This window comes from Allobaculum fili, assembly GCF_020969955.1.
Taxonomy (GTDB): domain Bacteria; phylum Bacillota_I; class Bacilli_A; order Erysipelotrichales; family Erysipelotrichaceae; genus Allobaculum; species Allobaculum fili.
Map to the genome: position 1 here is coordinate 57,672 of NZ_JAHDSX010000002.1, position 56,466 is coordinate 114,137.

Annotated in this window: 54 protein-coding genes (1 of these 54 cut by a window edge); 45 read left to right on the forward strand and 9 right to left on the reverse strand. The window is 47.5% G+C overall.

Annotated elements, in window-relative coordinates; all coding sequences use genetic code 11:
* From Afil_RS00990 to Afil_RS01130, 28 genes are all read left to right on the forward strand, one after another.
* A protein-coding gene (locus Afil_RS00990; RefSeq protein WP_230266666.1) for a site-specific DNA-methyltransferase crosses the window boundary here: on the forward strand, nucleotides 1-763 show its 3' portion. It extends 488 nt beyond the left edge of the window; only the last 763 of its 1,251 coding nucleotides appear in the window; its start codon lies off the left edge, out of view; the stop codon is at nucleotides 761-763.
* A gap of 96 nt (nucleotides 764-859) precedes the next feature.
* On the forward strand, nucleotides 860-1,786 hold the full coding sequence (locus tag Afil_RS00995) for an amidoligase family protein (RefSeq protein WP_230266667.1): 927 nt from the start codon (nucleotides 860-862) through the stop codon (nucleotides 1,784-1,786).
* 10 nt (nucleotides 1,787-1,796) lie between these two features.
* Nucleotides 1,797-2,249 carry a gamma-glutamylcyclotransferase family protein gene (locus Afil_RS01000; protein ID WP_230266668.1) on the forward strand — a complete coding sequence of 151 codons (453 nt, stop codon included), beginning with the start codon at nucleotides 1,797-1,799 and terminating at the stop codon, nucleotides 2,247-2,249.
* Nucleotides 2,246-2,464, forward strand: coding sequence for a hypothetical protein (locus Afil_RS01005; protein WP_230266669.1), 219 nt, complete (start codon nucleotides 2,246-2,248; stop codon nucleotides 2,462-2,464). Before Afil_RS01000 ends, Afil_RS01005 begins: the two co-directional genes overlap by 4 nt.
* A 114-nt stretch (nucleotides 2,465-2,578) precedes the next feature.
* Nucleotides 2,579-2,893, forward strand: a complete 315-nt coding sequence (locus Afil_RS01010) for a hypothetical protein (RefSeq protein ID WP_230266670.1) — start codon at nucleotides 2,579-2,581, stop codon at nucleotides 2,891-2,893.
* Nucleotides 2,894-2,942: 49 nt separating this feature from the next.
* Entirely contained in the window at nucleotides 2,943-5,564 is a 2,622-nt protein-coding gene (locus tag Afil_RS11065) for a terminase large subunit (protein WP_500861502.1), read from the forward strand.
* 10 nt (nucleotides 5,565-5,574) lie between these two features.
* Nucleotides 5,575-5,916, forward strand: coding sequence for an Asp23/Gls24 family envelope stress response protein (locus tag Afil_RS01025; RefSeq protein ID WP_230266671.1), 342 nt, complete (start codon nucleotides 5,575-5,577; stop codon nucleotides 5,914-5,916).
* 113 nt (nucleotides 5,917-6,029) lie between these two features.
* Nucleotides 6,030-6,362: a hypothetical protein gene (locus Afil_RS01030; RefSeq protein WP_230266672.1), complete on the forward strand. Its 333-nt coding sequence runs from the start codon at nucleotides 6,030-6,032 to the stop codon at nucleotides 6,360-6,362.
* Nucleotides 6,363-6,481: 119 nt separating this feature from the next.
* Complete coding sequence (locus Afil_RS01035; RefSeq protein WP_230266673.1) at nucleotides 6,482-6,862, forward strand: hypothetical protein; 381 nt, start codon at nucleotides 6,482-6,484, stop codon at nucleotides 6,860-6,862.
* Between the two features lie 69 nt (nucleotides 6,863-6,931).
* Nucleotides 6,932-8,167, forward strand: coding sequence for a phage portal protein (locus tag Afil_RS01040; RefSeq protein WP_230266674.1), 1,236 nt, complete (start codon nucleotides 6,932-6,934; stop codon nucleotides 8,165-8,167).
* Nucleotides 8,164-8,901 carry a head maturation protease, ClpP-related gene (locus Afil_RS01045; protein WP_230266675.1) on the forward strand — a complete coding sequence of 246 codons (738 nt, stop codon included), beginning with the start codon at nucleotides 8,164-8,166 and terminating at the stop codon, nucleotides 8,899-8,901. Before Afil_RS01040 ends, Afil_RS01045 begins: the two co-directional genes overlap by 4 nt.
* Complete coding sequence (locus tag Afil_RS01050; RefSeq protein WP_230266676.1) at nucleotides 8,894-10,069, forward strand: phage major capsid protein; 1,176 nt, start codon at nucleotides 8,894-8,896, stop codon at nucleotides 10,067-10,069. The genes Afil_RS01045 and Afil_RS01050 overlap by 8 nt, the downstream gene beginning before the upstream one ends.
* Nucleotides 10,070-10,085: 16 nt before the next feature.
* A complete protein-coding gene (locus Afil_RS01055) occupies nucleotides 10,086-10,358 on the forward strand; it encodes a head-tail connector protein (RefSeq protein WP_230266677.1) in 273 nt (90 codons plus the stop codon).
* A complete protein-coding gene (locus Afil_RS01060; protein ID WP_230266678.1) occupies nucleotides 10,358-10,714 on the forward strand; it encodes a phage head completion protein in 357 nt (118 codons plus the stop codon). Before Afil_RS01055 ends, Afil_RS01060 begins: the two co-directional genes overlap by 1 nt.
* Nucleotides 10,715-11,087: 373 nt before the next feature.
* Nucleotides 11,088-11,405 carry a hypothetical protein gene (locus Afil_RS01065; protein WP_230266679.1) on the forward strand — a complete coding sequence of 106 codons (318 nt, stop codon included), beginning with the start codon at nucleotides 11,088-11,090 and terminating at the stop codon, nucleotides 11,403-11,405.
* Nucleotides 11,402-11,797: a hypothetical protein gene (locus Afil_RS01070; protein ID WP_230266680.1), complete on the forward strand. Its 396-nt coding sequence runs from the start codon at nucleotides 11,402-11,404 to the stop codon at nucleotides 11,795-11,797. Before Afil_RS01065 ends, Afil_RS01070 begins: the two co-directional genes overlap by 4 nt.
* Nucleotides 11,797-12,366, forward strand: a complete 570-nt coding sequence (locus Afil_RS01075; RefSeq protein WP_230266681.1) for a hypothetical protein — start codon at nucleotides 11,797-11,799, stop codon at nucleotides 12,364-12,366. Before Afil_RS01070 ends, Afil_RS01075 begins: the two co-directional genes overlap by 1 nt.
* The gene (locus tag Afil_RS01080; RefSeq protein ID WP_230228741.1) at nucleotides 12,363-12,662 is read left to right on the forward strand and encodes a hypothetical protein; all 300 of its coding nucleotides are present in this window, start codon (nucleotides 12,363-12,365) and stop codon (nucleotides 12,660-12,662) included. The genes Afil_RS01075 and Afil_RS01080 overlap by 4 nt, the downstream gene beginning before the upstream one ends.
* A gap of 271 nt (nucleotides 12,663-12,933) precedes the next feature.
* Complete coding sequence (locus Afil_RS01085; protein WP_230266682.1) at nucleotides 12,934-15,705, forward strand: phage tail tape measure protein; 2,772 nt, start codon at nucleotides 12,934-12,936, stop codon at nucleotides 15,703-15,705.
* A 44-nt stretch (nucleotides 15,706-15,749) separates the two neighbouring features.
* Nucleotides 15,750-16,181, forward strand: a complete 432-nt coding sequence (locus Afil_RS01090; RefSeq protein ID WP_230266683.1) for a hypothetical protein — start codon at nucleotides 15,750-15,752, stop codon at nucleotides 16,179-16,181.
* Between the two features lie 32 nt (nucleotides 16,182-16,213).
* Complete coding sequence (locus Afil_RS01095; protein ID WP_230266684.1) at nucleotides 16,214-19,051, forward strand: phage tail protein; 2,838 nt, start codon at nucleotides 16,214-16,216, stop codon at nucleotides 19,049-19,051.
* A gap of 114 nt (nucleotides 19,052-19,165) precedes the next feature.
* Nucleotides 19,166-19,495 carry a hypothetical protein gene (locus tag Afil_RS01100; RefSeq protein WP_230266685.1) on the forward strand — a complete coding sequence of 110 codons (330 nt, stop codon included), beginning with the start codon at nucleotides 19,166-19,168 and terminating at the stop codon, nucleotides 19,493-19,495.
* Nucleotides 19,492-21,021: a hypothetical protein gene (locus Afil_RS01105; RefSeq protein ID WP_230266686.1), complete on the forward strand. Its 1,530-nt coding sequence runs from the start codon at nucleotides 19,492-19,494 to the stop codon at nucleotides 21,019-21,021. Before Afil_RS01100 ends, Afil_RS01105 begins: the two co-directional genes overlap by 4 nt.
* 12 nt (nucleotides 21,022-21,033) lie before the next feature.
* The gene (locus tag Afil_RS01110) at nucleotides 21,034-21,756 is read left to right on the forward strand and encodes a hypothetical protein (RefSeq protein ID WP_230266687.1); all 723 of its coding nucleotides are present in this window, start codon (nucleotides 21,034-21,036) and stop codon (nucleotides 21,754-21,756) included.
* Nucleotides 21,749-22,174 carry a hypothetical protein gene (locus tag Afil_RS01115; protein WP_230266688.1) on the forward strand — a complete coding sequence of 142 codons (426 nt, stop codon included), beginning with the start codon at nucleotides 21,749-21,751 and terminating at the stop codon, nucleotides 22,172-22,174. The genes Afil_RS01110 and Afil_RS01115 overlap by 8 nt, the downstream gene beginning before the upstream one ends.
* Before the next feature lie 14 nt (nucleotides 22,175-22,188).
* Nucleotides 22,189-22,392 carry a holin gene (locus Afil_RS01120; protein ID WP_230266689.1) on the forward strand — a complete coding sequence of 68 codons (204 nt, stop codon included), beginning with the start codon at nucleotides 22,189-22,191 and terminating at the stop codon, nucleotides 22,390-22,392.
* Nucleotides 22,385-22,744 (forward strand): hypothetical protein, encoded by a 360-nt coding sequence (locus Afil_RS01125; RefSeq protein ID WP_230266690.1) that lies wholly within the window; start codon nucleotides 22,385-22,387, stop codon nucleotides 22,742-22,744. Before Afil_RS01120 ends, Afil_RS01125 begins: the two co-directional genes overlap by 8 nt.
* The gene (locus Afil_RS01130) at nucleotides 22,741-23,697 is read left to right on the forward strand and encodes an N-acetylmuramoyl-L-alanine amidase (protein WP_230266691.1); all 957 of its coding nucleotides are present in this window, start codon (nucleotides 22,741-22,743) and stop codon (nucleotides 23,695-23,697) included. The genes Afil_RS01125 and Afil_RS01130 overlap by 4 nt, the downstream gene beginning before the upstream one ends.
* Before the next feature lie 316 nt (nucleotides 23,698-24,013).
* Here Afil_RS01130 and Afil_RS01135 read toward each other — a convergent pair whose 3' ends face one another.
* Nucleotides 24,014-24,685: a DUF4357 domain-containing protein gene (locus Afil_RS01135; protein WP_369413412.1), complete on the reverse strand. Its 672-nt coding sequence runs from the start codon at nucleotides 24,683-24,685 to the stop codon at nucleotides 24,014-24,016.
* A gap of 99 nt (nucleotides 24,686-24,784) precedes the next feature.
* Here Afil_RS01135 and Afil_RS01140 point away from each other — a divergent pair, with 99 nt between their 5' ends.
* Genes Afil_RS01140 through Afil_RS01155 form a run of 4 tightly spaced genes read left to right on the forward strand, consistent with a single transcriptional unit; the run spans nucleotide 24,785 to nucleotide 28,598 of the window.
* Nucleotides 24,785-25,054, forward strand: a complete 270-nt coding sequence (locus Afil_RS01140; protein ID WP_230228156.1) for a DNA ligase — start codon at nucleotides 24,785-24,787, stop codon at nucleotides 25,052-25,054.
* Nucleotides 25,051-26,160: a DUF2800 domain-containing protein gene (locus Afil_RS01145; protein WP_230266692.1), complete on the forward strand. Its 1,110-nt coding sequence runs from the start codon at nucleotides 25,051-25,053 to the stop codon at nucleotides 26,158-26,160. The genes Afil_RS01140 and Afil_RS01145 overlap by 4 nt, the downstream gene beginning before the upstream one ends.
* Nucleotides 26,144-26,689, forward strand: a complete 546-nt coding sequence (locus Afil_RS01150; RefSeq protein WP_230266693.1) for a DUF2815 family protein — start codon at nucleotides 26,144-26,146, stop codon at nucleotides 26,687-26,689. The genes Afil_RS01145 and Afil_RS01150 overlap by 17 nt, the downstream gene beginning before the upstream one ends.
* Nucleotides 26,673-28,598: a DNA polymerase gene (locus Afil_RS01155; RefSeq protein WP_230266694.1), complete on the forward strand. Its 1,926-nt coding sequence runs from the start codon at nucleotides 26,673-26,675 to the stop codon at nucleotides 28,596-28,598. Before Afil_RS01150 ends, Afil_RS01155 begins: the two co-directional genes overlap by 17 nt.
* Here the strand turns inward: Afil_RS01155 and Afil_RS01160 are convergent.
* Complete coding sequence (locus Afil_RS01160; RefSeq protein WP_230266695.1) at nucleotides 28,533-28,973, reverse strand: hypothetical protein; 441 nt, start codon at nucleotides 28,971-28,973, stop codon at nucleotides 28,533-28,535. The two genes, Afil_RS01155 and Afil_RS01160, sit on opposite strands and share 66 nt — an antisense overlap.
* 112 nt (nucleotides 28,974-29,085) lie before the next feature.
* On the opposite strand from Afil_RS01160, the gene Afil_RS01165 reads away from it, so the two are divergent.
* The gene (locus tag Afil_RS01165; protein WP_230266696.1) at nucleotides 29,086-30,282 is read left to right on the forward strand and encodes a recombinase family protein; all 1,197 of its coding nucleotides are present in this window, start codon (nucleotides 29,086-29,088) and stop codon (nucleotides 30,280-30,282) included.
* Nucleotides 30,258-31,832, forward strand: coding sequence for a recombinase family protein (locus tag Afil_RS01170; RefSeq protein WP_230266697.1), 1,575 nt, complete (start codon nucleotides 30,258-30,260; stop codon nucleotides 31,830-31,832). The genes Afil_RS01165 and Afil_RS01170 overlap by 25 nt, the downstream gene beginning before the upstream one ends.
* Before the next feature lie 128 nt (nucleotides 31,833-31,960).
* On the opposite strand, the gene Afil_RS01175 is transcribed toward Afil_RS01170, so the two are convergent.
* Nucleotides 31,961-35,005, reverse strand: coding sequence for a type I restriction endonuclease subunit R (locus Afil_RS01175; protein ID WP_230266698.1), 3,045 nt, complete (start codon nucleotides 35,003-35,005; stop codon nucleotides 31,961-31,963).
* On the opposite strand from Afil_RS01175, the gene Afil_RS01180 reads away from it, so the two are divergent.
* Nucleotides 34,909-35,751 carry a restriction endonuclease subunit S gene (locus Afil_RS01180; RefSeq protein ID WP_230266699.1) on the forward strand — a complete coding sequence of 281 codons (843 nt, stop codon included), beginning with the start codon at nucleotides 34,909-34,911 and terminating at the stop codon, nucleotides 35,749-35,751. The genes Afil_RS01175 and Afil_RS01180 overlap by 97 nt on opposite strands.
* On the opposite strand, the gene Afil_RS01185 is transcribed toward Afil_RS01180, so the two are convergent.
* Genes Afil_RS01185 through Afil_RS01200 form a run of 4 tightly spaced genes read right to left on the reverse strand, consistent with a single transcriptional unit; the run spans nucleotide 35,728 to nucleotide 39,992 of the window.
* Nucleotides 35,728-36,267, reverse strand: coding sequence for a restriction endonuclease subunit S (locus Afil_RS01185; protein ID WP_230266700.1), 540 nt, complete (start codon nucleotides 36,265-36,267; stop codon nucleotides 35,728-35,730). The two genes, Afil_RS01180 and Afil_RS01185, sit on opposite strands and share 24 nt — an antisense overlap.
* Nucleotides 36,267-37,256 carry a site-specific tyrosine recombinase/integron integrase gene (gene xerA, locus Afil_RS01190; protein WP_230266701.1) on the reverse strand — a complete coding sequence of 330 codons (990 nt, stop codon included), beginning with the start codon at nucleotides 37,254-37,256 and terminating at the stop codon, nucleotides 36,267-36,269. Before xerA ends, Afil_RS01185 begins: the two co-directional genes overlap by 1 nt.
* A 59-nt stretch (nucleotides 37,257-37,315) precedes the next feature.
* Nucleotides 37,316-38,485, reverse strand: coding sequence for a restriction endonuclease subunit S (locus tag Afil_RS01195; protein ID WP_230266702.1), 1,170 nt, complete (start codon nucleotides 38,483-38,485; stop codon nucleotides 37,316-37,318).
* Entirely contained in the window at nucleotides 38,475-39,992 is a 1,518-nt protein-coding gene (locus Afil_RS01200) for a type I restriction-modification system subunit M (RefSeq protein WP_230227135.1), read from the reverse strand. Before Afil_RS01200 ends, Afil_RS01195 begins: the two co-directional genes overlap by 11 nt.
* Nucleotides 39,993-40,221: 229 nt before the next feature.
* Here Afil_RS01200 and Afil_RS01205 point away from each other — a divergent pair, with 229 nt between their 5' ends.
* The 5 genes from Afil_RS01205 (at nucleotide 40,222) to Afil_RS01225 (ending at nucleotide 48,111) form a co-directional block, all read left to right on the forward strand.
* A complete protein-coding gene (locus tag Afil_RS01205; RefSeq protein ID WP_230266703.1) occupies nucleotides 40,222-41,013 on the forward strand; it encodes a helix-turn-helix domain-containing protein in 792 nt (263 codons plus the stop codon).
* Between the two features lie 293 nt (nucleotides 41,014-41,306).
* Entirely contained in the window at nucleotides 41,307-42,134 is an 828-nt protein-coding gene (locus Afil_RS01210) for a hypothetical protein (protein ID WP_230266704.1), read from the forward strand.
* A gap of 567 nt (nucleotides 42,135-42,701) precedes the next feature.
* Nucleotides 42,702-44,399 (forward strand): ABC-ATPase domain-containing protein, encoded by a 1,698-nt coding sequence (locus Afil_RS01215; protein WP_230266705.1) that lies wholly within the window; start codon nucleotides 42,702-42,704, stop codon nucleotides 44,397-44,399.
* 455 nt (nucleotides 44,400-44,854) lie between these two features.
* On the forward strand, nucleotides 44,855-47,266 hold the full coding sequence (locus tag Afil_RS01220) for a glycoside hydrolase family 3 N-terminal domain-containing protein (protein WP_230266706.1): 2,412 nt from the start codon (nucleotides 44,855-44,857) through the stop codon (nucleotides 47,264-47,266).
* Between the two features lie 290 nt (nucleotides 47,267-47,556).
* Complete coding sequence (locus Afil_RS01225) at nucleotides 47,557-48,111, forward strand: GNAT family N-acetyltransferase (protein WP_230266707.1); 555 nt, start codon at nucleotides 47,557-47,559, stop codon at nucleotides 48,109-48,111.
* Between the two features lie 204 nt (nucleotides 48,112-48,315).
* On the opposite strand, the gene Afil_RS01230 is transcribed toward Afil_RS01225, so the two are convergent.
* The gene (locus tag Afil_RS01230) at nucleotides 48,316-48,915 is read right to left on the reverse strand and encodes a YdcF family protein (protein ID WP_230266708.1); all 600 of its coding nucleotides are present in this window, start codon (nucleotides 48,913-48,915) and stop codon (nucleotides 48,316-48,318) included.
* A 33-nt stretch (nucleotides 48,916-48,948) separates the two neighbouring features.
* Nucleotides 48,949-50,094, reverse strand: a complete 1,146-nt coding sequence (locus Afil_RS01235; RefSeq protein WP_230266709.1) for a nucleotidyltransferase family protein — start codon at nucleotides 50,092-50,094, stop codon at nucleotides 48,949-48,951.
* A 255-nt stretch (nucleotides 50,095-50,349) separates the two neighbouring features.
* Between Afil_RS01235 and Afil_RS11070 the strand changes: the two genes are divergently transcribed.
* From Afil_RS11070 to rny, 5 genes are all read left to right on the forward strand, one after another.
* Nucleotides 50,350-51,060, forward strand: coding sequence for a peptidylprolyl isomerase (locus tag Afil_RS11070; protein WP_255658122.1), 711 nt, complete (start codon nucleotides 50,350-50,352; stop codon nucleotides 51,058-51,060).
* Between the two features lie 487 nt (nucleotides 51,061-51,547).
* Nucleotides 51,548-52,066, forward strand: coding sequence for a YceD family protein (locus Afil_RS11320; protein WP_230266710.1), 519 nt, complete (start codon nucleotides 51,548-51,550; stop codon nucleotides 52,064-52,066).
* 11 nt (nucleotides 52,067-52,077) lie between these two features.
* On the forward strand, nucleotides 52,078-52,254 hold the full coding sequence (rpmF, locus tag Afil_RS01250; RefSeq protein WP_230266711.1) for a 50S ribosomal protein L32: 177 nt from the start codon (nucleotides 52,078-52,080) through the stop codon (nucleotides 52,252-52,254).
* Nucleotides 52,255-53,086: 832 nt separating this feature from the next.
* Nucleotides 53,087-54,163 carry a hypothetical protein gene (locus tag Afil_RS01255; protein ID WP_230266712.1) on the forward strand — a complete coding sequence of 359 codons (1,077 nt, stop codon included), beginning with the start codon at nucleotides 53,087-53,089 and terminating at the stop codon, nucleotides 54,161-54,163.
* Nucleotides 54,164-54,617: 454 nt separating this feature from the next.
* Nucleotides 54,618-56,171 (forward strand): ribonuclease Y, encoded by a 1,554-nt coding sequence (gene rny, locus Afil_RS01260; RefSeq protein ID WP_230266713.1) that lies wholly within the window; start codon nucleotides 54,618-54,620, stop codon nucleotides 56,169-56,171.
* Nucleotides 56,172-56,466 lie beyond the last annotated feature (295 nt).

Here is a 56,466-nt window from a genome sequence, read left to right on the forward strand (position 1 = left end):
AAAACACCGAGTCATCTGTGGGGATTCAACGGACCCAACGGTCTTTGAACGACTGCTCCAGGACACCAAGGTCAATCTGGTGTGCACCGATGCTCCCTATTTCGTCGATCTGAACAGCACGTCCGGAAAGATCAAAAACGACAACCTCAACGACAAGGAAGCCTACGAATTCCTGATGAAGGTCTTCACCAATCTCAAAAACGCCATGGCTATTGATGCTTCCATTTACGAGTTCTACGCGACGATGAAATCCAGAATTTTCTATGACGCATTCGAAGATGCTGGTTTCAAAGTCGGAGCAGGTCTCGTCTGGAAGAAACCTCGGGCTCCCTTCATGCGAACCGACTGGAAATTCAACATGGAGCCCATCATCTTCGGCTGGCGAAAAGATGGAAAGCACAAATGGTATGGCGACCAGAAGCAGACGGCTGTGTTTGAATTCGACGGAATTAAGGATTCCAAAAAAGACGGACACGGCCATCCATCTTCCAAGCCAATCCCGCTGATTGCTTATCTGATTGAGCAGTCCACTGCGACCAACGGACTGGTGCTGGATTGCTTCCTGGGTTCTGCTTCCACCCTGATGGCCTGCGAACAGATCAATCGCATCTGCTACGGCATCGAGCTGGAACCGAAGTTTGTCGATGTAGCCGTCAAGCGATACATCGAGTACACGGGTTCTAACCAGGATGTGTTTGTCATTCGTGATGGTAAAAAGCTCCCGTACTCCGCTGTTGTTCCTGCTTCGGAAGAGTCGGAATAAAGTGCTTTATCTATCGGTCTTTTTCCTAATTATAGCTTGCTATGTATCTCCTTTAGAGTGATATATACAGTGCCCGGAGGGCAAGGGAGAACAAGCATGAAGAACACAGCGAAACAGATCGAAAACATGAAGAAACAGACGATTGGGGTCGAGATCGAAATGGCAGGCATTACTCGCAAGGCAGCCATCAAGGTCATCGCAAAGTACTTCAACACCGAAGACACCATCGAACACCAGGGTGGCGGATACGACCGCTACACCTGCGAAGACAACCAGGGCAGAACCTGGCAGATCATGAAGGACGTCAGCATCCAGGACACCTTCAGCAAGCAGACCGAGATGGTTACCCCGATTCTTCACTACGAAGACATCGAAACCCTGCAGGAGCTGGTCAGAGCCCTTCGCAAACGCGGAGCCATTTCCAACCCGGAACACGGATGCGGAGTTCACATCCACATCGGAGCCGACGGCCACAACGCAAAAGCCCTGCGGAATCTGGTCAACATCATGGCAAGCCATGAAGCCCTGATCAAAGAAGCCTTGAACCTCGACAACGCACGCGTTAGACGCTATTGCCGGATGGTTGACCAAGACTTCCTCGAAAAGCTCAACGACAAAAAGCCAGCCACCATGAGCCAGCTTGCAGACCTTTGGTACGCAGGAACCTGGGGTTCCAGAAACGCCCACTACAACGAATCGAGATACCACATGCTTAACCTCCACGCCACCTTCACCAAGGGAACCATCGAGTTCAGACTTTTCCAATTTGACAACCCAACCGAAGATCGCAAGGGCGGCCTTCACGCAGGACAGCTCAAGAGCTACATCCAGTTTTGCCTGGCACTGAGCCAAATGGCCAAAGATGCCAAGAGCGCTTCCCCAAGGCCACAGCAGAACGAAAACCCCAAGTACGCGATGAGAACCTGGCTCCTTCGCCTGGGCTTCATTGGAGAAGAATTCAAAACCGCACGCGAAACCCTGACGAAGAGACTGAGCGGAAACGCAGCCTTCCGGATGGCTTAAGGAGGACAACATGAAAAACTACGCAGCCTACGGCAGCAACCTCAACATCGGTCAGATGAGCCACAGATGCCCAGGAGCCAAGCTCCTGGGTACTGCCTGGCTTGAAGACTGGCAGCTTCTCTTCAAAGGAAGCAAGACCGGTTCCTACCTGACGATCGAACCAAAGAAAGGCAGCCGGGTCCCACTTGGGATCTGGAAGGTGAGCAAAGCCGATGAGCAAATGCTTGATATCTACGAAGGCTGCCCGGACTTTTACCAGAAGTACGAACAGACGTTGAACGTGTGTCTGGAAGGTGGAACCACCAAACGTATGAAGGTCTTCTTCTACGCAATGCCCACCAGTGCAAAACTGGGTCTTCCCTCCAGGCGCTACCTTCTGGTCTGTCTTGAAGGCTACCGGGGCTTCGGATTTGACTCGGCCTTTTTAGAAGAAGCCTTGAGGGCTTCAAGGAGAACGAAATGAAAGACATCCCTGCAACAACCCAGATCTGTCCACGGTGCGGACGAAAGTACAAAGAACCGCCTGCTATTTCCAGGCAGGACAACAAAACGGAAATCTGCCCCTTGTGTGGGACCAGAGAGGCTCTGGACGCTCTTGGAATTGACCGGCTGGAGCAAGAACACATCCTTTGTACCATCGATTTCTACAGCCATCAGGCACGCAAAAACAAGAAGTAAACCGGTAGAATCAGAGAAAGAAAAAGCTCTGATTCTGCTTTATTTATCGCTGATTTGCTTGCTATGTATCTTCGTTAGAGTGATATATACAGTACCAAAACGGAGGACAGAACAATGACAAACAAAGAAGCAAAACATCAGGTATTCATGGAGGCGCATGCAAGATGGCTGGCCAACCAGGAGAAACATTACGGATACAACGAGAACGTTGGAAAATACCAGGACGACCTCAACGAGATGGTTTGGGCAGACTGGGAATTCACCGAAGCCCACGAAAAACTCTGGAGCGACTACATCAGATACTTCGAAGAAGGCATCAGCCCCTACAAAGCAAAGCTGAGCAAGAAAGAAATCGAACGCCGCCTGGAAAAGAAAATGGACGACATGGTTCAGGCCGAGTTCAAACGCTACGCGAAAGCGACCTACTAGAAAGCAATACCCAAAGGCCTGCGGGCCTTTTTAGATTGGAGGTTTCCTTATGGCAATGCGAAAGCTGAAAAAATACAAACCTACAAAGTTCAAGGCTCGCACATCTTATTACGATAAGGAAGCAGCCGACTATGCGGTTAACTTTATCCAGTGCCTGTGCCACACCAAAGGAACCTGGGCTGGTAAACCCTTTGAGCTGATCGACTGGCAGGAACAGATCGTGAGGGATCTGTTTGGAATCAAAAAAAAGAACGGTTATCGTCAGTTCAATACAGCCTATATTGAGATAGGAAAAAAGATGGGCAAACAAGTTGCGTTAAATACATTAATTCCTACTCCAAAAGGCTTTACCACGATGGGGGAGATCAAGGTTGGCGATACCGTATTCGATGAAACCGGATCTCCGTGTCACGTAGTGGCCAAGAGTCAGGTCGATTTTGACGAGCAGGCCTATCGTATTGTGTTCAAAGATGGAGAGGTCATCGAAGCTGGTGAGAACCATCAGTGGATTGGAGAGAAGCATCAAAAACCGATAATGATGACAACCGGTGACTTGTACAGGTATTTCCAAACCAAATCCTACAATTTTCGGATTGCTGTCAATGGAGCGCTGGAAGCCCCTGAAGCGGAGCTGCCGATCGATCCATACCTGATGGGGTATTGGCTTGGTAACGGACATGCCACCAAGCCAGAAATTACTGTAAAGACTTCCGATGTTCCGGAAGTCCTTTTTAATGTCCAGCAGAACACTGTAGTCAACAACGCCTGGTTGAATGTTGGCGACTCACTAATTTTCAAAATCAACGAGCTGAAGCCAGTCCTGCTCAAGTCATTCCATGACAAAGTGATTCCGATTGAATATCTTCGTGCCTCTAAAGAACAACGGCTCCGCCTTTTGCAGGGATTGATGGACTCTGATGGATGTATCTCAGGAGTAAAAGGACAAGGAGTTTACTACTCCACAGAAAAGAGGTTAGCGGAAACAGTTAGTGAACTCCTGTGGACGCTGGGAATCAAAAATGCGATCACCTCAACTCCATCTACGCAACCGGCTAATAGGGATATGCCAAGCCAGGAATGTGGCAGAGTTGCTACCGGTGAAACCTGCTATATGATCAAATTCACCTGCTTTGACGATGTGAAAGTTGCTGGTCTATCCAGAAAACTAAAGAATCGGATTCCCAGAAATCCAACGACCAGATCCCATTTTCGATATATCGACTCGATTGAGAAAATCGAGAACCGAGGAATGCAATGCATCCAGGTGGATAGCCCGTCCCATCAATACTTGATTGGCAAAAGCTGTCTTCCAACGCACAACTCAGAGCTTGCAGCGGCCATTGCATTGCTCCTCACCTGCGGAGATGGAGAGCAGCGAGCTGAAGTGTACGGCTGCGCTTCGGATCGTCAGCAGGCATCCATTGTTTTTGATGTTGCTGCTGACATGGTCCGGATGTGTCCGGCTTTGAACAAGCGCTGCAAAATCCTCGCTTCTCAGAAACGGCTGGTGTATCTGCCCACGAATAGCTTCTATCAGGTTCTTTCCGCTGAAGCCTACTCGAAGCACGGCTTCAACATTCACGGAGTTATCTTCGATGAGCTACATTCCCAACCAAATCGAAAACTACACGACGTTATGACCAAAGGTTCCGGGGATGCCAGGATGCAGCCCCTCTTCTTTCAGATCACCACTGCAGGAACAGATACCAACTCGATCTGCTATGAGGTCCACCAGAAAGCTAAGGACATTCTGGAAGGCAGAAAGGTCGATCCGACCTTCTATCCAGTCATCTATGGAGCTGATCCGGATGATGATTGGACCGATCCCAAGGTGTGGAAAAAAGTTAATCCCTCCTTGGGGATTACCGTTCCAATTGAAAAAGTCCAGGACGCTTGTGAATCCGCTAAGCAGAATCCTGCTGAAGAGAATGCGTTCCGGCAGCTAAGACTTTGCCAGTGGGTCAAACAATCCATCCGCTGGATGCCAATGGACAAATGGGACCTTTGCGCTTTCCCCGTTATCCCGGAAGAGCTCGAAGGCCGTGTTTGTTATGGAGGCTTGGACCTTTCCAGTACCACCGATATCACCGCCTTTGTTCTGGTCTTCCCTCCTATTGAGGAGGATGAACCATATCAGATCCTGCCGTACTTCTGGATTCCAGAAGACAGCCTGGATTTGCGTGTAAAGCGGGATCATGTTCCCTATGATATATGGAAGAAGCAGGGCTACCTGGAAACTACCGAAGGAAATGTTATTCATTACGGATTCATCGAGAAGTTCATCGAGCGGCTTGGTGAAAAGTTCAACATCAAGGAGATTGCTTTTGACCGCTGGGGTGCTGTTCAGATGGTTCAGAACCTCGAAGGCATGGGCTTCACCGTCGTGCCCTTTGGCCAGGGCTTCAAGGATATGTCTCCGCCAACCAAGGAGCTGATGAAGCTAGTGCTGGAAAAGAAGATAGCCCATGGCGGACATCCAGTTCTTCGCTGGATGATGGATAACATCTTTATTCGTACTGACCCTGCGGGTAATATTAAAGCAGATAAGGAGAAGTCCACAGAGAAGATCGACGGTGTGATTGCCACTGTCATGGGGTTGGACCGTGCTATTCGCTGTGGAAACATCAGCACCGAGAGTGTGTATGACAGTCGAGGTCTGCTGGTGTTTTAAGGTAAATTCTATGATCAACCTCGAAAATGGAAGATGGATTTGGATTTTCTACTATGCGTTCTTTTTGCTTATCTTTGTGTACGACCTCGCCAGGTGCTTCAGAGTCAGGAAGATGAAGCTGGTTCCGCTTTTGGGAGCGGTGCTCGCCATTATTGCTCCTGTCTGGTTCTTCTTTTTTGCGATCGGGAGAGGTCCTGCTGGTCCGAATGAGTTCATTTATTTATATCAACAATTAATTGTAGATGACAGTTCAGCCTGGGTTAGTCTTGCTTTATTCATTTTGACAATTCTCCTGTTTGTTTGGAGCATCTTCTTACCGTCCAAAGTAAGAAAGAACCAAAAGCGCCACTGAAAAGTTGGATTTCATCCGATCATGAAATAAATCCAACCTCCTTGGATTCTAAACTTTTTCTAAACAACGAAAAAGTCACGACTTTGTCACTACTAATCTGTAGACTCGTCCTCATGAATCAAGAATTATTCATGAACGCTCTTTCGAGCCTGCTGGTTGTGTCGGATTATGCCGAGTATCTCGATACCCGCAGAAGCTTCATTATCGACAATCTTTGCAAACTCGGCTATCCAGAGGATGCTGCCGTCTCTTACTTGATGTCCTGCGGAGCCATTGAACAAGAACGTGCTGAACAGTACCTAAACGAAATTGAGCTTCAAGGTTTGAGTGAAGAATTCGAGCAGTGGTCAGATCAGGATGAAGTCATCGAGGAAAGGAAACAAGGAATTCTGGCTACGCTGTCTTTGGGAATCAGAGCTCTGAACCATCCTCACCGTTTCCACTAAATAAACTCTGGACTATTGTTTCCCGAACATCTGCAATCACTGAAATGTTGGAGACTTTTCTTACAAACTTTCTGGGCACAGGGAATAGTTATTCTATATGGGACCGGTATCATCTGCCCATGAAAAATGAAGAAATCAAAAGATACGGGCTCGCCATGTGGCTCGATCGCCAGACAGATCTGGTTCTCTGTGACAAACCCAGCATGTTGTTTTCCTTCCTTGAGGCAAACCGTCTCACGGACCAACTGAAGACAGCTTTTCTGGTTCGCCTTCAGAAGACTATTGTTCTTTTTCAGGAAAGAGCGGTAGCAAATTCTGATCTTTCGGAATTCAAGAAAGCTTTGATTCCTTATATTGAATCTGAGGAATATCCCGTTTACAACGAGGAGCACTTCCATCCTCTGGCGGAATACTTGGCCGCTTCTGTGACAGAAAATTATGAATCCGTCGATGCAGACGCTATCCAGAAACGCTTTCCGGAGCTGGAACTTTGCTTCTGAAAACCGACAAGTCTGTTCAGACTACCAACACCTCATCACGAGGTGTTTTCTTTTTGGAAAGGAGAAACCATGAAACTCAAGAATCTGTTTCATCGAAAAGTCAGAGACCAGACCGCAGGAGCTGGTTACCGCTTCTTCCTGGGAACTTCCACTTCCGGAAAGCGAGTCAACGAACGCTCCTCCATGCAGATGACGGCAGTCTATTCGTGTGTGCGAATTCTCTCTGAAGCCATCGCTTCTTTGCCACTTCAAGTCTATGAGCAATCTGACAACAGCTCCCAGAAAGCCAGAGACCATCCTCTGTACTTTCTGCTGCACGATGAGCCTAATCCGGAGATGACCTCGTTCATCTTCCGGGAAACTTTGATGACCCATCTGCTGCTTTGGGGAAACGCCTATGCGCAGATCATCCGAAATGGCAAAGGTGAAGTCGTGGCACTATATCCGCTGATGCCAGATCGCATGAAGGTCGACAGGGACGACAGCGGACAACTCTACTATGAATATCAGGTCTCGAAAGCCGATCCGGCAGTCAACAAATCCGGAATGGTCAGGCTGCATCCGCATGATGTTCTTCATATCCCTGGTCTAGGCTTTGATGGCCTTGTCGGTTATTCACCGATTGCGATGGCCAAGAACGCCATCGGAATGGCGATAGCCTGTGAAGAATATGGAGCGAAATTCTTCGCTCATGGCGCCGCACCTTCCGGAGTCCTCGAACACCCTGGAACGTTGAAAGATCCATCCCGTGTTCGTGAAAGCTGGCAGGCTACCTTCGGTGGCTCATCAAACTCTGGTAAGGTAGCTGTGTTGGAAGAAGGTATGAAGTACACCCCAATCTCCGTACCACCCGAGCAAGCCCAGTTTCTGGAAACACGTAAGTTTCAGATCAACGAGATCGCCAGAATCTTCCGGGTGCCTCCTCACATGGTTGGAGATTTGGAGAAATCTTCCTTTTCCAACATCGAGCAGCAGTCCTTGGAGTTTGTGAAATACACGCTTGATCCCTGGGTTTCCCGTTGGGAACAGGCAATGACCAAGGTGCTCTTCAGTGAGGATGAAAAGCAGAACTTCTCCATCAAGTTCAATGTGGATGGCTTACTTCGTGGCGACTATCAGAGCCGTATGAATGGGTATGCCATTGCCAGACAAAACGGCTGGATGTCCGCCAACGACATCAGGCGTCTGGAAGAACTCGATCCGCTGCCTGCTGAGGCTGGTGGCGATCTGTATTTAGTGAACGGAAACATGCTCCCACTGGAAAAAGCTGGGGGCTTTTATTCTGGAAAGGAGAGAAGTGAATGAAATTCTGGAAATGGGTCCGAAATGAAGCCGATCCTGAACTGGAACCGGAAATCCAGGAAGCAAGAACCCTTTTTCTCAACGGGACCATCGCGGAAGAAACCTGGTTTGATGACGAGGTTTCTCCTAAGCAGTTCAAAGATGAGCTGATGGAAGACGATGGTGACATTGCAATCTGGATCAATTCTCCCGGTGGAGATTGCTTTGCCGCAGCACAGATTTACAACATGTTGTCGGAATATCCTGGCAAGGTCACCATCAAGATTGATGGCATTGCCGCATCCGCTGCTTCTGTGATTGCGATGGCTGGCGATGAAGTCCAGGTTTCTCCGGTGTCGATGCTGATGATTCACAACCCAGCCACCATGGCCATGGGAGATGTGTATGAGATGAAAAAGGCTGCGGCAATGTTAGCCGAGGTCAAAGAATCCATCATCAACGCCTATGAGAGAAAAACCGGACTGGCAAGAACGAAGATTTCAAAGCTGATGGACGATGAAACGTGGATGGATGCCGGCAAAGCTATAGAGCTGGGGTTTGCCGACAGTCTCATGAATCGAAAAGACGAACAGACAGATACTGGCATGGAGATTTCGAACTCCATGCTTTTTTCGTCGCGAAAAGTCATGAACAGCTTTGTCAACAAGCTCAAAAAGGAACGGAAGGATCAGGTCTCTTCTGCTTCGCTTCTCGAACGACTGGACCTGATGAAAACATGGAGGGATGACAATGAATAAACTGATGTCGCTGATTGAAAAGCGAAACGCAGCCTGGAACGCTGCCAAATCCTTTGTGGAAACCAAGCAGGATTCTGATGGACTGCTTTCCAAAGAAGATGCCAAAACCTACGCTTCTCTGGAAGCCAAGGTCAAAGACTACAGCGCAGAGATTGAACGAGTGCAGGCGATGGAGGCTCTGGAAAATGAGCTCAACCGTCCCCTGAGTGCTCCGCTGACCACTAAGCCGGAAACCTACTCTGCCAAACCGATGAACATTCGTGAGAGCAAAGACTATAAAGACGCTCTGCTGTCCGCTTTCCGTTCCAACTTCAAGAACGTCTCCAATATTCTGCAGGAAGGGACTGCAGCCGATGGCGGATACCTGGTTCCGGTAGAGTATGACAACCGCCTGATTGATGTTCTGACTGAAGAGAACATCATGCGAAAACTGGCCACCACCATTACCACGGCAGGTGAGCACCGAATCAATGTGGCTGGTTCTAAGCCTGCCGCTTCCTGGATTGATGAAGGAGACGCACTGACCTTTGGAGATGCAAAATTCTCTCAGATCCTTCTGGATGCACACAAGCTGCATGTAGCAGTCAAAGTCACCGAAGAACTGCTCAACGACAATGCCTTCAACCTTGAGGGATACATCATTGACGCCTTTGGCAAAGCACTGGCCAATGCGGAAGAGGATGCCTTCCTGAACGGTTCCACCACCGGAAGACCTACCGGCATTTTTGCGGAAACCGGTGGCGGTACTGCCGCGCTCACCACAACTACTCTCAAAGCAGACGACGTGATCGACCTGGTCTATGCGCTGAAACGTCCGTATCGAAAGAACGCCGCGTTCATTCTCAATGACAAGCTGATCGCCAAGATCCGTAAGCTGAAGTATGCCGATGGCAAAGAATACATCTGGCAGCCAACTTTTGTAGATGGCGAACCGGACCGGATCCTGGGCTATCCGGTCTACACTTCCGCCTTTGCTCCGGAAGACAAGATCGCCTTTGGTGACTTCTCCTACTACAACATCGGAGACCGTGGGAGCCGCTCTTTCTCTGAACTGCGTGAGCTGTTTGCGGGAAATGGCATGGTAGGTTTTGTAGCCAAAGAGCGTGTTGATGGAAAACTGGTACTGCCGGAAGCCGTTCAGATTCTGACTATCGGATCCGGTTCCTGATAGAAGGTGACAGAGAATGATTACTCTTGAACAGGTCAAAGAATGGCTAAAAGTGGACCAGGACGATTTCGACGAGCTGACTGGGGAATTGCTTCAGTCAGCTTCTTCTATTTGTTCGGATGTACTCCGTCTGAAATCAGTCGACGATCTCGAACCGACACCGCTCAACAAGATCGCCATTCTGTTTACGATGTCCTATCTGTTTGAACACCGCGAAGATGCAGATCTCAACCAGTTGAAAACCAACCTTCGCGCATTACTTGAACCAGACCGAAAGGCGGTGTTCTGATGCGAATCGCTGATCTCAATCGAACCGTCACAATCCAGAAGCTGAATTCATCGGCCAATTTTTATGGGGATGCTCCTGAAATCGAAACCTCCTTTTCTACCTGGGCGCATGTGATGGATAAGGGAATCAGTGAGACTGATGGAAATGGTCATGTTCACGAAGCTCGAGAACTGCTGATCACACTCCGCTCTTACCGCAAAACAAGAGCTATCCGACCGGACATGTATCAGTTGTTCTATATGGAAGAACTCTATGACATCACCCATGTAGAGCTTGATTCTGACTCTGATCGTTTCGTCATACTTCATGCCAGGAGGAAAAGTCACAAAAGTGGAACTCCCGCGGCAATTCCTTAGAGCTTGGGAAATATACAGAACATGTTTTTCTGAGAGAGCATGTTTGTGTGTATTTGAAGCACTCACAGAATCTCTGCTCTCCCCAAATAGTGGTGGAGTTATCAGACCATTGCGGATAGTTCCACTCTATGAGGGATAGTCTCTGCTCTTACAGTGCTGAAAAAATGTCTGCTCTCCCCAAATAGTGGTGGAGTTTCCAGACTATCGCGGATAGTTCCACTCTATGAGGAATAGTCTCTGCTCTTACAGTGCTGAAAAAATCTCTGCTCTCCCCAATAGTGGTGGAGTTTCCAGACTATTGCGGATAGTTCCACCATAAGAGATATTTAGAATTTATACAGGTTTATTGAAATATTCGGAAGGAGAAAAGATCATGCAAGCAACAGATCTGCAAGCCCTTCTTAAAGACTGTCCGTATCCCATCACCTGGCACCATTTCCAAAGCGAACAGCAGTTACCCTTCGCGGTGTGGAAAGAAGACGAATCGGAAAATATCACATCCGATCTTTCCATGTTTCGCCTGCGAGATACATTCACCATCGATTTCTACTACGAAAGCTGGAGCCAGAAAAAGGCATTTGAAGAATATCTCACCTCACTGCCTCTTCTCTGGCAAAGAAACACATCTGATCTTTGGATTTCTTTGGAGCAGATGTACCTGTCCAGCTATTCCATCGAGGTAACTGTATGAGTGCAACCATAGATACACTTCGTGACTCCATCACTCTGGTGCTGGAAGACTGTGTTCGTCAGGCTAACAAAGCCAATGACGAAACCCTCGATCAGATCTCCAAAGAAGCACTGAATGTCGTTAAAGATAATGCTCCTGCCAGAGAAAACGGTGGGATCTACAAGAAGGGTTTGAAAAGAAAGAAAACCAAAGACGAAAGGGATGAACTCCAGTACACGCTCTATGCCAGCGGAATGGAGTCATCCCTTTCTCATTTATTGGAAAATGGCCACTTAACCAGAAACGGAGAAACCATCGTTCCAGGAAAGCCCCATTTTGCCAAAGGACAGGAATATGCTGCCAAAGAAATCGAGGCAGCCTTCATCAAAAACTACAGAAAGGAGTCTGAGTAATGGAAGAAAGAATCGCACTGGGTTCCGGAAAGATTTATCTCATTGAGCGGCCATCCACCCTGGAAACCGATCTTGAAAATCTCGACACTATGATCACGAAATACTGTGTGGCAGCTAATGAGTTTGGTGCTGTCAAGAACGGAGCCACGCTGACTTATACACCTACCAACTACACCGCCAGTGATGATCTGGGACGTTTCACCAAGACGATCGTCCAGGAAGAAGTCGTCACTTTAGGCTGCGGCCTGATCACCATTGGAGCCAACATGCTTAAAGTGCTGGTGGACACCGCCAGAACCGAAGAGACTACGGCTAATAAGAAGGTCATCAAGATTGGCGGTACAGCCAATGCGAAGAACGCCTCTTATCTCGTGATCTTCGAACACCTGGATGCTAAAGATGGAAACATCTATGTCATCATCGTCGGCCAGAATACCGCTGAGCTGCAGTTTTCTTTCCAGCCAGGGGCTGAAACGATCCTGAATCCGACCTTCACTGCGGAAGGTCTGGATGAAGACGGCACCAAGCTGATCATCGTGATGGATAAACCGGGAGGTGCTACTGAATGAAGTCCTTCAAATTTAAAAACGTCAAGAAAGTCACCTGGCCTGTTGAAATGCCAGATGGTACGCAGCTGACCATCCGTCAGCCCACTAAAGCGGATGCGGATGTGCTGCAGACGGTTCTCAATACAACCGATATCAGTGAAATCTATGCCGGAGTCACCTACATTCTCAATTGCAATAAAGAAGGCATCGTGATCGAACAGAATGAACTGGAGGCACTCTTTGACTACCAGGATCTGACAGCCTTCCTGCAGGGCTATACCGACTTCATTCAGGAAAGCTCCAACGCAAAAAACTAGAGCTGCCCTTCTATCCTGTCCAGGGCGAAGGGCAGCCCTATGACATTGAAACATTCTATGAACATATGGTCATGGAATACACCGGACTGAATTTCCATGAAATCGATCAACTGCTCTATGAAGAGTTTCTGCTTTATCGCAGGGACGCATACATCTATCAGATGCAGCAAACCGAGGATGGCAGAAAGTATTTGAGAAATTGCCTCCTGTATGAAAAGACAGAGCCGGATCGAGATTCCCTCTGGAAGCTGAAGGAGAAAGGAGTGAGATAATGGCTGGCAACATCAAAGGGATCACCCTTGAGATCAATGGTTCGACCACCAAACTGGTGGATGCCCTTAAAGCGCCCATCAAGCAATCCAAAGAGCTGCAGAGCTCTTTGAAAAACGTGAATGCGGCTTTGAAGCTCGATCCCAAAAATGTGGATCTGCTCAACCAGAAGCAGCAGCTGTTGTCCAAATCGATCGGCTCAACAAAGGAAGAGCTGGCTCTTTTAAAGGAAGCACAAAAACAATATGTCGCATCCGGTAAAGATCTGACAGGAACGGAATACACCGAGCTGGAGCGAAAAATCGCAGTCACTCAGCGAACGCTTGAGAATCTGGAAAACCAGCAGAATAACTTTAATGGCCGTGTTCAGGCCATGGGAATGAAACTGTCAGAGTTTGGCGAAAAGACAGAGAAAGTCGGAACCGCCATGCTTCCAGTCACGGCTGGTGTATCCGCTTTAGCAGCTGGTTCTGTTGCAGCATTTAATGAGATTGATGAAGGCTATGACATCATCATCACCAAGACCGGTGCGACGGGTGAAGCCGCTGAGTCTTTGCAGAAAAGCATGGATACTGTATTTGGCTCCCTTCCCACCACCGCTGCAGATGCCGGAACTGCGATTGGAGAGGTCAACACCCGCTTTGGCCTGACCGGAGACTCTTTGGAGCAGCTCTCCTCGCAATTCATCCAGTTTGCGCAGATCAACGAAACAGACCTCAACGGAGCTATTGGTTCCGTTAATAAGAACTTGCAGGTCTTCGGATTGGGTGCGGAAGACGCTCAGGGTTATCTTGGCCTTTTGACCACACAGGCCCAGGCAACCGGCATCTCCGTCGATGATCTGATGAATTCTGTGCAGAAAAATGGCCCCGTCTTCAAGGAGATGGGGCTTTCCATAGATGAATCGGTGAATTTACTCGCGCAGTTCGAAAAGAATGGCGTCAATGCCGATTCTGCTTTAGCTGGATTGAAAAAAGCGCAGCAAAACGCCACAGCTGAGGGAAAAACACTCTCCCAGTCTTTGGGCGAGACCATGCAGGCGATCAAAGGAGCAAGCAGCGAGACCGAGGCACTTCAAATCGCAACGGAGCTTTTTGGAAAGAAAGGCGCTCTCGAAATGACCCAGGCTATCCGTGAAGGCCGGTTCAGTGTGGATGATCTTTCCAGCGGTCTGGACGATTTCAAAGGCACTGTCACAGATACTTTTGAAGGAACCCAGGATGCGCCGGATAAGCTGACCACTGCTATGAACAACCTGAAAATCGCAGGTAAAGAGATCGGTGAAACTCTGCTTACTGCATTGGCCCCAATGTTTGAAAAGCTGGTCAACGCTGCCAAAAGACTGGCAGAATGGTTCTCCAACCTTTCGGACGGCCAGAAGCAGATGATTCTTGTTGCAGGCGGTGTTGCCGCTGCGATTGGTCCTGTTTTAATCGCAATCGGAAAGATGAGCGCTGGCCTGTCAGCTCTCATAAAGTATTTCGGTTCTGCCGAAACCATGGGCGGAAAACTCATCGCAGCCATTGGTGGAATCAGCGCTCCGGTAGTTGCAGTGGCTGCAGCAGTAGCCGCATTAGTCGCAGCGTTTGTTCACCTTTGGAATACCAATGAAGAATTCAGAAACAATATTATGGAGATCTGGAACTCTATCGTTGAAGCATTCCAGAACTTCTTTCAGGGGATCGTTGATCGACTGAATGCTTTAGGCTTTCAATTCGAGGACATCACGGAGGTTTTGAAAACCCTCTGGGACGGTTTCTGTTCGTTCTTAGCTCCTGTGTTTAAGGGAGCGTTTCAGTTCATTGCTACGACTTTGGAAACTGTCCTCAATGTTTTGACCGGACTATTCGACGTTTTCTCCGGACTCTTTACAGGAAACTGGGATCTGGTTTGGCAAGGTGTGAAAGAAATCTTCGAGGGTGTCTGGAATGGAATCAAGGACTGGTTCGATAACATCCTCAATACGATGAAGGATATTCTTGATGTCGTCTGCGGTTGGTTTGGGACTACCTGGGAAGAAACCTGGAATGGCATCAAATCCTTCTTTGAAGGCATCTGGGATGGAATCTCCGGTTTCTTTTCCGGAGCGGTTGAAGGCATCAAAACAGCCGCTTCCAATGCCTGGAATTGGATTAGCGAGAAAACACAGTCCGTTTGGAATGGCATCAAGGACCACATCATCAACCCCATTTCCGACGCATGGAATAAGGTAAGTGAGGTCTTTGGAAACATCTACAACTGGATCAAAGATAAGATTGAAGGAGCCAGGGACATCGTTTCTGGTGCGATTGATGCCATCAAGGGATTCTTCAATTTCGAGTTCCACTGGCCCCATATTCCGCTCCCGCATTTCAGTATTTCTGGTTCGATCAATCCACTTGACTGGTTTGATGGTGGTCTTCCTTCCATTGGTATTGAGTGGTACGCTAAAGCCATGCCAAGCGGCATGATCCTTGATGGACCCAGTGTATTTGGAATGAGAGGAAACACACTTCTGGCTGGTGGTGAAGCAGGAAAAGAAGTCATCGTTGGTGCGAACTCCCTTATGGGGATGATCCATTCTGCTGTACAAAGCAGCATGATGACCCGATCTTTTGAACAGCCACAAGTTATGGAGATTGACTATTCTAGAATCGGTCAGGAGATGAAAAACGCTGTTCTAGAATTGAGCCTGGAAGCCAATCTTTCCATGGACGGTAGAACTCTTGCTAAACAGTTGGTGAAGCCGATTGATCAGGAATTTGCCAGATTGACGAGAGAAAAATTCAGATAACCTCAGCCTAACCCGCTGGGCTTTTTTTATGAAAGGAGGCAGCCATGAAACTTGGAGTCACATTCGACAATCTTTACCACACCTTCAAAGACTGGAAATTGCACTTCGCTGCTCTCCAGATCAACGAACCGGAGGTACAAACCTATCAGCTGTCCATTCCAGGTCGTGATGGTGTTCTCGATCTGACGGATGCGCTTTATGGAAAGACAACTTACCTCAACCGTACAATCACCATGAACTTCTGGACGGAATTTGACCAGAATGGCCATCTGCAATCCGAGCTGATGAACGCTCTGCACGGAAAGCGGATGGCTTTTATCTTGGACAATGACCCGGAATATTGCTGGACAGGCCGTATCTCTGTCCATGTTCAGAAGAATTGTCCCGCCATTACCGAAGTGATGATAACCGCGGATTGCGAACCCTATAAACAACCAGTCACCAAACTGGGAGCCCCGCTGGAAAGGAGTCTTTGATGTTTACCGTTTATTCAAATTCTATTTGCCTCATGGACCCTTCCATATCGCTGCTGCTGATTGATCCTGTATTAGACCTTGCCATGAATGAAGCTGGGTCTTTTTCTTTCTCCATTCCTTCTTCGCACCCGGCTTATGAAGCGATAGAACATGGCATGCGGATTATCGTTTCCAAAGATGACGAGCCAATATTCTATGGACGCGTCAATCGCATCGAGACGGACTTCTACAAAACAAAGTCTGTAGAAGTCCAGGGTGAGCTGTCTTATCTGGCTGACACGATTCAGCGTCCAGCTGAATATCACGAAATGTCTGTTCGCGGTTTTATCCAAACCCTGCTAAACCATCACAACGAACAGTCAGATGAAACCTTCGAGCTGGGCATGGTGAATATCACCGATCCGAATGACTCGCTCTATCGCCATACGAACTATGAAGACACGCTGTTTTGCTTGATGGATAAAGTCATCAATCGCCTGGGTGGGATTCTCCAGATTCGGCATGAGAACGATCACCGCTATCTGGACATCTTGAGCAGCTACCCCCGTGTTTGTGGACAGCAGATCCATTTCAGGGAAAACCTGATGGATTACGTCTGTAACAGCGAATCGACGGAACTGGCAACAGTTGTCATTCCTCTAGGTGCAACTTTAGAAGACCGTCAGATTGAAGCCCTGGAAGAGAGAGTTTCCATTGCCGCCGTCAATAACCAGAAAGACTACCTGGAAGCACCAACAGCTATTGCCAAGTACGGACGAATCTGCAAAGTCGTCACATTCGAAGATATCCACACGCCTTCGCTACTGAAAACCAAAGGTCAGGAATGGCTGGAGCACAACCAGTACGAAGATCTGCAATTGGAGGTCAGCGCGGTCGATCTCTCGATGCTGGATGTGAATGTCGATGACTTCCGACTGCTTGATCGCATCCGGGTGCAGTCCGACTATCATGAGATGAATGAAGTCTTCCCGCTGACCAGCATGACGATTCATCTGCTGCAGCCAGATCAGAATCTGTATCACCTTGGTGGAAAACCGGTCTCCTTTACCAGCAGCTCCAGAGCCTCCCAGGTTTCCATCACCCAGAAAGTACAGGCGCTTAGAACACCAAACTCTCTGCTGGAAGAGGCGAAAGAACAGGCGACACAGCTTCTGACCACATTCGGCAAATACGGACATGTCGTTCAAGTCCAGGATGAGCAAGGACAGATTCAGGAAATCTGCATCATCGATACGGAAGATCTGGAAACCGCTCAGAACGTCTGGCGATGGAACATGGGTGGTCTTGGCTTCTCGTCCAACGGCTATGCCGGGCCTTATCAGACAGCCATGACCATGGATGGAACCATTGCCGGTAACATGGTCGCTGCAAATTCCATTGCAGCAGAAAAGCTCGACATCTCCTATCGAACGAGTGTCGAGCAGAATATCTCGGACAGTCTGGCTGCAGCCAAAGCAGATACATCCGAGAAGCTCAAAGCTTACTGGACACAGGTGGAGACAGAATCACGGATCACCAACGCCATGGACTCCATCAGTCTTTCCGTTTATCAGCAGGCTAAGGACTATACAGATGGTCAGTTTCGAGAGCAGCTTGCTCAGTACTATTCCAAAAGCGAGATTGACCTGAAGACGGATTCAATTCAGCTGCAGGTTTATCAAGAGTACGCATTGCCAAACAACCTGCTTCCGTATACAGCGGATTGGGGCAGCACATACACCTGGAAACGGCATGCCAATTGTGCGGTCTCAACCAACTATGTAAGTGGAGCAAAGACGATGCAATTCGACGATTCCATCTCTGGAGATGTGGAGATCCTGACATCTCAGGGAATCAGCATTTCATTCAATCAGAATCACTACTACACCTTCAGCGCCTACATACGAGGAGCACAACCCTCACCGGTAACCATTGAAATCCGTACTGGAAGAAAACTGCTGGAAGCTGTGAAAACAACCAACAGCAGCAGCACCATGACTCTTGAAGCAGATCAGACAACCGGTGTGATTGCCGCCACCATTAAACCGCCTTCCTATGATTACCGGATCTCGATCACTTTCCGCGTGGGGAGCAGCGCATCGCCCTCAACGTTCGGGATCACGCTCAAGAAGACTGGAGCACCTGGCACATCTAATTTCGTAACGTTCTCCCGTTTCAAACTGGAAGAAGGACAGAAAGCGACGGACTATCAGAAAAAGATGTCGGAATTGACCACCATGCAGGCATCAATTCTGATGAACTACGATTCCATCGTTTCGACCGTTTCCACCAAGGTTGGAACCAGCCAGATCGCTTCCTATATTCAACAGAATGCTGAAGCAGTTCGCATCGCCTGGAGCAATATTTCCAATTACATCGAATTCAGCGGCGGGACGATCAATATCTTCTCCGCCTCTTCAAAGACAGCTGCCAATCGGCTCATGCAGCTTGGTCAAAGCGGAATGACTTTCTGGCGTGACAGCTATAACCTGGGACGAATCGGTGTCAATTCTTTCACGGGCTATTCTTCAGCTCGAGGACTCGTATTCGATCTTGATCCTGATGGCGCTTATATGGCCTGGGCGGCTAAAGTCAGCAGCTCTGGAAATTATATTGTCCAGATGCTCTATGCAAATAAGAGCTTTGGTGATTATGTTCGTGATCATCTCTACTTCAGCTGTGAAGTAGACTTTTTCGACAATGCCGACTTTCATTACCACCACCTGAAAAACTGCAATCTGCAGCAGCCGGATATTGTCAACAGCAGCGGGTATTCCGGTTTTGGCAGCTGGTCATCTCCCACCAGCATCAAACTGCCAATTTCCATCAATTCAGATGGAACCGTTCAGGAGTGGTACAACTGCAAAATCTCAGGAGGTGTGATCTATTGAGTGAATATATATTCCCGGCATGCAGCCAGGCGGATGAAGTCCAGCCAATGGACCATTCAGTTCAACAGCGGACGCAATCTGTCGTGACACAAGAGGAACTGAAAGGAGCAACCGATGAAATTAACCAACGCACAAATCTTCGACTTAGCCTGCTCGCTGGAAGGGCTGATGGAACAGACACTTCCGGTGAAACTGGCGTTTCAGATCAGTCAGATCTTTTTGAGTCTTGAAAGTCTGAGACGTTCTATCGCTCTGGTCATTGAGAAATTGCCCAAAGGCGAAAATGGAGTTCCGGAAGAAGAGCCGTTCACGGAATTGCTGGCGATCGAAAATGAGGTGGCCATTGAGCCCATTGATTCTGAAGAGCTTTTTAAAGCGCTGGACACCATGACGCCAAAGCAAGCCATGGCATTGGTCCCTATTCTGAAAGGAGGTGGACAATGAGTATCCTGCCATTACAAATCAGTCAGCGCGTTCTGACTGGTTCTGATCTCAATCCGATCTTTTCCGGAGCGCAGAATATCGACTCGATCAAAGTCACTTTTGATGCTGAGTGGAGCGGATTTACCAAAACAGCGGTCTTTTCCAGAAATGGACTGGACTGCTATTTTTCTGATCTGGACAATTCTGGCCAGACCCTTATTCCTACAGCTGTCCTGGAAGAGTCCGGAACGATTTTCATTGGCATCATGGGCGAGAAAGGAAACCAGAGAATCACATCCTCCCTCGTTCGATACCGTGTTGGTGTGGGAGCCAGTGTAACGGATCTTCTTGATCCCGATGCGGTTCATTCTTTGATGGATCTGGTGAACGAGGCTCTTGCGGATACTGGTGGTATTACCGGAAAGCGGACAGGAACAACCTTCACACCTTCCGTTTCTTCTGCTGGCGTCATCTCATGGACCAATGATGGTGGACTGGATAATCCAAGTCCGGTCAATATCAAAGGTGAACAAGGAGTCGGCGTACAGTCAGTCTCTGTTTATCTAGCCAGATCGACAAGCAGCACCTCCGCACCAACCAGCGGCTACTCGATAAGTGTCCCGACGCTTACGTCTAGCTACCGCTATCTTTGGGGCTATTTACGATTCACGCTGACCAATAACCAGACAACAGAAACAGCCAAAATGATCATGGGTGTTTACGGAAATACAGGAGCACAAGGCCCCTCCGGCGTTTCACCAACCCTGAGTGCAACAAAAGCGGATAAAACAACAACCATTACGATCACAGATGTTAATGGGACCAGAGAGCTCGCTCAAATCCTAGACGGAATCGATGGAACCGATGGAAGTGATGTGGCAAGCAAGATCACAAGCATTGTCCAGTACTATTGCAGGTCTTCGAGCAATTCAACAGCTCCTACTGCCACTTCCGGATGGAGTACAACCCTTCCAACCCTGAGCTCTTCTTATCCGACGATGTGGACGTACTTCAAAGTGAACTACGAGGACGGTTCAAGCGTAGACAGCCAACCCGTGCTGATTGGAAATTACAACGAACGGTTAAGCTCTGTGAGCGCCTATTTCCAAGTTACCTCGACTTCCGATACGCCCTCAAGCTCTGCTTCGGGATGGACAACATCGGTTCCAACCCTCACATCCGGCAGTCCTTATCTTTGGTGCCATCTACGCTTTACCTTCTACGCCCACCGTGCCACTTCGACACACCTCGTCTGCTCGAATGTGTTTCTGCTGCGGACTTACCAGGCATCAGGTTCGGCATCGGGTCTGGTCTTGAATTACACCGGATATCAAAGCACGTTGGATACAACCCAAGGCGACGCAGCATTATCTGCTATCCAGATGGGAATCATGCCGGTGATCTTCACCAACAACAACTACTACCAAGTCATCTTTGTCGAGCCGTATGAGGTCTGTGGCCAAAAATGCTTGAAGTTGTACTATCCATCCACATCGTGTTCGTCCACTTGCATTCTCAACTGTATTGAGTGGAGAACATCGGCCTAGGAGGTGATAAGGATGGTCGATATCAAAATTGTCGCTTCCCGCCAGCGTCAGGAGATGGTGGAAAACTTACGGGATGCGTTGGAACTTACAGATCAGGATATTTTCTATGATGAAAGTGCCGAAACCGGAAACCCCTATCTTCCAGTCAAGCAAACCTGGCTGCTTCCTCATGAAGAAGGAGTTACCCACCGAGTCGTGTTGAACGATGATGTCCAGGTATGTAATGGATTCAAACAGATCATTGAACAAATAACGCAGTCACATCCGGATTGTGCCTTTTCACTTTTCACTATGGCCTTTGACGGAGATTGTTACAACGGCTTCATTAGCGGACTGGATAGCCCCTATATCCGGCACGACTGGTCGATGTGGGGATGCGCCATTCTGCTGCCAATTGGTATTGTCGAAGAATGCTTCAACTATATCGAGGCCGTCTTTGGAGAAGACGCTTTGGAAAGTCATGGAATCCTCAGCTTTCTCAAACACAAGCAAATTCCGGTGCTTTCCACAATTCCAGTAACGGTTCAGCACATTGGGGACGACTCTTTGTACGATCCCAGCCTTCCGGTGCGTCGAAGCAGTCGGTTTGAAGAAAATCCAACAGCAGATTGGACATCAACTCAAATTGAGAATCCTCCTGTGTTGGAATGGTTTAAGCCCAGGCAAACCGGAAAAGTTGAGAACCGGACTGACCGGATTCTGAATGTCTTGAGAGGAGTGAATGTTGATGAATGAAGACGATAAACTGATCCGCTTTTTACGAAATCTGATTGTCTTTCTGACCAAAGAGGTCGTAAACGCTGGTGGTGATCCAGCAGAGTTTGATCTTGGCTTTCCTGTGTACAAGCAGAATTCCACTTACAAGGCTGGTGAGATCTTCCGGGATCGGGAATCTGACCAGCCTTTTGAATGCCTTGTCGACTACGACGGCAACATTCATCCCGACTGGAATCAATCCGTAGCGACCATCTGGAAACCGTATCATGGCAAAGATAAGGATCATGCCTATCCCTGGGCAGCTCCTAGCGGTGCTCATGATCTGTATAAGTCTGGAGAGTTCATGACCTTCACAGATGGAGAAATCTACAAGGCACTGAGCGATACAGCGTTCAGTCCAACGGATCTTCCAACCGCTTGGGAAAAACAAGTATGAAAGGAGATGTTTCTATGAGCAGCAAAACGAAAACCTGGATCAAAGCAGCAGCCGTCCGCGCGATTAAAACTGTAGCGCAGACGGCTGTTGGCGTTATTGGAGCTTCCGCTCTGATTACCGAGGTCGACTTTCTTGTCGTCCTTTCTGCCTCCGCACTGGCTGGTCTGGTCAGCCTTCTGACTTCTGTAGCCGGTCTTCCGGAGGTGGAGAATGCCTGAACTGGAAACAAGCATTGTCTGGCTTGGAGCCATTGCAGGAGCGCTGTCTTCTATCGCGGCGCTCCTTTCTTTGGCTTTTAAGCCATTCCTGAAGCTCAAAGAGCGTGTGAGAGTCCTGGAAGATGAGATTCGAACTCTCAAAGATGAGCTGGCTGAGCACCAGGACAAGCTCAACAAAGACCATCACAGCTTTCTGCTGCAGCAGGATGTAAACCGGCTTCTGCTCGAGTCCACATCCAACCTGCTCAAGCACAACGTGGATGGCAACAATACCAAACAAATGATGGACTGCGCCAGACGAATCGATGATCTTGTTTTCGCCAGAGGCAGCAGCATTAAGGAGGAACTATGACCTATTCAACACTGATCAATGGATCGACACCGATCTACAATAAATGCAATCCGAGAACTTCCAAAATCACCAAAATTACTCCTCACCACATGGCGGGAAATATGGGTGCAGCTGCTTGTGCCAAGTATCATCGAGACAGCGACCGGCAGGCTTCTGCCAACTACTACATTGGAACCGACGGAACCATCTGGGGCGGTGTTCCGGAAGAGTTCAGAGCCTGGACGTCCAGCTCCTGGGACAATGACAACCATGCCATCACAATCGAGGTGGCCAATTCCTCGACTGGTGGAAACTGGCCAGTCTCCGATGCTGCATTCAATTCTCTGGTCAGACTGTGCAATGACATCTGCCAGCGGTATGGTATCGAGCTTTCCTGGACTGGAACTGCATCTGGAACGCTCACCTGCCATGATATGTTTGCGGCTACCAACTGCCCAGGTCCATACCTGAAATCGAAATTCCCAGAGCTGGTACGTCTGGTGAACAGCAGCACTGTGAGCAATGAGCCAATCAAAAAATCCGTTGATGTCATCGCAAAGGAAGTCATCAACGGAAAATGGGGCAATGGAGATGATCGGAAGAACCGGCTGACCGGCGCCGGATACGACTACAATGCCATTCAGGCAAAGGTCAACGAGCTGCTGGAGCAGAAAGCGAAACCTGCTGCTCCGGCAAAGAAGTCCAATGATGTGATTGCCCAGGAAGTCATCAATGGCAAGTGGGGGAACGGAAACGATCGGATCAACCGTCTGGAAGCGGCTGGATATGATCCGACTGCTATTCAGGCTCTGGTCAACCAGAAACTGGGGGCTGGAAAGAAGAGCGTTGATATAGTTGCCCGAGAGGTTATTGCAGGTAAATGGGGGAATGGTCAGGACCGTGTTAATCGACTGAAAAATGCTGGCTATGATCCAGCAAGCGTGCAGACGCGCGTAAACGAAATTCTGAAATAGTCAAACAGCCAGAAGGCTTCACCGTCAGTGGTGAGGCTTGCTAGCTGTTTTTGTGTTTATTCCATTTTGCTGACATTCACATTATCATTTCAACAAGTCATTTAGTTCGCTTCAAGATAAAACCATAGAGCACGGCAACCAAAAGAAATATCAAAACGCAACTAAAGGCTTTAGAAGTATCGCCTTCTTTAATCGCCATAATCAACTCCATAGCGACTAAGGTGAGCACAACGCTAAAACCGACTTGAATAATCCTAGTCCTTTTTACCATTTTTCCTCTATCTCCCATGGAATAGAAATCTGTCTCATGTGACAGCTATCGGCTTCGATAGCTGTCTATTGGCTTTCCATTTGAATCCTTCCATACTCGCCAGCCATTTACGTTGTTTCCCAGTACGACAACGCCAGCAATCGAAACGGAAGAACATGGAAGATCTTTCTGAAGGACATTATCTATGATTAAAGCATTCTTCCTATATTTATATGCTGATTCATATTCAGAAGGTGCACAGATACTGCCCTTTTTAAGCATCAGTTTTCCGTTCTTGATTTCGAGTTTCGCCTCGATCTTTCCAAAGCCCTTTCTATTCGAGCTTATCGTATAGATCCCGTTAGGGAGCAGACCGCTCTCCTCTTCTTCTTGTTTTTCTACCGCATTTTCAAAAGCATCTTCTTTCGTTCCTTCTTTAGGATAGATTTTCTTGCCATCGAACGCAGACAACAATTGGATCACCATTTCCAAATCTGCTGCGAATAGCTCTGTCTGTCCGATTCGGCTCTTGCTGAAAATGTTATGGAGCAAAGCTTCTTTTTCTATATATCCGTCCACTTCGATTGCAAACTGACGGGTTAAAGCTGTCACATTTGAATAGCCGTTCTTTTCGAGGTTATACATTCTCTCCTCAAACCTTGAGCTTCCGGTCCTGCCAATTTTGATCAAACCCGGAACAGCCGTAGACATTACATACAAAATCCCTCTCGCCATCATTAATTTCCTCTTAGCCAGATTCTGTTTTTGAAAGAATCTGGTTTTTTCTTGTCACAAATCTACCTTCCTCACGGCTACCCAGTGAAGGAGGTAATCATCATGGATGAATTCCAAAAAGAACTTCTCAATGTTCTGAACAGAATTGCCGACGCTCTTCACGCATCAAAGCCTGCTTCGGTCACTCCTACTGCACCCGAGCAGCCAAAGCTCTCGCTTGAAGAAGTCAGAGCAATTCTCGCTGAAAAATCCAGAGCCGGTTTTACAGCAAAGATTCAGCTGCTGCTTGAAAAGTATGGTGCAAGCAAACTTTCCAAGATTGATGCTGGACACTATCAGGCTCTTGTCAAAGATGTGGAGGAGCTGAAATGAGTCATAGCATACTTTCTCCATCCTCGTCCCATCGTTGGCTTCATTGTACGCCATCCGCAAGGCTTGAAGAACCCTATCCGGATACTTCCGGTCTTGCAGCCAAAGAAGGAACAGCCGCTCATGCCCTGTGTGAGTACAAGCTGAAGACAGCGCTCGGCATGAAGTCGACTCGTCCCGAATCTGATTTCCAGGATGAAGCAATGGAACAGCACTCGGACGAATACGTCTCCTGGATTCTGGAAACCATCAAGGATGAGATCAAACCGGTCATCATGATCGAACAGAAACTCGACCTGTCCGCTTACGTCCCAGAAGGCTTTGGAACGGCTGACTGCATTATTGCCAGTGATAACAAACTGCATGTGATCGACTTCAAGTACGGATTGGGTGTGTTGGTCAATGCAGAAAACAACACCCAGATGATGCTGTATGCACTTGGTGCTCTTGAACTATTCGATGCCATCTTCGATATCGATACCATCGAAATGACAGTTTTCCAGCCGCGCAAAGAAAACATCAGCTCCTGGACCATCACACCGGATGAGCTGAAAATCTGGGCTCATGAGGTTCTCAAGCCTAAAGCAGAACTTGCCTTTAACGGCAAAGGCGAACTTTGCAATGGTTCCTGGTGTCAGTTTTGCAAAGCTGCAGCCAAATGCAGAAAACGCGCAGAGGCAGCGCTGGAATTGGCCAAGGATGAATTCAAAGATCCAACAAGCCTTTCTGATGAAGAAATCGAAAAAATTCTTCCCAAGCTGGATGATCTGATCAAATGGGCAGAAGAGATCAAAGAGTACGCCCAGCACAAAGCCCTGCAAGGGAAAAAGTGGAATGGATTCAAGCTTGTCGCTGGCCGTTCCAATCGCAAGTACGTAAGTGAAGCCAAAGTCATCGCCGCCTGTCAGGCTGCCGGATTCACAGACATCTACAAGAAAAGTCTGAGAACCATCACAGATATGGAAAAAGTCATGACCAAGCCCGTCTTCCAGGAGATTCTAGGAAACCTGGTCACCAAACCAGTCGGAAAACCAACCCTGGTCCCTGTCTCAGACAAACGAAAAGAAATCGAATTTACGGAGGAAACTGAAAATGAAAGCAAACACTAAAGTCGTAACCGGTAAAGAAACCCGCCTGTCCTACTTCAACGGATGGAAACCTGTCTCCATCAATGGCGGAGATGAAAAATACTCTACCCAGATCCTGATCCCCAAGGATGACCTGGATACACTGGCCGCTATTGAAAAAGCGGTGGACGCAGCCATCGAAAACGGTCTGGCCAAATTCGGTGGCAAGAAGCCAAACAAACAGGCTATCAAGCTCCCACTGCGTGATGGCGATATCGAACGAGACGACGACGTCTATAAAGGCCACTACTTCCTGAATGCTTCCAGTACGGAAGCTCCACAGATCGTTGACCGTCGCGTTCAGCCAATCCTTGACCAGAGTGAGGTTTACTCCGGCTGCTATGCCAGAGTTTCTCTGAACTTCTACGCGTTCAACTCCAATGGCAATAAAGGTGTCGCCTGCGGTCTGGGCAACATTCAGAAGATCAAAGACGGTCCTCGTCTGGGTGGCAGAACAACCGCAAATGACGACTTCGTCAGTGAGGATGCCGACGATGACTTCCTCTCGTAGGCTGTTCATCGACATCGAGACCTCTTCTACGACCGACTTATCCAAAGCGGGCGTTTACCGCTATGCAGAGAGCGAGGATTTCCAGATCCTGCTCTTTGCATTTTCCTTTGATGGTGATCCTGTGGATGTGATCGACATGAGGCACTTTGAAGCACTGCCTGATTTTCTAATCGAAGCCATTCTCGATCCGGATGTGACCAAAGTGGCGCATAATGCGGCGTTTGAAAGAATCTGCCTCTCCCGGTATTTTCGCGATCTTGGAATGCTTGACGAATACGAGTTTCTTGACCCGGAAGACTGGCAATGCTCTATGGTACACGCAGCAACACTTGGACTACCGCTTTCTCTTGACCAGCTCTCTGAGGTTCTTCAGCTGGAACGACCAAAGCTCAAGGAAGGCAGAGCGCTGATCAAAATGTTCTGCAATGGTCCTGTTGAAAATGAAGATCCAGCAAAGTGGAGTCTGTTCAAGGAATACAACAGACGCGATGTGGAAGCAGAAATTGAGATCGAACGACGGTTGATAAAGTTTCCGGTCAGAGCGTCTATATGGACGGAGTACCAATTGGATCAACGAATCAACGATGCTGGTGTTCTGGTCGATATCAATCTTGCCAAAAATGCTCTGGAAATTAGTGAGACAGCCAAAGAATCGCTGCTCAAACGTCTTCAGGAAATGACCGGATTGGAGAATCCAAACTCACCCTCACAGATGAAAGAGTGGCTTTTGCAGCAGAATCTGCCAACAGACACTCTCAACCAGAAAGCCATGAAGGTACTAATGGAGAAAGCCTCTAACAATATACGAACCGTTCTTGCTCTTCGTAACCAGCTGGCTATGGCCTCGGTTAAGAAGTATGAAGCCATGCTCAACTCGGCTTGTTCGGACGGACGAATTCGCGGGATGTTTCAATTCTACGGAGCCATTCGCACAGGCAGATATTCCGGAAGAATTGTGCAGCTCCAGAACCTCCCCAGGAACAAAATGCCGGATCTCAAAGAAGCAAGAAGTCTTGTTGCCGATAAGAATATACAAGCTTTGGAAATGCTGTATGACGATATTCCCGACACGCTTTCTCAACTCATCAGAACAGCTCTTGTTGCTCCTGATGGAAAAGACTTCATCGTCGCTGACTTCTCCGCTATCGAGGCCAGAGTTCTTTCCTGGCTGGCAGAAGAAGAATGGCGCCAGGCAGTCTTCAAAGAGAACGGCGACATCTATTGCGAAACGGCCAGCCGAATGTTCAAGGTTCCCGTCGTCAAACACGGTGTGAACGGTGATCTCAGACAGAAAGGTAAACAAGCAGAATTGGCCTGTGGCTATGGTGGCTCAGTAGGAGCCATGAAAGCCATGGGTGCATTGGATTTCGGAATGAAGGAAGAAGAACTCAAACCACTGGTTGATTCCTGGCGTGAAGCCAATCCGAAGATCGTGAAGTATTGGTGGGCAGTTGATGCTGCCATCAAGAAAGCGATCAGGACCAAACAACCGGTGTTTCTAAAGAACCTGGTCTTCTCTCATTCGTCTGGCATCCTCTTCATTCAGCTTCCTTCTGGCAGGTCACTGGCTTACCCAAAACCCAGGATCGAGAGCAATGAATATGGAACAGAATCGGTGACGTACATGGGGCTAGGTTTAAACAAGAAATGGGAGAGGCTGGAAAGCTATGGTCCGAAGTTTGTCGAAAACATCACCCAGGCTATCTCAAGAGATCTTCTCATGAATGCCATGAGCAACTGTCAAAAATACAAAATCGTCGCTCATGTCCACGATGAAATCATCGTGGAGGCAGATCCCAGCATGAACGCTGAAACGGTCTGCCAGAAGATGTGTGAGCTGCCATCATGGGCAAACGGTCTGGTGCTCAATGCCGAAGGGTACAGAACTCCCTTCTATTGCAAAGATTAGGAGAACAACATGGTCAGCAAGGAAAACAAGAAAACCATCATTGAAATGCGAAAAGCAAACAAAAGCTACGACTACATCGCCAGCCAGCTTAGTCTGACAAAGTCTGCTGTCCAAAACGTATGCAGACAGGCAGGGCTTGCGGGAAAGAAAGCCAAGCAGCGGAAAAGATGCAAACAGTGCGGAGCTCTTCTTCCTGAGGATGCTCCCAAAAGAAAGATCTTCTGTTGTCAGAAATGCCGTGAAGACTGGTGGAACAAGCATCAGCATCTGGTCCATAAACGAAATCCAGTCATCACCTACTGCAAAACTTGTGGCAATCCCATCGAGAATTACAAGAGCTATCAGAAGCAATATTGCAATTCCCATTGCTTCCACATGGGCAAATTCGGTCGCGACAAAGCCGTAAATTTGAAGTAATCCTAACGTCGAATTTACTGGATAATACGGCCTTTCAGAGTGATATATGGACCAACGAAAGGAGATCCACATGATCAAACAACTGAAACGGGTCGCAGCCTATTGCAGAGTTTCGGTGGAATCCGAGTTGATGCAGTCTTCCATTACAAATCAGATCGCCCACTTCACCAACAAGATCAATGACAATCCGCTCTGGCAAAACGCAGGTGTGTTTGCAGACTACGGCATCAGCGGTACCAACACAAAGAAGCGGCCTCAATTCAACCGGATGATTGCATTGGCCTTGCAAGGCAAGATTGATCTGATTCTGGCCAAGTCTATCCAACGATTCGCCAGGAACACCGTCGACCTTTTGGCAACCATCCGCCAGCTGAAAGAACACAACGTGGAGGTGTTTTTTGAGAAAGAAAACATCTCCACGTTCAGCCATGATGGAGAATTCATGCTATCCATCATGGCTTCTTTTGCCCAGGAGGAAAGCCGAAGCATATCCGACAACATCCGCTGGGGTATTAAGAAGCGCTTTGAACAAGGCATTCCAAACGGACGAAATCCAGTCTTTGGTTACGACTGGAAAGGTGATGATCTGATCGTGAATGAGACCGAAGGCTGGATCGTCACAAAGATGTTTCAAGATTATGCCGACGGAATGCGGGTTCGAGACATTCAGGAATGGATGAATCAGACCGGAGTGAAGACCCGGAAAGGCAATGGCTTCATGCCTGCAACGATCAAAGCCATGCTTGCTAACCCAACCTATACTGGAGTGCTGCTGCTTTGCAAAGAATACGTCGGTGATCCGATTCTGCATGATAGGCATAAGAACCAGGGAGAGCTGCCGCAGTACCTGGTCGAAGACCATCACGAACCGCTGGTGGATGAAGAGACCTGGACAAGAGCGCAAGAACGGACCGAACAAAACCGGCGTTCAAATATGAACCGAAAAACGGTCAATGCTTTTACCGGAAAACTGAGATGCAAAGAATGCGGACGAAACTTCCAGCGAATTATCCAGCACTACAAAGAACGAAGTTACATCTATTGGCAGTGTTACACAAAACGCTGCCAGCTAGGTGAATGCCATTCCTTGAATCTTGATGAAGAGACTCTAGAACAGATCGCTACCAAAATGCTGGAAATGAAAAAGTTCGATCCCACCATTTTTCGACAACAAGTCGAAGTCATCGAAGTCGAACCAGACGGAACCTTGGAGTTCCACTTTACAGATGGAAGGAGAAAGACATGCAAGTACGAAAAATCCCAGTAACCAGAACGATGGCCAGAGTTCAGCCAATCATCGCCAGAAAGAACGTAGCCGCCTATGCCAGGGTTTCTACCGACCGGGATGAGCAGCAGACCAGCTATGAAACCCAGGTTTCCTACTATGAGAACATGATCCGCGAACGAGCGGATTGGAACTTCGTGAACGTCTATACCGATGAAGGCATCAGCGGAACCAGCACAGCCCACCGTGAAGGCTTCAAGCAGATGATCCAGGACGCACTGGACCACAAGATCGACTTGATCATCACCAAGTCCGTCAGTCGGTTTGCCAGAAACACGGTTGACTCACTGACAACCATTCGGGAACTCAAAGAACACGGCGTGGAGGTCTACTTCGAAAAAGAGAACATCTGGACCTTCGATGGCAAAGGAGAACTGCTGCTGACGATCATGTCCTCCCTGGCGCAGGAAGAAAGCCGCAGCATCTCCGAAAACGTGAAGTGGGGTGTCCGGAAGAAATACGAAGAAGGCTCCTACCGCATCCCCTACGGAAACCTCATGGGCTATACAAGAGCTGAAGACGGTGGTGTCATGATCGTTGAAGAAGAAGCCAAGATTGTCCGGTTGATCTTCAAGATGTTTCTGGAAGGCAGTACCTACACGGACATCAAGAACTACCTGGAAAGCCAGCACATCAAGACCAAGTTTGGTCGAGATAAATGGGATATCCGAGTGATCAAGCAAATGTTGATGAACGAGAAATACAAAGGTGACCTGCTTCTCCAGAAAGTCTACACGCCAGACTTTATCACCAAGAAGCAGGTCAAGAACAAGGGCGCCATTCCTTCCTATTACATCACCAACTCCCATCAGGGAATCATCAGGGTGGAGGACTTCGACAAAGTCCAGAAGATGATCAAGGACCGTAAATACAGGTTTGGTAAAGAGCGACTCGGCTGCCATACACCATACCCATTCAGCCACCGAGTTCAATGCGCTATCTGCAAGTCCTGGTATACCAGAAGTGTTACCACCCGGTCGAACGGAAAGAAAGTGCCAGTGTGGTTATGCTGGAAGAACAAGTATGAAAGCGAGCAGCGTTGCCCATCACATCAGGTGATGGAGACTGTGTTGGAAGAAGAGTTTGTGATGGCGGTAAACGAATTGCTCCAGGACAAGCAAAGCATCCTCGATGAATGGAGCGAGAAGTTCAATACCACCTACAACATTGACAAGCTCCAAACCAAAGCCGATCGCATCCAGACAAGGATGGAGAAAATCGCTGAGAAAGCCGAGAAGCTGATCGAACAAACACCTACCAACTTCAACGAAGCCTACAACCAGCTGCTGATTGAATACGAGCAGCTTGATAAAGACCACGCAAAGCTGGCAGCCAAAATCAGGGATCTGCAATACGAAGGCGAACGAACACAACATTACCTAGAACTTCTTCAGAAACTTGACCACGTGTACGCGTTCGATGGCGATCTGGTCAGAGCGATGGTCGACAAGGTGATGGTGTACAAGAACCGGACGCTGATGTATTGCTTTGTAGGCGGTCGGAAGATCAAGCGAGAACCGGTGAAGAAGTGAGAAACGCAGAAAAGGGCTGGCTCCATGTGAGGGTGGAGTCAGTCCTTTGGTCGTTATTTCACAAAATCCATCAGCCATTCTTTCCTGTTAAAGAGGAAGAACACCAATAGTATTTCTACTGCACTGGCTTACAAATCTTGCGACAGATTGTTCGCCATTAGTTCTGCCTGAGAAAGAACCAGCTCAATCGCACCAGGGATTTCTTCAGGAGGATAATGATACTTCCTCAAAAGGCGTCTAATATTTTTGCGGATTCCGGCTCTGGCACTTTCTTTGCGTTGCCAGTCAATCGAGACACTATGCCGAAGAATATCCGTGAGCTCTTTTGCAATTTGTACCAGCTGATCGTTTTCATAAAAGTCTTTAACCGCTTCCGGCTTGCAGAGAGCATCATAGAAAGCAACTTCTTCAACAGATAAGCCCAGATCATTTCCAGCCTGACTGGCATTCCGGATATCTTTAGCCATCCGCATCAATTCCTCAATCACTTCTTCATTCGTTATCAAACCATTCACATAGGAATTTAACGCCTTCTTCAAGCGATCAGAAAACTCTTCTGACTTAACAACATTAGTTCTTTTAAAGCCACGGATTTCATCATTCAGTAGTCTTTTCAGAAGTTCCAGGGATAGATTTTTTTCCTTCATATTTCTGATTTCCTCTAAGAAGTCAGTATCAAAAAGTGAAAATTCTTTCTCGTGATCTGAGAAAAGGCTTATCACGCCATCACTCTTAATCGTCTGTTTCAGAAGTTCATTAATTTGAGCATTCACTTCTTTCAAAGACAGCCTGCCCGAAGCACCAGAAGTCGAAATCCGATTTAAAAGCGTTTTTACAGCGATAAAATAACCCGCTTCTCTTTGTTGTTCATCATCAACCAAACTGCTGCACAGGGAAAGAGACTGCTTCAAGCGCTGGGCTTCCTTGATAAACTTGAACTGTGCTCTTTCTTTTTCTGGAATATTCATTTCTTGATGGGTTAAATCCATGATGTAATTCACCCCACCTGTGATTGCTCTTCCTTTTTCCAAATCCGTACCTTGCAAAAAGGACTTATAGTCGTACCCTTTGAATAAGTCTCTACAGCCGAATAGAGCCTCTTCAAATATTGGAAGTGCCTTTTTCTTAATATCTGGGTCACCAAAGTTCTTCTGGTCGCTCTTGGTATAGTCCTTCATTGCTTGCTTTAATGCGGAAGCAATACCGATATAATCGACTACAAGTCCGCCCTCTTTATCCCCGAACACACGATTCACTCTGGCAATCGCCTGCATCAGGTTATGACCGCTCATTGGTTTAAAAACATACATAGTAGCCAAAGATGGAACATCAAAACCCGTCAGCCACATGTCACGAACAATCGCAATCTTGAAATCAGACTCGTTATCTTTGAATTCTTTTGCTAAATCTGCTCGATACTTATCCGTGCCTGTATATTCGTGCCACTCTTCTGGATCTTTATTACTTCCAGTCATTACAATCTTGACTTTTTTATCCCAGGTAGGTTCCAGCTCTAGCATCTTATGGTAAAGCTTCACGGCAATTTCTCTGGAGTAAGCAACGATCAGTGCTTTCCCAGTCAATAAATTTTCACGATTTTCTTTGTAGTGAGTAATTATATCTCTCGCTAGAGAGTCAATCGTTTCATCGCTACCAAGAATCGCCTCCATATTGCTTAGTTCTTTTTTACTTTTATCAATTGTGATCTCATCTGCCTCAGCAGCCAACATATCGTAAGTGTTATCGATTCTTCGAAGAGTCTCTTCATCGAGCTTCAGCTTCATAACCCGGCTTTCATAGTAAACCGGTCTGGTTGCACCATCTTCAACAGCCTGAGTCATGTCGTAGATATCGATATAATCGCCAAACACAGCTCTCGTGTCTTTATCTTCAGAATCAATTGGAGTTCCGGTGAAACCAATGTAGGTCGCATTTGGAAGACTATCACGGACCTTCTTAGCTGCTCCGATTACAGTTTTAGCGAGAATATTCCCATACTGATCCTTGGTTGTTACAAATTTTTCTGTTAGTCCATACTGACTTCGGTGTGCCTCATCTGCCATAACGATAATATTCTTCCGTTTAGATAAGGCACCCCATTCATCCTCGAATTTTGCCATAATGGTGAAGATGATTCCGCCACTTTGTCTGTTATTTAAAAGCTCATACAGATTGTCTCTGGAGGTAGCTTGAACAGGCGTTTGACGCAGGAACTTATGACAATCCGAGAAAGTCTTGAATAGTTGATCGTCAAGATCGCGGCGATCAGTAAGGACAACAAAAGTTGGATCATCCATTTGCTGGTCTAATAAATGAGTATAGAAAACCATAGACAGCGACTTACCGCTGCCTTGAGTATGCCAAAACACTCCTCCTCGTCCGTCTGTTTTTGAAGCCAGCATTGTAGAATGAACGGCTTTCTCAACAGCAAAATACTGATGATATCCAGCTAGAATCTTGATTAACCGACCACCAGGCGTCATGAATAAAATGAAGTTTTTTAGAATATTCAGGAACCGATCCTTCTGAAAAATGCCAGTAAAAAAGGTCTCAAAGTTCGCAAACTTTGTGTTCTCATAGTTTCCATCTGTCGTTTTCCAGTCCATATAGCGATCTTCATCGCTCGAGATTGTACCTGCTCGTGATATCAGCATGTCAGACATTACACAAATCTGGTTGTAGTTAAATAAGCAGGGGATATCCAGCATATAATTACGCAGCTGAACATACCCCTCAGAAGCACCTGTTTCATCCCGTGACGGAGATTTGAGCTCGATTACAACCAACGGCATTCCGTTTACAAACAGGACAATATCTGGACGCTTCTTTTTAAATTCTTCCACAGTGAACTGATTCACAATGAGAAATGAGTTGTTCTGAACATCGTTATAATCGATCAAATGAACCAGATCGTTTTTCATTTCACCATTTCGATAGTAGGAGACTCGCAGCCCATTCTGCAGATAATCTGTAAATTGTTCATTCCTGGTTTCAAGAGAACCGACCTCCAAATTCCGAATTTTGACTACTGCTTCGTCAATGGCAGCAGCTGGAAGGCCTGGATTACACATTCGTAGTGAATCTCTTAATACGTCAAGAAGAAGGGGATCCCTATAATCACGATCCATATCTGGACCATATCGATATTCATAGCCTAATTCTAACTCGAACAACTGTATCAGAGTCTTCTCATAGGAATCTTCAGTGTATTGATTCATGGAATCCCTCCTTTTCTAGGGTTTATGCTGGGGAAAGCAAGAATTTAGCTGAACAAATTCAAGCCTTCTTAAATTACGTCCTATCGACCGGCAACGAAAACGATGCCGTTCGCTTTGGGGATCTCCTCTATATAAAAGGACGTATCGGCTGGAAAGGGCTCAAAAAAGATGAGTATCTTGCAAATAGTGATTATAGGATCATCAATGGCGAATCATTAACTCCAGAAGGAATTGATTGGACCAAAACAGGATTCATTACACAAGAACGTTATGATGAGTCTCCAGAAATTATGTTAAAGCTTGGCGACATCCTTTTATCCAAAGACGGGACCATTGGCAAAATTGGCTATATCGATAAGTTGGATTTACCAACAACTGTTGCTTCGGGTATTTTTGTAATCCGTAACTCAACCAAAGGAGAGTATGGGACTCCATTTTTGTATTACCTGCTGACCTCCAATAGATTCAAAGGTTTTATCAAAGCTCGAACAGAGGGAAGCGTAATTCCACATCTATACCAAAAAGATTTCATGGAGTTTACTTTTCCCAAGCCAGATCCCGAGTTGCTTAAACAATTTAACGAGTTTTCTCAACCGCTATTCGAAACTATACAAAACAAGATACGAGAGAATCGTCAATTGGCAATTCTTAGGGATAAACTGCTTGCAAAACTCCTCTCAGGTGACATTGAAATCCAGTAAATTCTTGTTTATTCGAGTATTAACTCGTATTTTCTCATCTAGATTTGATAAAAAAACGCCTATTTTCTTTTGAACTTCATACTCAGGCACACTTATAAATATTTGGTCAAAGGTATCTCGCGTGATTGTGTCGAATACAGATCCATGAGTATTGGCTTTTAGCTTATTAATTGTTCCTTTGAGGAGATAATACGTATAATCGATATCAAATCCTTTTTTTGCTCTCAACCCATAACAAGACTGATTAAATGCCATATCTCGCGAAACCATAGCTAAAGCCCCGACGGTACCACGCGCAGAGACAATTAAATCTCCAGGATGAAGAATGGAAGTAGAACTTTCCTTTAGTCCTTTTTCAGTGATGCTTTTTTCCGCACTGTCCACCCATTTTTCATCGCTATTAAAATCCTTGACAGATAACCATGGAATATCCCCATTCCAATACTCTGAATTTGTTGTTTTAGGAGTACCGCCCCCGATGATTTCGAATATTTCTGACAGAGCGTATTTCTTCATTACCCAATAAACCTCCTGTGTGAATCTTTCACATTACTTTGTTTGACCATTGCATATTGCATAGTCGTATCTATTCTTTCGTGCCCCAGCAGTCTTTGTAGCTGCTCAACCGGCATACCCTTGTCTATAGCTGCAGTAGCTAGAGTTCGTCGGAATTTATGGGGATGTACCTTTTTGATTCCTAATGAGCTTCCAATCGATTTGAGCCGACTTTCAACTCCATTTATTGTGATTCGAGAATGCGGTTGGCGCAGGCTTACAAATAATGCATCGCTTTCGTCTGTTCTCGACTCCAGATAATCCTCGAGATGGATTTTTGTTCTAGCGTCAAAATAGACTTTCCGTTCTTTATTTCCTTTACCAAAGACAATACATTCACGGTTTTGAAAATCGATGTCGTCCTTATCGAGCTTTACCAATTCACCAACACGCATCCCTGTTGATGCCAGCATGTCAATCAAGGCTAGATCTCGGATGTTCTTGGTAGAATCACGCATTTTTTCCAACTCTTCATCTGTATATACTTCTTTAACAATCTTATCAGTCTTGATTTTATGAATACGGCGTGCTGGGCTTTTCAATATGTGATCTTCTTCCTCCAGCCATGAGAAAAAGCTAGATATAATCCTTCGGATGTTATCAATAGTCACCTTGCTCGAACCATTATTACTCTGGTATTCCGACAGATATTTTCTAAGATCATCCGTATCAATCGTAATAAGTGGTTTCTCAATTGCCTTGATCATCCCTTCTATAGTCTTCCGGTAATATGCTGTAGTTTTCTCTGAACATCCTTCAATGCTCTTCGCATCCAGAAATTTTTGAAGTAAATCGCTATTGTCCAGAAAATCTGTCTCTTCCTGTTCTTTGATAGTTACCTCGAATTTGGAAACGACAGACGTTATAACTGTCTTAACTGCATGTACCTTTCCAGGATCTACTAACCCCATAATCGCGTTTACAATGCTTGCTACTAATACGTTTTCCATAATTTTGCCTCCTGAATAAGGCGATTATGTAGAGGATAAGTGATCTAGAAAACAAGAATTTATTGGATCTCAATTTCTCCTGAGAGGAGTTGAGGTAATAGTTCATCTCTTGTTTTGCTCAGCGTTCTTGAAGTGATTCTGTTGACTATCAAATTCCGTTGGATTGGATTAAGTAGCTTATTAAGGCTTTCGAGTTCTTCGACAGGCGGAATATAAACAGCAGCATTTTCAAGATCGGATCTTTTTATATGTCCCATTGTAGTGGCTTTGGCCTTGGCGATAGATTGAAACTCTCGAAGGTGATACTTTAACCAACAATAGATAAACCAAATTGGATAGTTCTTTGGAGTAACCTTATATAAGTGCTGATTAAGTCCTCCGCTTCCTCCTGTCCAAAAGTCTGCAAGCAGTGTTCCAGACCATGAAAACAAAAGGTCACCATCGTTAACAATTTGCCTTTTATCAATTGTTGCTGAGCATAGTTCGCTCGTCTCAGAAAAGCCCTTATTACTAAGCTCTTTTATTTTTATGACCTTTAAAGGGTGTTCTTCGTTTTCATGAGGACGGAATTTCTGCATCGGCAATCCATTTTGAAAAGTTGCAATATCTAATAAACTTTTCTGTTTCCATGTCGTCATTGATGGATTTTTAAGGATTTTTTGCTTGAAAACCGTGTCAATAAGATCCAGTAAATTCTTGTTTATTCGAGCATTACTCTCAATCTGATTGTCGATTGAACCCAGTATCTGTGCAATTTTCCGTTGGTAATCAACAGATGTGGGAATTTCCACCTCAATATTCTTCATCACATTCCCGGAAACCTCTTTGAAAGTGGTTCCGCTGCCTGCTGATTTAATTTTCTCTTTGTTAAAAACTAGGAGGTAATAGAGAAAAAGCGGATCGACCACACCGGTATCTGGAACTACACTCTTGAATCCCTGGTTTGTACAAATCGGATTTGATGCGATAGCTACATAACCAATTGGAGCACGTGAACTGAACAACACGGTACCTGCAGGTAACAATTCAGTAGAACAAGAATTCAATCCTTCTTCAGTAATACTTCGTTCTCCTTTGGATATATACCGTTCAGAATAATCAGCTAAATCCTTCGGAGTCAGCCAAGGAATAGAGCCGCCATAGAAAGCTTCATTTTTCGTAGAAGGCGTAGCCCCACCAACTACCCTTCCTAATTCTTGCAACTTGACCGTTTTCCAATTAGATTTCATACCCAATCTTCTCCAGCTGCTTTCGAATCTCTGCTTCAAGTTCATGTGATTGTTTAAACAAATCACCAAGTTCAGAAGTCAGTCGCTTCATCTTTTCGTCGAACGGCTCTCCATCCTCTTCGTCTTCTTCGATACCTACGTATCTACCTGGAGTCAGAATATAGTCCTGTTTTGCGATTTCTTCTGTATCTACTACCGCCCAGTGTCCTGGATTATTCTCAAGTTCGCCTTCTTCATACGATTGATACAGCTCACCGATCTTCTTAACATCCTCATCGGAGAATTCGCGCAGTTTCCTAGAAACCATGGTACCCATATCTTTAGCGTCGATAAAAAGCGTCTTTCCTTTTTGCTTTTTGTTCATTGAAAGATACCAAAGTGAAACAGGTATACCCGTTGAATAGAAGAGCTTTTCAGGCAAAGCTACAATACAATCAACCAAATCTGCCTCAATGATGTTTTTCCTGATTTCACCTTCTCCCTTGGTTTGGGTTGAAAGCGCACCGTTTGCTAAAACCATACCGATCTTTCCGTTTCGGTTCATATGAGAAATCATATGTTCCATCCAGGCAAAGTTTGCGTTTGATTCAGGAGGTGTTCCATATGCCCATCTCGGGTCATCTTCGAGCGACTTGTGCCACCAGCTTTTATCGTTGAAAGGAGGATTCGCCATCACAAAATCCATCTTTTCATGAGGATGAAGATCTTCCAGGAAGGTGTCTGCATTGTGGGGACCGAGGTTTGCATCAATTCCTCTAATCGCCAGGTTCATCTGGGCGAGCTTCCAGGTAGTCGGATTCGATTCTTGTCCAAAGACTGAAATATCGTTTAATTGGCCGCCGTGGCTCTCAATAAATTTTGCAGACTGTACGAACATTCCGCCGCTGCCGCAGCATGGGTCATAAACCCTACCGTGATAGGGTTTTAATACTTCAACAAGGGTACGGACAACGGATGACGGTGTGTAGAATTCGCCTGCATTCTTGCCTTCCTGGGAAGCAAATTTCTGAAGACAGTACTCATAGGTTCTTCCGAGTATGTCTTTTTCGTTTCCATGTTCGTGCATTTTGATATTGGTGAACAAATCGACAACTTCACCTAATCTTCGCTGGTCCATTTCAGGGCGAGCATAGTTTTTTGGTAAAACGCCCTTCAGTTTTGGGTTCTCTTTCTCGATTTGTTCCATTGCAGAGTCGATGGCTGTTCCAACAGAGTTTGTATGTGCGGAGTTCTTGATCACATCCCAACGAGCACCTTCTGGAACGAAAAAGATGTTTTCAGAAATATACTCGTCTTTATCGTCAGGATCAGCATATGGGTCTTCTAAGAGTTCAGCACGTTTTGCTTCGAAAGAATCAGAGATATACTTCAAAAAGATCAAGCCGAGAATAACGTGTTTATATTCAGAAGCATCCATACTACCGCGCAGAACGTCGGCCGCACTCCACAGTTCAGCCTCAAATCCTACATCCGCTTTATTGGATGCTTTCTTCTTTGTATTTGCCATAAGTCTCCTTCTTTTGCCTCGTGAGCTATCTATTCTTTCATTATAACCATCCCTGGATTATAAAGGGCTTTCATCGAAAAAAATCAGGCTATCAGTGGCTTCTTATATGGAAAGATCAGCCGCTATTTTAGCCTGATAAGCCTGATATAAAGATTGGTTTTCTTGTCCCTTTGATATTGGAAATGGTCCAATCTGTCTAGCGATACCATCCTGATAACTCTTTTTTCTTATGGGACGAAAATCCAAATTTTCTCCTGAAATCAAGCTGGAATGTGTTCAACAATATATCTCCGGTGTGGGGTCTGCTGAACTCTGCAAACAGTACGGCATTCTTGACTCGAAAACGATCACCAAATGGGTTGGAATCTATAGGCGAGATGGTGCCGCCGGATTGATCACACCTAGCGTAAATAAAAGATATTCTTCTGAGCTGAAACAGAAAGTGATTGCGGAATATCGTTCAGGGCAAGCATCTTTGAGTCAGCTCTGTCTGAAATATCATATTTCTGCCGTCTCAGTAATCCGCCGCTGGCTGAAAGGCGATACGATTTCTCCATGTAAGGGAGGAACGAAAACGCCGAATCGAAAGAAGAACTCTGCAAAATCATTCACCAAAGAGCAGAAAATCGAAGCGGTAAAGCAGTGTCTTGAAAACGATAAGAATTATCAGGAAACCGCTCATCGTTTTGGCTGCACGTATACACAGATTTATAACTGGGTCCCAGCCAGCAGTAAGATAGTTCCTCCTGAAGCTTTCGCGTTATGGAACCAAAAAGGCTGTTCATGTATAGCTGGCGTTATTGTCGGCTTCGCCGGGACCAGCCTGCGCGGCTGGAGCGCGGTTCACTCCTCTCAAGAAGAGAGGGGGGCTCCTCCCGTCATACCACTCGCGCTCAAAGATTTCACAGAACCCAGAACCTGCCAAGGGACGCTTCGCTCAAGCCCTTGCCAGAACCTGGAACCTGTGAGACCTCCTCACTGTGAGCGATACGACAGAAGGAGGGCAATCCGCCCGCTCTAAACAACAAAAGCTTTTGGCATAATTCGTGCGAAATGCTTGAGCGAGTTTTATTCATTCCTGTGTCTGCTTGACGGGGGGCAGAGCGCTTCAAAACTCGAAGCGGTTCTTGTTGCTGGATGGTTTTGAGGGCGTAAGCGAAATTAGTTTTGTGATACTTCACCCCGATAATTGCTTCAAAATCTCATGCAGTATTCTGAATATATCCAGAACGACATATCATACAGAAAAGAGGAGTCCTGCAGGAAATCCCTTTAAAAAAAGGAAAAACAAAAGGGGGAAAGGAGCAATTTCAAATGAAAAAAGGTTTTGTCGCTGCATTCGCATCCACACTGCTGCTTCTTAGCGGATGCGGCAGTTCATCCAAACCAACCGTTGCGCTCGCCGATCCGTCCAGTCAGACATCGGTACTCCTGGAAACGTACGAACCGCAAAACGATACGAATGTCAGGCCGGCGACAGATCCGTCCAGTCATCCGCAGTCCGATACCAGCAAATTGAAGACCCGCAATCCAGTTTCGGAAAAATCCGATCCAGCCGCACAAAAGGCGGATTCCTCCGAATCTTCAAATCGGCCCGGAAACACTGGATCGTCTTCCCAAACGGAACCTTCCAAACCCGTTTCAGACTCTGCTCCGATTGCGGAACAGAACGATTCCACGCTCGACGCAATTGAGGACGATCCCTCAGCTTACTTTGAAACGTCCGAAGAGCAGGAAGACAGTGAATCTGTCTCTTATGTTCAGTCTGCCTGTTATGCAGATTACTACTATGTCGGCCTTATCGTGGAAGTGGAAGCGCCTGCCGAAAATCAACCGGTTTCGGCCATGACGATGTATTTCTTCCTTAATACGCAGGAAACGCTCGGAATGAGCGGACAGATGGCCTGTGTACTGGCACGCGCCGCAATTATGGCCGAAATCAGCGATGAACTGGGCAGTGTTTTTCCGTATGGAGACTGCGATACCGAAATGGTTGCGGATGAAGATTACGTCATCGTTCAGGTCCGTGTAAACGATCTGGGCGCCTATATTGAAGGCTCCACAAAACAGCCGTACGATCCGCAGGATCTGATTTTTACTAATGCCGTTCATGATCTTGAGCAGATCTTCTATTGTGAATAGACAAATCGGGTGGTTTTGTCGGATGTTCGTTTCCTTTCTCCCTTTTCCAGAAAGGCAACCCCAGAAGAAATGCTTTGCCTCTGTCGTCTGCCTTCATGACGACAGTTTTTTTCATTCGTGCCCATTGTCCTGCCTCTGGAGTACAGAGCCTTATCACAGCAGGATTTTCTATAGAAAAGAACAAATAAGTCGACGACTGTGCAAATGAAATTATATAACCGAATAAAATGTACGAATAAATAAAAATTCATGATGAAATAAAATAAGATAGGATAATGGCAGGCGTTAAGACAAATGCCGCCAAAGCCCATTTTGTAAAGAACTCATTTCGAACGGAAGCGCAGTTCGCCATTATCAGGAAGGGGCTGGAGCAGGATAAGACGATTCTGGGCAGATCAAAAGGAGGACGCCAAAGCAGGGATGTACGATGAATACGCTAAATTGTGAATAATTCCTCCATATTTCCCTTTGGAAAATCGTTCCCTCTGACTTTCCGATACGAAAGAGGGCAGAGATCGGACAGGACGGAAATGCACAAACGGAACAGGAAACAGAAGGAGTGAGCGTATGAATACGGCCAAAGCTTTGAAAGCAAAAATCCTCGCTATAAACGGAAGAGGCTATCCGGCGTATCGGGATTTGAAAGGAAAGTGGGACTTTGGAAGCTATGTGCTTTCCATCGACCATGTGCAGTCCGACCCGTTTGCTTCCCCATCGGACATTTCGATTCACATCGAAAATCCAGGCTTTCCTTCGCATCTTTACGAAAACCGTACCTGTCGGATTGCTTTGCAGGATGCACTGCTGCGGCTGTTTGGCCGGAAGCTGAAACAGGCGGATGTGCGCCGCTCCGGTTCTGGAAAATCAGGCGCACTGACGTGCAGTTCGGTCTGTCCGGAAGTGCTTGAACGTTCTGCAGTACAGATCGATCCGAAAAACGGTTCGCTGATTTTCCGGCTCAACGCAGGCTTTCCTGCCAAAGGCCGTTCGATTCTGGCCAAGGGGCTGGTGATGCTTTTATTTGATACTTTGCCGCCTTTAGTGGAATCGTCCTTGATTTACGCCAATCTGACGGCAGCGGAAAAAGAGCATCTGCAGCGGGTGTATGAGCTGTCTGTGGATCAGCAGGCGATTCGTAAACAGCTTCAGGACAGACATCTCGTGTCCTTTGTGGCCAACGGCGCGATTTTGCCGCGTAAGAGCGGGGCAAGCGCTTTGCCGATGGAGGACGCGATTCGGTTTGTGAGCGCGCCGGAAAAAGAAATTGAACTCGATCTGCCTTATGCCGGAAAAATCAAAGGCATGGGCATTGACGAGGGCGTAACGCTCATTGTCGGCGGCGGCTACCATGGAAAATCGACGCTGCTGCAGGCGCTGGAAATGGGTGTTTACGATCATATTGAAGGCGATGGCCGTGAGTATGTCATTACCCGCAATGACGCGATGAAAGTGCGCGCCGAAGACGGCCGCTGCGTTCATCATGAAAACATTTCTTCCTTTATTCAGAGTCTGCCCGGCGGTAAATCCACGGAAGATTTCGTCAGTGAAGACGCATCCGGATCGACGAGTCAGGGGGCTAATGTAGCGGAAGCGCTCGAATCCGGAAGCCAGGCGCTTCTGATCGATGAAGATACATCCGCAACCAACTTCATGATTCGCGATGAGCTGATGAGCGAAGTCGTTTCCCCAAAAGAAGAGCCGATTATTCCGTACATTGCCCGCATTCGTGAACTTGCCGATCAGGGCGTATCCACCGTGCTCGTTGCGGGAAGCAGCGGTCTGTTTTTTGATAAGGCAGATACGATTATCCAGATGAAAGAATACAAGCCGTACGACATTACAAAACTGGCCAGGGAAAAAGCGGCTGCCTTTGCCAAACCGCAGACCAGCGACTATCCGCCGATTGTCACTCCAAACAAACGGATTCTGAAAAAGAACGACGCGCTCTGTCAGGATAAGGTCAAGGTCAAAACATCCGCGCTCGATTCGCTTTCGATTGCCAGAGAGCCGATCGATCTGCGCGCCCTCGAACAGCTTGCCGATTCCCAGCAGTCGGCGGCGATCGGAAAAATGATCGTCTATGCGCAGCGCAATCTGGTCGATAATCAGAAAACGATCGACGAGATCGCTGAGGAGCTTGAAAATCTTGCGGATGAAAACGGCATGAGCTTTTTTGGAAAGGGCAATTTAGCCCGTCCAAGAAAGCAGGAACTGTGCGGCGTGATCAATCGCCAGCGTTCCAACGGCTTCCGTTTTCAGAAATGAATTTGAATTTGCGGATGATCTATACAAAATGGATTGTCTGCATCCTGTCGGATTCATCAGAAAACCACACGGATAAAACGATTTATCAAACTGCATAAAGCAGGTTTTACAGACGGATTTTCCCTCTGCAGATCCTGCTTTTTTTCATTTTCAGCGATAGGCATCGAAGAAAAGGGGAGCGGATAAAATGCAGAAAGGCATAGTCAAATTCTGTCTGCACGATCGTTTGACACTGTCTTGAATTATTTAAATAGATAACGGGAGTAAAATAAAACAAATTGTTTGGAATTATTATACAAATTAGGAAATAGACATTTCACAGTTACCAATTAATGCAATAGTTTGCATATATCATTAGCGTTATCATAGATATGAAGGAAAGAAGTAAACGGTTACAAGAGTTGGCCTTTTAACTGCGTACTTCTTTTACTCAAATTATGAAAAGGATGGAAGATATGATTCGAAACTCATTCCGTAGAGCGCTGAAGCGCACGGCAGCGGCGGCTGTCAGCTGTGCAGCAGCCTGCTCGATGATGTTCGCATCCGGAACGCCGATCATGGCCGCTGAAGACAGCGACGTAGCGATCGAAGCGCGCGTAAACGACATCATCTCCAAAATGACGACCCGTCAGAAAATCGAACAGATGATCATGCCGGATTTCCGTAAGTGGGGAACCAGTGACGACACCGCAACGGATTTCACCGAAATGAACGATGAGGTTAAACAGATTATCGCGGACTACGACTTTGGTGCCATTATTCTGTTTGCCAACAACGTTAAGGAAACCGAGCAGTCCTACAACCTCGCGATGGATATGCAGAAAGCAGCCATCAGCGACGGCGGACTTCCGCTTCTGATTTCCGTTGATCAGGAAGGCGGCTCTGTTTCCCGTCTGGGCACCGGTACAGCTCTGCCAGGCAACATGGCTGTCGGCGCTACCTTCAATACCGATGATGCAAAGAAAATCGGCGAAATCATCGGTTCTGAACTTTCCGTACTCGGTATCAACACCGACCTCGCACCGGTAGTCGATGTCAACAACAACCCGAACAACCCGGTTATCGGTCTTCGTTCTTTTGGCGATGATCCGGAACAGGTTGGTCTTATGGCTTCTGCCGAAATTGCTGGCCTTTCTGAATACAACGTAATCGGCTGTGCCAAACACTTCCCAGGTCATGGCGATGTGGCGACAGACTCCCACTATGGCCTGCCGATCGTAGACAAGACGGTCGAGGAAATCAAAAACAACGAGCTGAAACCGTATACAGTAGCGATCAACGAAGGCATCGAAATGATCATGACCGCACATATCCTGTATCCGGCTCTCGACAATACAACGCTTCACTCGGATCTGACAAACCAGGAAGAACAGCTCCCGGCGACTCTGTCCAAGAAAATTATCACTGACCTGCTCAAAGGCGAAATGGGCTTTGAAGGCGTAGTCAGCACCGACGCCATGAACATGGAAGGTGTTGCCAAAGTCTGGTCCCAGCCGCAGCGTGTTGCTGTAGCCATGGAAGCCGGCGCCGACCTGATCTGCATGCCAACCGTTCTGTACTGCAAGGACGACCTGAAAGATCTCGACGCGGTCATCAACTACTGCGAACAGGAAGTTGCCAACGGCAAGCTTACTCAGGAACGTCTGAATGACGCCTGCACCCGTATCCTGACCCTGAAAGCCCGCAAAGGCATTCTGGACTGGAACGAAAATGACTATTCCATCGATGAAGCCAAAGAAGTTGTCGGCTGCGCCGAAAACAAACAGGCTGAACGTGAAATCGCTGCCCGCGGCGTTACCGTTACCCGCAACGAAGACAACGTTCTGCCAATGGAAGTTACTAAGGACACAACCGTTCTCGTAGCTACTCCTTATTCCAACGAACCTGGCCTGATCTCCCTCGCCTGGAACCGCGGCAAAGATGCCGATACCGTAGAAAACGGTGCGAAACTGGATTATTTCGTATACACAGGCCAGGCTGAACTGACCGACGAACAAAAAGCAAAAATTGATGCGGCCGATTATGTAATGGCCGTTACCGAAGTTTCCAGCGCAGCCCGCATGGGCGGCAGGCACTGGTCGAGCAAAATACCAAATGAAATCGTGAAATACGCGAGGGAAAAAGGCAAAAAGGCTATCATCATGTCTGCGGACAAACCATATGATACCCAGTGGTATCCAGATGCTCAGGCAGTCATGGCCGTTTACGGCAACAAGGGTACCGGAGTTGACCCGACCGAAGCCATCATCGGCGGCGCAACCGGTGCTAACGAAGCCTATGGACCAAACATCCTGGCCGGTATGGAAGTTGCACTTGGGACCTTTGGTGCCAGCGGACAGCTCCCAGTCAACGTTTACAAGTATGATGATGCAACTGGCATGTATTCCACAACCGATGTCGTTTATCCGCGCGGTTCCGGTCTGACTTACCAGTCCAAATCCGATGCCAACCGGATGGAAATGTACCGTCTTTACAACCCGAATTCCGGCGAACACTTCTACACCAGCAGCTCCAGAGAACGCGACTACCTTGCGAAAGTCGGCTGGAAGAGTGAAGGAGTCGGCTGGATCGCTCCGAAGAAATCCAATACTCCGGTTTACCGCGTATACAACCCGAATGCCGGCGATCACCTCTACACACTGAGTGAACGCGAGAAAAACTACCTGGTTGACCAGGGATGGAAAGACGAAGGCATCGGCTGGTATTCCGATGACAACAAGGCCGTAGAAGTATGGCGTGAATACAACCCGAACGCCAAGAGTGCAAACCACAACTTCACAACCAACTTCAAGGAACATACATACCTGATTGAACTTGGCTGGAGAGGTGAAGGCATCGCCTGGTACGGTCTCGAAAACTTCGAGTAGTCAATCCCGACTCTGAAGGAAAATGCTTTAGCCGATAGAGCAGACCCATACATCAAAACAAAATAAAACGGCAGAGTTTGGACGCATCCGCCGTGCGTTCGAACTCTGCTTTTTTCATGGAATTTCAAGCGGCCGCTTTTCGCTTTTCAAACGCCCTGCTAAGGTAGAAATCAAACTTCGCTTTGCTCCGCTGACCAGAAATGCTTCGACATCTTTTTCGTTCCAGAAACAGCTCGAAGCCAACGGGTCGAAACGGCGGCGAAGAACGCACTTGAGAAAGGAGAAAGACAATGGAATTTCAGAGTGAACGACTGATTTTGCGTCCCTGGAAAGCCGAGGACGCTCAGGTATTATACGAACTCGCAAATGATCCGGATGTCGGACCGGCCGCCGGCTGGCCCGTTCACCAAAGCGAAGAGGAGAGCCGGCAGATTATCGAAAGTGTGCTGAGTAATCCGCTGGATTTTGCGATCTGCCTAAAAGAAACGTCGACGCCAATCGGCGCCATATCTCTGATGGTGCCCAAGCTGAAACAGCGTGAGGGGGCATCCCCATACGACAAGGAACTGGGCTTCTGGATCGGCAAGCCATACTGGGGCCATGGCTATGTGGAAGAAGCGGCAAACATGCTGATCGATTATGGCTTTGAAGATCTGTGGCTCGATCAGATCTGGTGCGGGCATTATACCGGCAATTCCAAATCCGCCAGAGCACAGGCCAAACTTGGCTTTTGCTTTTTCAAAACGGAAGAGCATGTCCTTGTACTGCTGCTTGGCGAATTCCGTGATGAAGTGATCAACCGCATGACAAGGGAAGAATGGAAAGCTCTGCGAAACGCGAAATAGATTCCAGTGTCAGAACCGAATCCGACCGCTCTTCTTCCTTTTTAAAAGACGCGATGCACAAATCTCTGTACAGATTTCTATACAGATCACCATTACAGGCAACCACAGCCAATACATATAAGAAAACGGGCCGTGCGGCCCGTTTTTGCGTAGAGGGTGAACGATCGGAAGGCAGCAGGAAGAGAGGATTCTGTCCTTTCCTTGTTACTGCCGTTTGAATGTCTTCTTGAGCTCAATCCATAAATAGATGATTCGGGAAATCGCCTCGCGTCCGGCTTTTTTCCAGGTGAAATCCGGTGCGCTCTCCATTGCCCAGTTCGAAAAGAACTGTCTGGCCAGCGCGTTCGAACGTCGGGCGTGCAGGCCGCCCGTCAGAATCAGGATTGGCTGATCACCGATCATTTCTCTAGCGTATTTCATGTTTTCCCAGGTGTTCTGCGCCCGGGTTTCCAGCAGGATCGGCAGCTGCGGACAAAGTTCATGAATGTAGTTACCCATCACTTCCGCTTCCACGTACGGATTGCGGACCGCACCGCCAGAAATGATCAGCGTGCGGTATTTGCCCTGCAAATACTGATCGATCGCCAGATGACAGCGCAGTTTCATTTCACGCCCCAGGCTGCCGTCATCGTGAACCGAACAGCCCAGAAGCAGTCCAAAAGGATACGGTTCCTGTGAAACTTTCGGTTTGCGGCAGGGCGGCAGCTGGTGTTCGTACCAGACCAGAGACAGCCCAGCTGCAGCCCCGAAAAGGGAGACGAGGACAGCCTTTTTGTGGCGGTGAGAAGAAGGACGGTGAAACATAGAAAACTCCTTTCTAAAGGAAAAAGGATCGGGTTACAAAACCGGACAGAAATACGTGTGAAGTTCGGCCAGGAGAGCGTGTCGAATCGACGCATCCGAACCGTCCGCTTCCGCTGTACTGGAGGAAGAAAATTCAGAGCAGGCAGAAAGGGTGTGCGGTAAAACGAGCGTCCAGGCGGCTGGTTTCTGATCGATCAGCGAATACAGACGCATTTCCTTATTGAGAAGATTCTGAAGCCAGGGGGAAAGATCGGCCATACGGCTGGCGGCTTTCAATCCGCCGGGCAGCGACTTTAACAGTGCCTGTCCCCGGTCATTGAAGCCAAGCGTCAGAACTTTAAAAAAGAACGGATGCTCTTTCATCTCCCTTTTAGAGATCTGCATCAAAATCATCATGCAGGTTCTCTGTATTCTTGCCCGTGTATACGTTTTGGAAACGGCATGCTTCAGAAAGCCTTCAAACGTATCGCTTTTTCTGGCGCTTTCGATCAGACGGTATTCGATGCCTTCCTCGCAAAGGAAAAATTCGCTTAACCGCTTCGGATCGCTCATGAGCAGCTGCATCCGCAAATACGGATAGTACGATTGCCACGATTGTCGGGGATGATAGAGCGCGTCGCCTTTTTGCGGAATGTTGGCGAAAAAGTCTTTTCGAATCGCTGTGGCGGATTTGAGTGAAAAGTTGCGGGGGAACGGCACGACCGCCATGCCAAACGACCGGGCGTGGCGAATGTACTGCACCGCCAGAATATCGTTTGGCCGCAGATCGATGCCGTTTAAAACGGCGTTCTGTACATGTGAGCGGCCGGGAACAGCTTCGAGCATTTTCAGCTGTCTGGATTTTTCTTCCAGAACGGCCAGATCCGCGAGCTCCGATCCAAAGCAGAGCGTATTGACCCCGGCACATTTGAGGGCTTCGATCGCGTAGAGTGCAAAATAGTCGGCGCTTTGCATGGCGTAGGCGGCAGGCAGCGCGATCACCAGATCGGCGCCCGCTTCGATGGCCATACGGGTTTTCTCTTGAGGAGAAAGAAGGGAAGGCAGTCCGCGGCTTGAATACCATGTGGAAAGGACCACGACGATCTGATCGGGATGAAGCGTTTCGCGTACCCGTCGAATGATTTCGCGGTGTCCGTCATGAAAGGGATTGAATTCAGCAATGATTCCAGCTTTGATCATGTGTTCAGTCTACCGTAAAAAGAGGATTCCATACATTTCCAGCCGTGAATCCCATTTCAAAATCGTTTCCGTTCAGGTACCATGGACAGGGTTTTTCCGAAAGCGGATAAGAAACGACGGTATCGTTTTTTTGCGTAAGGAAAATCAAAAGAACAATTCACGGATCAAAACAGACAAAACATCTGGATGGATCCGATCAGAAGGAAAAACGGATCCTGGATCCGATGAAAAGATAGAACAGCGAGGACAAACAGTATGAAATTCAGCAGATTTGTTTCAAAAGCCGCCTGCCTGGGCGCTGCCGCTCTGCTTGCGGCCGGATGCGCCGGCAGCACGAACGACACCAGCAACGCCGACGTATCGAGCGTCACCTCTTCCATTGCCAGCAGCCAGACCGAATCGGTCGTTTCCAGCAAAGTGGCTACCCGGGCTTCCAAGTCGGAACCGGGCGGCAAGCAGTACCAGGCCGAAATCAAGATTTCCGGCTACGATGAACCAATCATCTTCACCATGGACGAAGGCATCGCTCCGGAAACCGTAGACAACTTTGTCAATCTGGCCGAAAAAGGCTTTTACGACGGCCTGACCTTCCACCGTATTATTGACGGCTTCATGATTCAGGGCGGCGATCCGCGCGGCGATGGAACCGGCGGAAGCTCCCGCAGCATTTACGGCGAATTCAAATCCAACGGTTTTGACAACTCCCTCAAGCACGTGCGCGGAACCGTATCCATGGCCAGAAGCAACCAGCCGGATTCCGCCAGCAGTCAGTTCTTTATCGTGCAGGAAGATGCGTCCAGCCTCGACGGGGAATACGCCGCATTTGGAACGGTAACCAGCGGCATGGATGTCGTAGACCAGATTGCTGAATCCGCGAAGCCGACCGACAACAACGGCTCCATTTCCAAGGAAGATCAGCCGGTCATCGAATCCATCACCATTACCGAACTCGATGACAAGAAATAAGCGGTAAGCACAAATCGAATCCAGTGAAGCTCTCTAGAGCAAAGAGAAAGCGCTCTGGAGCAAAGATAAAGATATAAAAAAAATCTGTATCTGTATCCTTCTGTCTCTTGCCTCTGGAAACAGCCTGAGCAAAGAAGACAGACCGAAAAAAACAGACCCGATCACAAATTGATGGACAGATTCTCAGAGCCGATCCGGCTCTTCGGGTCTGTCCTTCGATTTTGTAACGGTCACGGACTATGATGAAGATGCATGCGGCAGGGAGCCAAAACGATACGCGATATCCGACGTTTGCCCCTGGCTCATGACAGACAAGACATTTGAACAGGCAGATTTTTCAAAGAGTCAACGCGGCCGGAAAAAGCCGAAAGTACGATAGTTAAGGACAAAATGGCAAAGCACTTCGATCGTTTTGTTCAGATTTTCGTTTGTTTGACAATTCAAAAGGGTCTGCCTATAATATCAAATGCTACATGAGGTGAATAGCGTGAAGTTTCGTAAAAGCGATTTTCTGGCGGCGCCGGATGACTATCTTGAAGTCAATACCGACCTGGCCGATCTCGATGGAGCTCAGTTTGTGAATACGCCTGTTCTGGCCGTACCCGAGTGTCACGTCGAGGGCACTTTACAGTTTGACGGCCGCAGCAGGGTTGTCAGCAACCTTCATTACTCCGGCTTCATGATTGTTGAAGACTCGATTACCGGAGAAGATCTCGAATACGTTTTCGAGGCCGATTCTGAAAAAGAGTACTCATTCGATCCGCTCGAGGATACGGACGATCAGGAAGACATTCTCGTTGTGAACAACAACACGATTGATCTGAATGATGAGATGATCGAAGCGATTGTATATGAAGCACCCATGAGCATTACCCGTTTAGCCCGTGAAGACTATCCTAGCGGTAAAGGCTGGTCGCTTACATCCGATCAGGATGAGGGGGACAGCCAGCAGCAGGAAGATCCCCGCTGGGCAAAACTCAAAGATCTTAATTTCGAGGATAACTAGGAGGTGCCACCATGGCTGTTCAGCAGAGAAGAGGTTCCAAACACCGTAAGGCAAAAAGAAGAACCCATTACAAACTGACTAAACCCGCTCTTGTAAAATGCCCGGAGTGCGGCGAATTCAAACTCGCTCACAAAGTATGCCCGAGCTGCGGTAAATACAAAGGCAGACAGGCTGTCGAAGTAGAATAATTCCTGTCCCTTTTATAATCAGTATCCAGATGGATGAACAAGCAGAGAGACCTCTGCTTTTTTCTTTTTGCGCGTTTCGCATTTTCTCTAACAGGCCTGCAGGACGTTGATGTCCTCCTGCGGGCCTTTTCCGTTGTGCAGGAGCAAGCGCAGGGAAGCACGAAACTGAAATCCAGGGAAAGGAAATAGAAACGGGCAAATAGAAACGGGAAGGTCCTGACAGATCCGATCGCAAAAAACCACAGAATGTATCGCATTCGTGCGAGAAACCGTCTTTTCTGTATGGTCCGGAATTGGGATTCTTGTGTACCAAAGCAACAATTTCGTACCATAGCCAATTAGTATTAAGCCTATGCGATTTTAATAATACGAAAAGAAGAAAAAGACAACCGTGATAAACGTATAGAACGATAAAATAAAAAGGCCAGTATTTCTCCCGTTTGCCTGGACGAAGGCAGACGGGCGGCTGCTTTTTGGCTTTAAGAACAGGCGCAGGGATTTGAACGAATGGTTTTCCTTACGGGCAAACAGGAAAACCCCCATCCTGCATTGGATCCCCATTTTTATTTTGAACAGGAAAAGCGGTCGTTTTACGTTCCATCCATTTTCTCAAACGCGTGGTTTTGCCTCGGCTTTTGACCTACAGGCGCTTCTTCATTTGATTCGGGCAAAAATATAAATTACGAAGCGCTTCAATGCACTCTATTTAGAATATGGTCGCGCATACGACAGACAACCCATGTTCTATGGGCGATTAAAGCCATACGCAAAAGCACCAGATTTTTACGAGAGGACAGGGCGTAAGGGAAATCGGACAAAGAAAGGCCCAGTTATGAAAAAACATACAATGATGTCTGCACTCCTGTCTGTGTCGATACTGACAGGATCTGTATCTTCCTTCCCAATTCTGGCCGCTGAACCGGCTGCCCAGAATGAAACGACCGACCCTGCACAGTCCACAACGACGATTTATGACCATGCCCGCAATACCTGGTATCCAATGGGTACCGGCATGCAGGTCGAAACCGTCACAAACGAAGGCAAGTATTTCAAAGGCCACGCGGCGATTGATGACGTCAATGCGGAAAACACCGTAAAGGATCTGCTGCACGGCGAGAAGTCCTTTACGTTTGAGATCGAATACAAAACGCCGGAAAACACAAGCGCCAATCAGATGGAATACCAGATGATTCTTTCCAACGGCGACCATGGCTTTGTAGTACGCGACTACCATTATCAGAATCTTGGAATCACGACCCAGCTGATCGCCTATGGAGCCAATACGAATGACTGGATGACGTACAACATGAAGGAGTATGAAGCAGGAAATACCGATTACTCCAATCGTGTCCATACAGTTCTTGCCGGTTACGATGCCGAAACGAAGGAGCTCTTCTTCGTCTTCAACGATGGCTCGAGCTATCGTGGATCCATGAGTGGAACGGGCGGAATCAAGGCGACAAACTATCCGCTTTCCATCGGTACCGATCCGGAAAATACCGATCGCGTCTCCGCCTATCGGTTCAAATCCGTCAAGCTTTTTGAGGGCGTAAAAACTAAGGAAGACATGGAAACCCTCACCAAAGCCGATGCCAAAGTTTGGGTCGACGCAGACGATAACCCCGTTCAGCCTCAAGAGCCGGAACCGGAACCTGTCGTACTCGACTACTCCGTACTGCAGACGGCCTATACGGATGCGAGCAGCGTAAGTGCCGACAAATTCCAGTCCAATGCGGCATGGTCCACGCTGATTGAAAAACGGACCGTCGCTGCGAACATTCTTGCCGATCAGGACAATACTGCCCGTACGCAGAAAGATATTAATGACGCGGCTTCCGCCCTCAGCCAGGCGTGGCTCGCGGTTCGTCTGAGCGTCGACACCGAGATCAATCCGCTCCCCGCTCAATAACAAAACCAATCCAGAAATATGCTCTTTTGCATGCTTTCGTAAATGCGAAAAGCGCAGTTTCAATCGATAATCTGCCTTATGCACCGTCTGAACCGCAAAGATTCAGACGGTTTTCCATACATTGCAAAACTTGCGCATTTTACACCCGATCCAAGGCAAATTGTCTGCCGGACAGAAACAGGAACGATTGGCCATGAAAAATGTAGTCCGGTCTGATTTTTTGAAAAAACGCAATCATACCGATCGGTCGAAAAAGAGAAAAAAGGGGAAATCAGACGATTTACAGCCGGATTCTGGCGGATTTGCCCAGAACCTGTTCGCTGTATTGGTACACAATCGTTCCATTTTTGAACGAATATCTTCCTAAAATTTGTCTGAAATATGGGTACATAGACAAAAAGACCGGATTTGCTATAATTGAAATGCTTTATTTTATGAAGGGACAGAGAAATAAATGAATGCCTTATGGATTTCTCTATCCGGGATAATCGGACTTGTCCTGGGAATCGGCCTGATGGCCGCTCTTTCCAAAGCAGGTCTTAACAAAAATCAGCAGCAGGCAAATCAGATTCTTGAACAGGCGAACCGCGAAGCGGAAGCCAGACTGAAACAGGCAGTACTTGACGGGAAAACCCAAGTACACGATCTGAAAGTAGAAGCAGAAAAGGAAATTAAGGACCGCCGGCAGGAAGCCGTCGATCTTGAAAACGCCCTTCTGCGTCGTGAAGACAGCTTAAATTTCCGCGATCAGTCTCTGAACCAGAAGGAGAAGGAACTGAGCGCGCAGATGAAGAAGGCCAATGATCGCCTTCTTTCCTTAGAAGATAAGGAAAAGCAGCTTCAGCAGGAAATTGACCGACAGATCGAAGTCCTCGAGGGCGTAGCCCGGATGACCAGTCAGGAAGCGAAAGACGAGCTCTTCGCCCTTGTCGAAAAGCAGATGGAACACGAAACGATGGCTTACATCAAGGAAAAAGAAGATGAAGCCAAATCGCAGGCGAACCAGAAAGCGCAGGAAATCATCGCCTTAAGCATCGAACGCATGGCCCAGCAGGAAACGATGGACCGTACGGTCGCTGTCGTCCAGATTCCCAGTGAAGAAATGAAGGGAAGAATTATCGGACGTGAGGGCCGCAATATCCGTGCCTTTGAACAGGCCACGGGTGTTGAGCTGAACATTGATGATACGCCGGATCTGATCACCATTACCTGCTTCAACCCGATTCGTCGAGAAGTGGCCAGACTCGCCCTCGAATATCTCATTCGAGACGGACGCATCCAGCCCGGACGAATTGAGGACGCCGTTAAGAAATTCCAGCATGAAGTCGAGGCTGAGATTCTCAAGGCCGGCGAAGAAACTGTATTCAAGCTTGGCATCGGCCGCATCGATCGCGAAATCGTTCGTCTGATCGGTACGCTGAAATACCGTTTCTCCTATGGCCAGAATGCGCTCCAGCATTCCATTGAAGTCGCCCTGATTGCCGGAACGATGGCAGCTGAGCTGGGGCTCAACCAGCATATGGCGAAACGTGCCGGTCTTCTGCACGACATCGGTAAAGCACTCAATGTCGACCAGCAGGAAGGCAGCCACGTGGAGCTGGGTTACAAATTCTGCAAGAAGCATGGTGAAAAAGAAATCGTTCTTAATGCGATCGCATCTCATCATGGCGATACCGAACCAAAATTCCTGACCTCCCATCTGGTCATTGCCGCCGATACCATTTCCGCCGCTCGCCCAGGAGCCCGTAAGGAATCCGCGCAGGCCTACGTGGAACGTCTCGAAAACCTGGAAAAAATCGCCAATGAATTTGAAGGTGTGTCCAACGCTTATGCCATTCAAGCCGGCCGCGAGATCCGCATCATGGTTGTTCCCGAACAGGTGAGCGATACGGCCTGTGTTAAAATGGCCAGGGCGATCCGTGACAAAATTGAATCTGAACTGACTTATCCCGGACAGATCAAAGTGAACGTAATTCGTGAAGTCCGTGCACAGGAAATAGCGAAATAACGAATATCAAAGCCGCCCCGCAAAGGCGGCTTTTTATAACGGCTTTTCGTCTACAATAAAAACGGACGCATTCCCAAAAGGCACAGGGAAACATCAGAAAAAAAGCAGGGGAAGACCCGACAAAGACTCGGAAAAACTCGGATAAATCCGGCAAAGAAGCAGAGCAGTTTTCTTTCTCTCTCCGTTCGGATCACGGATCCATTCTCCGAACGTCCCTTAAATAGAGGAAGACTGTCCTTCAACCGTTAAGACAATCCAGACGCAGGACTTTTCTGACATAAGGTCACCCCCCCCC

What these genes read in the sequence shown, in the direction of transcription:
- Afil_RS00995 (WP_230266667.1), top strand. Translation starts at nt 860, where the DNA reads ATGAAGAACACAGCGAAACAGATCGAAAACATGAAGAAACAGACGATT.
- Afil_RS01000 (WP_230266668.1), top strand. Translation starts at nt 1,797, where the DNA reads ATGAAAAACTACGCAGCCTACGGCAGCAACCTCAACATCGGTCAGATG.
- Afil_RS01005 (WP_230266669.1), top strand. Translation starts at nt 2,246, where the DNA reads ATGAAAGACATCCCTGCAACAACCCAGATCTGTCCACGGTGCGGACGA.
- Afil_RS01010 (WP_230266670.1), top strand. Translation starts at nt 2,579, where the DNA reads ATGACAAACAAAGAAGCAAAACATCAGGTATTCATGGAGGCGCATGCA.
- Afil_RS11065 (WP_500861502.1), top strand. Translation starts at nt 2,943, where the DNA reads ATGGCAATGCGAAAGCTGAAAAAATACAAACCTACAAAGTTCAAGGCT.
- Afil_RS01025 (WP_230266671.1), top strand. Translation starts at nt 5,575, where the DNA reads ATGATCAACCTCGAAAATGGAAGATGGATTTGGATTTTCTACTATGCG.
- Afil_RS01030 (WP_230266672.1), top strand. Translation starts at nt 6,030, where the DNA reads ATGAATCAAGAATTATTCATGAACGCTCTTTCGAGCCTGCTGGTTGTG.
- Afil_RS01035 (WP_230266673.1), top strand. Translation starts at nt 6,482, where the DNA reads ATGAAAAATGAAGAAATCAAAAGATACGGGCTCGCCATGTGGCTCGAT.
- Afil_RS01040 (WP_230266674.1), top strand. Translation starts at nt 6,932, where the DNA reads ATGAAACTCAAGAATCTGTTTCATCGAAAAGTCAGAGACCAGACCGCA.
- Afil_RS01045 (WP_230266675.1), top strand. Translation starts at nt 8,164, where the DNA reads ATGAAATTCTGGAAATGGGTCCGAAATGAAGCCGATCCTGAACTGGAA.
- Afil_RS01050 (WP_230266676.1), top strand. Translation starts at nt 8,894, where the DNA reads ATGAATAAACTGATGTCGCTGATTGAAAAGCGAAACGCAGCCTGGAAC.
- Afil_RS01055 (WP_230266677.1), top strand. Translation starts at nt 10,086, where the DNA reads ATGATTACTCTTGAACAGGTCAAAGAATGGCTAAAAGTGGACCAGGAC.
- Afil_RS01060 (WP_230266678.1), top strand. Translation starts at nt 10,358, where the DNA reads ATGCGAATCGCTGATCTCAATCGAACCGTCACAATCCAGAAGCTGAAT.
- Afil_RS01065 (WP_230266679.1), top strand. Translation starts at nt 11,088, where the DNA reads ATGCAAGCAACAGATCTGCAAGCCCTTCTTAAAGACTGTCCGTATCCC.
- Afil_RS01070 (WP_230266680.1), top strand. Translation starts at nt 11,402, where the DNA reads ATGAGTGCAACCATAGATACACTTCGTGACTCCATCACTCTGGTGCTG.
- Afil_RS01075 (WP_230266681.1), top strand. Translation starts at nt 11,797, where the DNA reads ATGGAAGAAAGAATCGCACTGGGTTCCGGAAAGATTTATCTCATTGAG.
- Afil_RS01080 (WP_230228741.1), top strand. Translation starts at nt 12,363, where the DNA reads ATGAAGTCCTTCAAATTTAAAAACGTCAAGAAAGTCACCTGGCCTGTT.
- Afil_RS01085 (WP_230266682.1), top strand. Translation starts at nt 12,934, where the DNA reads ATGGCTGGCAACATCAAAGGGATCACCCTTGAGATCAATGGTTCGACC.
- Afil_RS01090 (WP_230266683.1), top strand. Translation starts at nt 15,750, where the DNA reads ATGAAACTTGGAGTCACATTCGACAATCTTTACCACACCTTCAAAGAC.
- Afil_RS01095 (WP_230266684.1), top strand. Translation starts at nt 16,214, where the DNA reads ATGGACCCTTCCATATCGCTGCTGCTGATTGATCCTGTATTAGACCTT.
- Afil_RS01100 (WP_230266685.1), top strand. Translation starts at nt 19,166, where the DNA reads ATGAAATTAACCAACGCACAAATCTTCGACTTAGCCTGCTCGCTGGAA.
- Afil_RS01105 (WP_230266686.1), top strand. Translation starts at nt 19,492, where the DNA reads ATGAGTATCCTGCCATTACAAATCAGTCAGCGCGTTCTGACTGGTTCT.
- Afil_RS01110 (WP_230266687.1), top strand. Translation starts at nt 21,034, where the DNA reads ATGGTCGATATCAAAATTGTCGCTTCCCGCCAGCGTCAGGAGATGGTG.
- Afil_RS01115 (WP_230266688.1), top strand. Translation starts at nt 21,749, where the DNA reads ATGAATGAAGACGATAAACTGATCCGCTTTTTACGAAATCTGATTGTC.
- Afil_RS01120 (WP_230266689.1), top strand. Translation starts at nt 22,189, where the DNA reads ATGAGCAGCAAAACGAAAACCTGGATCAAAGCAGCAGCCGTCCGCGCG.
- Afil_RS01125 (WP_230266690.1), top strand. Translation starts at nt 22,385, where the DNA reads ATGCCTGAACTGGAAACAAGCATTGTCTGGCTTGGAGCCATTGCAGGA.
- Afil_RS01130 (WP_230266691.1), top strand. Translation starts at nt 22,741, where the DNA reads ATGACCTATTCAACACTGATCAATGGATCGACACCGATCTACAATAAA.
- Afil_RS01135 (WP_369413412.1), bottom strand. Translation starts at nt 24,685, where the DNA reads ATGATGGCGAGAGGGATTTTGTATGTAATGTCTACGGCTGTTCCGGGT.
- Afil_RS01140 (WP_230228156.1), top strand. Translation starts at nt 24,785, where the DNA reads ATGGATGAATTCCAAAAAGAACTTCTCAATGTTCTGAACAGAATTGCC.
- Afil_RS01145 (WP_230266692.1), top strand. Translation starts at nt 25,051, where the DNA reads ATGAGTCATAGCATACTTTCTCCATCCTCGTCCCATCGTTGGCTTCAT.
- Afil_RS01150 (WP_230266693.1), top strand. Translation starts at nt 26,144, where the DNA reads ATGAAAGCAAACACTAAAGTCGTAACCGGTAAAGAAACCCGCCTGTCC.
- Afil_RS01155 (WP_230266694.1), top strand. Translation starts at nt 26,673, where the DNA reads ATGACTTCCTCTCGTAGGCTGTTCATCGACATCGAGACCTCTTCTACG.
- Afil_RS01165 (WP_230266696.1), top strand. Translation starts at nt 29,086, where the DNA reads ATGATCAAACAACTGAAACGGGTCGCAGCCTATTGCAGAGTTTCGGTG.
- Afil_RS01170 (WP_230266697.1), top strand. Translation starts at nt 30,258, where the DNA reads ATGCAAGTACGAAAAATCCCAGTAACCAGAACGATGGCCAGAGTTCAG.
- Afil_RS01185 (WP_230266700.1), bottom strand. Translation starts at nt 36,267, where the DNA reads ATGAAGAAATACGCTCTGTCAGAAATATTCGAAATCATCGGGGGCGGT.
- xerA (WP_230266701.1), bottom strand. Translation starts at nt 37,256, where the DNA reads ATGGAAAACGTATTAGTAGCAAGCATTGTAAACGCGATTATGGGGTTA.
- Afil_RS01195 (WP_230266702.1), bottom strand. Translation starts at nt 38,485, where the DNA reads ATGAAATCTAATTGGAAAACGGTCAAGTTGCAAGAATTAGGAAGGGTA.
- Afil_RS01200 (WP_230227135.1), bottom strand. Translation starts at nt 39,992, where the DNA reads ATGGCAAATACAAAGAAGAAAGCATCCAATAAAGCGGATGTAGGATTT.
- Afil_RS01205 (WP_230266703.1), top strand. Translation starts at nt 40,222, where the DNA reads ATGGGACGAAAATCCAAATTTTCTCCTGAAATCAAGCTGGAATGTGTT.
- Afil_RS01210 (WP_230266704.1), top strand. Translation starts at nt 41,307, where the DNA reads ATGAAAAAAGGTTTTGTCGCTGCATTCGCATCCACACTGCTGCTTCTT.
- Afil_RS01215 (WP_230266705.1), top strand. Translation starts at nt 42,702, where the DNA reads ATGAATACGGCCAAAGCTTTGAAAGCAAAAATCCTCGCTATAAACGGA.
- Afil_RS01220 (WP_230266706.1), top strand. Translation starts at nt 44,855, where the DNA reads ATGATTCGAAACTCATTCCGTAGAGCGCTGAAGCGCACGGCAGCGGCG.
- Afil_RS01225 (WP_230266707.1), top strand. Translation starts at nt 47,557, where the DNA reads ATGGAATTTCAGAGTGAACGACTGATTTTGCGTCCCTGGAAAGCCGAG.
- Afil_RS01230 (WP_230266708.1), bottom strand. Translation starts at nt 48,915, where the DNA reads ATGTTTCACCGTCCTTCTTCTCACCGCCACAAAAAGGCTGTCCTCGTC.
- Afil_RS01235 (WP_230266709.1), bottom strand. Translation starts at nt 50,094, where the DNA reads ATGATCAAAGCTGGAATCATTGCTGAATTCAATCCCTTTCATGACGGA.
- Afil_RS11070 (WP_255658122.1), top strand. Translation starts at nt 50,350, where the DNA reads ATGAAATTCAGCAGATTTGTTTCAAAAGCCGCCTGCCTGGGCGCTGCC.
- rpmF (WP_230266711.1), top strand. Translation starts at nt 52,078, where the DNA reads ATGGCTGTTCAGCAGAGAAGAGGTTCCAAACACCGTAAGGCAAAAAGA.
- Afil_RS01255 (WP_230266712.1), top strand. Translation starts at nt 53,087, where the DNA reads ATGAAAAAACATACAATGATGTCTGCACTCCTGTCTGTGTCGATACTG.
- rny (WP_230266713.1), top strand. Translation starts at nt 54,618, where the DNA reads ATGAATGCCTTATGGATTTCTCTATCCGGGATAATCGGACTTGTCCTG.